The sequence below is a fragment of the Streptomyces sp. NPDC093149 genome (assembly GCF_044754145.1).
In the GTDB taxonomy this organism is placed as follows: domain Bacteria; phylum Actinomycetota; class Actinomycetes; order Streptomycetales; family Streptomycetaceae; genus Streptomyces.
This window is the reverse complement of record NZ_JBIVON010000001.1, coordinates 590,126-647,796: the sequence shown is the minus strand read 5'-3', so window position 1 is coordinate 647,796 and position 57,671 is coordinate 590,126. Positions and strand designations below refer to the sequence as shown.

General features: G+C 71.6%; 42 protein-coding genes and 1 riboswitch (1 of these 43 cut by a window edge). Of the genes, 21 read left to right on the top strand and 21 right to left on the bottom strand.

Annotation, left to right across the window (positions count from 1 at the left end; genetic code table 11):
• Positions 1 to 47: 47 nt before the first annotated feature.
• From ACIQCZ_RS03135 to ACIQCZ_RS03120, 4 genes are all read right to left on the bottom strand, one after another.
• Entirely contained in the window at positions 48 to 1,268 is a 1,221-nt protein-coding gene (locus ACIQCZ_RS03135; protein WP_402279087.1) for a vWA domain-containing protein, read from the bottom strand.
• Positions 1,265 to 3,757 carry a DUF5682 family protein gene (locus tag ACIQCZ_RS03130; protein ID WP_402279084.1) on the bottom strand — a complete coding sequence of 831 codons (2,493 nt, stop codon included), beginning with the start codon at positions 3,755 to 3,757 and terminating at the stop codon, positions 1,265 to 1,267. The genes ACIQCZ_RS03135 and ACIQCZ_RS03130 overlap by 4 nt, the downstream gene beginning before the upstream one ends.
• Positions 3,754 to 4,866: an AAA family ATPase gene (locus ACIQCZ_RS03125; protein WP_402279082.1), complete on the bottom strand. Its 1,113-nt coding sequence runs from the start codon at positions 4,864 to 4,866 to the stop codon at positions 3,754 to 3,756. The genes ACIQCZ_RS03130 and ACIQCZ_RS03125 overlap by 4 nt, the downstream gene beginning before the upstream one ends.
• A gap of 110 nt (positions 4,867 to 4,976) precedes the next feature.
• On the bottom strand, positions 4,977 to 5,414 hold the full coding sequence (locus ACIQCZ_RS03120) for a hypothetical protein (RefSeq protein WP_402279080.1): 438 nt from the start codon (positions 5,412 to 5,414) through the stop codon (positions 4,977 to 4,979).
• 132 nt (positions 5,415 to 5,546) lie between these two features.
• Here ACIQCZ_RS03120 and ACIQCZ_RS03115 point away from each other — a divergent pair, with 132 nt between their 5' ends.
• Both ACIQCZ_RS03115 and ACIQCZ_RS03110 read left to right on the top strand, forming a co-directional pair.
• Entirely contained in the window at positions 5,547 to 6,998 is a 1,452-nt protein-coding gene (locus tag ACIQCZ_RS03115; RefSeq protein ID WP_402279078.1) for an SWIM zinc finger family protein, read from the top strand.
• A gap of 22 nt (positions 6,999 to 7,020) precedes the next feature.
• Complete coding sequence (locus ACIQCZ_RS03110; protein ID WP_402279076.1) at positions 7,021 to 8,655, top strand: DUF5691 domain-containing protein; 1,635 nt, start codon at positions 7,021 to 7,023, stop codon at positions 8,653 to 8,655.
• Between the two features lie 307 nt (positions 8,656 to 8,962).
• On the opposite strand, the gene ACIQCZ_RS03105 is transcribed toward ACIQCZ_RS03110, so the two are convergent.
• Positions 8,963 to 9,376: a cobalamin B12-binding domain-containing protein gene (locus ACIQCZ_RS03105; protein ID WP_266415302.1), complete on the bottom strand. Its 414-nt coding sequence runs from the start codon at positions 9,374 to 9,376 to the stop codon at positions 8,963 to 8,965.
• 485 nt (positions 9,377 to 9,861) lie between these two features.
• Here ACIQCZ_RS03105 and ACIQCZ_RS03100 point away from each other — a divergent pair, with 485 nt between their 5' ends.
• A complete protein-coding gene (locus tag ACIQCZ_RS03100) occupies positions 9,862 to 10,764 on the top strand; it encodes an esterase/lipase family protein (protein WP_402279074.1) in 903 nt (300 codons plus the stop codon).
• Between the two features lie 64 nt (positions 10,765 to 10,828).
• On the opposite strand, the gene ACIQCZ_RS03095 is transcribed toward ACIQCZ_RS03100, so the two are convergent.
• Positions 10,829 to 11,962, bottom strand: coding sequence for a winged helix DNA-binding domain-containing protein (locus ACIQCZ_RS03095; protein WP_402279072.1), 1,134 nt, complete (start codon positions 11,960 to 11,962; stop codon positions 10,829 to 10,831).
• A gap of 540 nt (positions 11,963 to 12,502) precedes the next feature.
• On the opposite strand from ACIQCZ_RS03095, the gene ACIQCZ_RS03090 reads away from it, so the two are divergent.
• The gene (locus ACIQCZ_RS03090; RefSeq protein ID WP_402279070.1) at positions 12,503 to 14,137 is read left to right on the top strand and encodes a M23 family metallopeptidase; all 1,635 of its coding nucleotides are present in this window, start codon (positions 12,503 to 12,505) and stop codon (positions 14,135 to 14,137) included.
• A 74-nt stretch (positions 14,138 to 14,211) separates the two neighbouring features.
• Here ACIQCZ_RS03090 and pcrA read toward each other — a convergent pair whose 3' ends face one another.
• A complete protein-coding gene (gene pcrA / locus ACIQCZ_RS03085; protein ID WP_402279068.1) occupies positions 14,212 to 16,656 on the bottom strand; it encodes a DNA helicase PcrA in 2,445 nt (814 codons plus the stop codon).
• Positions 16,657 to 17,077: 421 nt separating this feature from the next.
• Positions 17,078 to 17,243: riboswitch (cyclic di-AMP (ydaO/yuaA leader) on the top strand.
• A gap of 6 nt (positions 17,244 to 17,249) precedes the next feature.
• On the opposite strand from pcrA, the gene ACIQCZ_RS03080 reads away from it, so the two are divergent.
• The 4 genes from ACIQCZ_RS03080 (at position 17,250) to ACIQCZ_RS03065 (ending at position 21,486) form a co-directional block, all read left to right on the top strand.
• Positions 17,250 to 18,398: an NlpC/P60 family protein gene (locus ACIQCZ_RS03080; protein ID WP_402279067.1), complete on the top strand. Its 1,149-nt coding sequence runs from the start codon at positions 17,250 to 17,252 to the stop codon at positions 18,396 to 18,398.
• Positions 18,399 to 19,111: 713 nt separating this feature from the next.
• On the top strand, positions 19,112 to 19,921 hold the full coding sequence (locus tag ACIQCZ_RS03075) for an ABC transporter ATP-binding protein (RefSeq protein WP_402279065.1): 810 nt from the start codon (positions 19,112 to 19,114) through the stop codon (positions 19,919 to 19,921).
• Positions 19,918 to 20,679 (top strand): ABC transporter permease, encoded by a 762-nt coding sequence (locus ACIQCZ_RS03070; RefSeq protein ID WP_376220103.1) that lies wholly within the window; start codon positions 19,918 to 19,920, stop codon positions 20,677 to 20,679. The genes ACIQCZ_RS03075 and ACIQCZ_RS03070 overlap by 4 nt, the downstream gene beginning before the upstream one ends.
• 15 nt (positions 20,680 to 20,694) lie before the next feature.
• Positions 20,695 to 21,486: a MerR family transcriptional regulator gene (locus ACIQCZ_RS03065; protein WP_402279062.1), complete on the top strand. Its 792-nt coding sequence runs from the start codon at positions 20,695 to 20,697 to the stop codon at positions 21,484 to 21,486.
• 377 nt (positions 21,487 to 21,863) lie between these two features.
• On the opposite strand, the gene ACIQCZ_RS03060 is transcribed toward ACIQCZ_RS03065, so the two are convergent.
• On the bottom strand, positions 21,864 to 22,217 hold the full coding sequence (locus ACIQCZ_RS03060) for a hypothetical protein (protein WP_351074474.1): 354 nt from the start codon (positions 22,215 to 22,217) through the stop codon (positions 21,864 to 21,866).
• Positions 22,218 to 22,572: 355 nt separating this feature from the next.
• On the opposite strand from ACIQCZ_RS03060, the gene ACIQCZ_RS03055 reads away from it, so the two are divergent.
• The 7 genes from ACIQCZ_RS03055 to ACIQCZ_RS03025 all read left to right on the top strand — a co-directional run bounded on the left by ACIQCZ_RS03055 (position 22,573) and on the right by ACIQCZ_RS03025 (position 30,626).
• Positions 22,573 to 23,619, top strand: coding sequence for an NlpC/P60 family protein (locus ACIQCZ_RS03055; protein WP_402279060.1), 1,047 nt, complete (start codon positions 22,573 to 22,575; stop codon positions 23,617 to 23,619).
• Between the two features lie 261 nt (positions 23,620 to 23,880).
• Positions 23,881 to 24,819 (top strand): polyphosphate polymerase domain-containing protein, encoded by a 939-nt coding sequence (locus tag ACIQCZ_RS03050; protein ID WP_402279058.1) that lies wholly within the window; start codon positions 23,881 to 23,883, stop codon positions 24,817 to 24,819.
• Positions 24,816 to 25,499 (top strand): DUF4956 domain-containing protein, encoded by a 684-nt coding sequence (locus ACIQCZ_RS03045; protein ID WP_402279056.1) that lies wholly within the window; start codon positions 24,816 to 24,818, stop codon positions 25,497 to 25,499. Before ACIQCZ_RS03050 ends, ACIQCZ_RS03045 begins: the two co-directional genes overlap by 4 nt.
• On the top strand, positions 25,499 to 27,298 hold the full coding sequence (locus ACIQCZ_RS03040; RefSeq protein WP_402279054.1) for a CotH kinase family protein: 1,800 nt from the start codon (positions 25,499 to 25,501) through the stop codon (positions 27,296 to 27,298). Before ACIQCZ_RS03045 ends, ACIQCZ_RS03040 begins: the two co-directional genes overlap by 1 nt.
• 175 nt (positions 27,299 to 27,473) lie before the next feature.
• Entirely contained in the window at positions 27,474 to 28,226 is a 753-nt protein-coding gene (locus ACIQCZ_RS03035; protein WP_402279052.1) for a response regulator transcription factor, read from the top strand.
• On the top strand, positions 28,223 to 29,800 hold the full coding sequence (locus tag ACIQCZ_RS03030) for a sensor histidine kinase (RefSeq protein ID WP_402279050.1): 1,578 nt from the start codon (positions 28,223 to 28,225) through the stop codon (positions 29,798 to 29,800). Before ACIQCZ_RS03035 ends, ACIQCZ_RS03030 begins: the two co-directional genes overlap by 4 nt.
• Positions 29,769 to 30,626, top strand: a complete 858-nt coding sequence (locus ACIQCZ_RS03025; protein WP_402279048.1) for a fumarylacetoacetate hydrolase family protein — start codon at positions 29,769 to 29,771, stop codon at positions 30,624 to 30,626. Before ACIQCZ_RS03030 ends, ACIQCZ_RS03025 begins: the two co-directional genes overlap by 32 nt.
• Before the next feature lie 241 nt (positions 30,627 to 30,867).
• Here the strand turns inward: ACIQCZ_RS03025 and ACIQCZ_RS03020 are convergent, their stop codons facing one another.
• Together ACIQCZ_RS03020 and ACIQCZ_RS03015 are read right to left on the bottom strand one after the other, a co-directional pair.
• Positions 30,868 to 31,563 (bottom strand): LuxR C-terminal-related transcriptional regulator, encoded by a 696-nt coding sequence (locus ACIQCZ_RS03020; RefSeq protein WP_402279046.1) that lies wholly within the window; start codon positions 31,561 to 31,563, stop codon positions 30,868 to 30,870.
• On the bottom strand, positions 31,547 to 32,845 hold the full coding sequence (locus ACIQCZ_RS03015; protein WP_402279044.1) for a PspC domain-containing protein: 1,299 nt from the start codon (positions 32,843 to 32,845) through the stop codon (positions 31,547 to 31,549). Before ACIQCZ_RS03015 ends, ACIQCZ_RS03020 begins: the two co-directional genes overlap by 17 nt.
• Before the next feature lie 180 nt (positions 32,846 to 33,025).
• Here ACIQCZ_RS03015 and ACIQCZ_RS03010 point away from each other — a divergent pair, with 180 nt between their 5' ends.
• Positions 33,026 to 34,363, top strand: coding sequence for a PspC domain-containing protein (locus tag ACIQCZ_RS03010; protein WP_402279042.1), 1,338 nt, complete (start codon positions 33,026 to 33,028; stop codon positions 34,361 to 34,363).
• A gap of 156 nt (positions 34,364 to 34,519) precedes the next feature.
• On the opposite strand, the gene ACIQCZ_RS03005 is transcribed toward ACIQCZ_RS03010, so the two are convergent.
• From ACIQCZ_RS03005 to guaA, 5 genes are all read right to left on the bottom strand, one after another.
• Positions 34,520 to 35,029 (bottom strand): DoxX family protein, encoded by a 510-nt coding sequence (locus ACIQCZ_RS03005; RefSeq protein WP_402279040.1) that lies wholly within the window; start codon positions 35,027 to 35,029, stop codon positions 34,520 to 34,522.
• A gap of 122 nt (positions 35,030 to 35,151) precedes the next feature.
• Entirely contained in the window at positions 35,152 to 36,420 is a 1,269-nt protein-coding gene (locus ACIQCZ_RS03000) for a hypothetical protein (RefSeq protein WP_402280199.1), read from the bottom strand.
• Positions 36,421 to 36,533: 113 nt separating this feature from the next.
• Positions 36,534 to 37,304 (bottom strand): class II aldolase/adducin family protein, encoded by a 771-nt coding sequence (locus tag ACIQCZ_RS02995; RefSeq protein ID WP_402279038.1) that lies wholly within the window; start codon positions 37,302 to 37,304, stop codon positions 36,534 to 36,536.
• A gap of 118 nt (positions 37,305 to 37,422) precedes the next feature.
• Positions 37,423 to 38,031, bottom strand: coding sequence for a Uma2 family endonuclease (locus ACIQCZ_RS02990; RefSeq protein ID WP_402279036.1), 609 nt, complete (start codon positions 38,029 to 38,031; stop codon positions 37,423 to 37,425).
• 113 nt (positions 38,032 to 38,144) lie between these two features.
• A complete protein-coding gene (gene guaA / locus ACIQCZ_RS02985; RefSeq protein WP_376475089.1) occupies positions 38,145 to 39,740 on the bottom strand; it encodes a glutamine-hydrolyzing GMP synthase in 1,596 nt (531 codons plus the stop codon).
• A gap of 362 nt (positions 39,741 to 40,102) precedes the next feature.
• Between guaA and ACIQCZ_RS02980 the strand changes: the two genes are divergently transcribed.
• Positions 40,103 to 40,426: a chorismate mutase gene (locus ACIQCZ_RS02980; protein ID WP_351074499.1), complete on the top strand. Its 324-nt coding sequence runs from the start codon at positions 40,103 to 40,105 to the stop codon at positions 40,424 to 40,426.
• A gap of 676 nt (positions 40,427 to 41,102) precedes the next feature.
• Positions 41,103 to 42,113, top strand: coding sequence for an LAETG motif-containing sortase-dependent surface protein (locus tag ACIQCZ_RS02975; protein ID WP_402279033.1), 1,011 nt, complete (start codon positions 41,103 to 41,105; stop codon positions 42,111 to 42,113).
• 80 nt (positions 42,114 to 42,193) lie between these two features.
• Here the strand turns inward: ACIQCZ_RS02975 and ACIQCZ_RS02970 are convergent, their stop codons facing one another.
• The 5 genes from ACIQCZ_RS02970 to ACIQCZ_RS02950 all read right to left on the bottom strand — a co-directional run bounded on the left by ACIQCZ_RS02970 (position 42,194) and on the right by ACIQCZ_RS02950 (position 52,701).
• On the bottom strand, positions 42,194 to 44,023 hold the full coding sequence (locus ACIQCZ_RS02970) for a GMC family oxidoreductase N-terminal domain-containing protein (protein WP_402279031.1): 1,830 nt from the start codon (positions 44,021 to 44,023) through the stop codon (positions 42,194 to 42,196).
• A 40-nt stretch (positions 44,024 to 44,063) separates the two neighbouring features.
• Positions 44,064 to 45,692, bottom strand: a complete 1,629-nt coding sequence (locus ACIQCZ_RS02965; protein WP_402279029.1) for a succinic semialdehyde dehydrogenase — start codon at positions 45,690 to 45,692, stop codon at positions 44,064 to 44,066.
• A 141-nt stretch (positions 45,693 to 45,833) separates the two neighbouring features.
• Positions 45,834 to 47,501 carry a serine/threonine-protein kinase gene (locus tag ACIQCZ_RS02960; protein WP_402279027.1) on the bottom strand — a complete coding sequence of 556 codons (1,668 nt, stop codon included), beginning with the start codon at positions 47,499 to 47,501 and terminating at the stop codon, positions 45,834 to 45,836.
• A gap of 131 nt (positions 47,502 to 47,632) precedes the next feature.
• A complete protein-coding gene (locus ACIQCZ_RS02955; RefSeq protein ID WP_402279025.1) occupies positions 47,633 to 50,521 on the bottom strand; it encodes a protein kinase in 2,889 nt (962 codons plus the stop codon).
• A 179-nt stretch (positions 50,522 to 50,700) separates the two neighbouring features.
• Positions 50,701 to 52,701, bottom strand: coding sequence for a serine/threonine-protein kinase (locus ACIQCZ_RS02950; protein ID WP_402279023.1), 2,001 nt, complete (start codon positions 52,699 to 52,701; stop codon positions 50,701 to 50,703).
• A gap of 120 nt (positions 52,702 to 52,821) precedes the next feature.
• On the opposite strand from ACIQCZ_RS02950, the gene ACIQCZ_RS02945 reads away from it, so the two are divergent.
• Positions 52,822 to 53,994 carry a serine hydrolase domain-containing protein gene (locus tag ACIQCZ_RS02945; protein ID WP_402279021.1) on the top strand — a complete coding sequence of 391 codons (1,173 nt, stop codon included), beginning with the start codon at positions 52,822 to 52,824 and terminating at the stop codon, positions 53,992 to 53,994.
• Here ACIQCZ_RS02945 and ACIQCZ_RS02940 read toward each other — a convergent pair.
• Complete coding sequence (locus ACIQCZ_RS02940; RefSeq protein WP_376272270.1) at positions 53,945 to 55,651, bottom strand: glycerol-3-phosphate dehydrogenase/oxidase; 1,707 nt, start codon at positions 55,649 to 55,651, stop codon at positions 53,945 to 53,947. The genes ACIQCZ_RS02945 and ACIQCZ_RS02940 overlap by 50 nt on opposite strands.
• 251 nt (positions 55,652 to 55,902) lie before the next feature.
• Here ACIQCZ_RS02940 and ACIQCZ_RS02935 point away from each other — a divergent pair, with 251 nt between their 5' ends.
• Together ACIQCZ_RS02935 and ACIQCZ_RS02930 are read left to right on the top strand one after the other, a co-directional pair.
• Positions 55,903 to 57,165 (top strand): nucleotide sugar dehydrogenase, encoded by a 1,263-nt coding sequence (locus tag ACIQCZ_RS02935; RefSeq protein ID WP_402279019.1) that lies wholly within the window; start codon positions 55,903 to 55,905, stop codon positions 57,163 to 57,165.
• A 105-nt stretch (positions 57,166 to 57,270) separates the two neighbouring features.
• A protein-coding gene (locus ACIQCZ_RS02930) for a hypothetical protein (RefSeq protein WP_402279017.1) crosses the window boundary here: on the top strand, positions 57,271 to 57,671 show its 5' portion. It continues 238 nt past the right edge of the window; 401 of the gene's 639 nt are visible here — the first part of the coding sequence; it begins with the start codon at positions 57,271 to 57,273; its stop codon lies beyond the right edge, outside the window.

Genomic DNA, 57,671 nt, shown 5'->3' with positions numbered 1-57,671 from the left:
GGCCCGGCGGCCCTGCCGGCCCCCGTCCTCGTCGGTGCCGCCTCCCGTCACCGAAGGGTCTCCTTGTCCGGTACGGGCAGCGGCCTCTTCTCGATGGCCGCCGCCATCACCTCCGGGAAGAGATCAGGGGTGCATGCGAACGCGGGCGCGCCCAAGGACCCGAGGGCCGCCGCGTGGTCCCGGTCGTAGGCGGGCGCCCCCTCGTCGGACAGTGCGAGCAGCGTCACGAACTGCACGCCGGAGGCCTTCATCGCGGCGACCCGCTTCAGCATCTCGTTGCGTATGCCGCCCTCGTAGAGGTCACTGATGAGCACGACGACGGTGTCGGCGGGGCGGGTGATCTTCGACTGGCAGTAGGCGAGCGCCCGGTTGATGTCGGTCCCACCGCCGAGTTGGGTGCCGAAGAGTACGTCGACGGGATCGTCGAGCTGGTCGGTGAGGTCGACCACGGCCGTGTCGAAGACGACGAGCCTGGTGCGCAGGGCGCGCATGGAGGCGAGCACCGCGCCGAAGACGGAGGCGTGGACGACCGAGGCCGCCATCGACCCGGACTGGTCGATGCAGAGGATGACGTCCTTCTTCACGGACTGTGCGGCCCGTCCGTAGCCGATGAGCCGCTCGGGGACGACGGTGCCGTACTCGGGGAGGTAGTTCTTGAGGTTGGCCCGGACGGTGCGGTCCCAGTCGATGTCGTGGTGGCGCGGGCGGTTGATCCTGGCCGAACGGTCCAGCGCGCCGGTGAGTGCGGCCCGGGTGCGGGTGGCCAGCCGCTTCTCCAGGTCGTCGACGACCTTGCGCACGACCGCTCTTGCGGTCTCCTTCGTCGTCTCGGGCATGGCCTTGTCGAGCGAGAGGAGCGTCCCGACGAGGTGGACGTCCGCCTCGACGGCCTCCAGCATCTCCGGTTCGAGAAGCAGGGCGGCGAGCCCGAGTCGGTCGATCGCGTCACGCTGCATGACCTGGACCACGGAGCCGGGGAAGTAGGTGCGGATGTCTCCGAGCCAGCGGGCGACCGAGGGGGCGGAGGCCCCGAGCCCCGCCGAGCGGCTGTTCCCGCCCCGGCCACCGGGGCCCGTCCCGCCGCCGTACAGCGCGTTGAGTGCACCGTCCATCGCGGCGTCGCGTCCGGTGAGGGTGCAGCCGGTGCTCTCGGCGCTGTCGCCGCCCAGGACCAGCCGCCACCGGCGCAGCCGTTCGTCGTGCGCCGGGCCGCCGGACGGCGGGCCGGGGGCCCGGTGCGGTGCGGTGCCGGCCGTGTCCGTGGTCATCCTGTCGCCCCCAGCGGTTCCTCGGCGTTCTCGACTCTCTCGTGCCTCTCGTGCCTCTCGTCCCGCTCGCCCGGGTCGACGCCGCCCGGGTCCGGACCGGTGCCGGAGCCCGGACCGAGCATCAGGCGCAGCACCGGTATCACCGCATCGGCCCGGTCCGTGTCGAGTCCGGGGCCGAAGCCGGGCGCCGTCGTGCCGGTACCGGTGGCTGTCGGTCCCCCGGTGGCCGGCCCGCGCCGTACCAGTTCGCCCAGCGTGCGCCGTACGCCCGCCTCGTACGCCGAGAAGGTGCGGCGCAGCAGGGGCAGTACATCGGCGAAGGTGTCGGCGGGAACCCCGGTGAGCCAGGCGTCGACCAGGCCGAGCAGCCGCTCGTCGTGGACGAGGAGCATGCCGCCCCCGGCGGCCCCGCCGACGAACCCCTCGATCCAGGCGGCGGCCTCGGCCGGGGGTGTGCCGGGCGAGAGGGCCAGGCCCATCAGCCGTGCCGCGTCGTCCTCCGCGAGGCGTCCTTCGTCGAGCAGCAGCCGGGCCGCACGGCCCCGGATGACGCCCGCGACCGTGTCCCGGGCAGCGAGCCTGTGCAGTACGGCGGTCCAGCGCGCACGCAGCCCGGCCCCGTCGGCGTCCGCCCCGACAACACCCGTGAGCAGTCCGATCGCGGAGTGGACGCCGTCCACCCGGCGGCGCAGTTCGGCGGCACCGTCGGCATCGAGTCCGGTGCACGCGGGCGGCAGTCCGACGCAGATCCGTTCGGCGAGCCCGGTCGCGACACCGCCGAGCGCCGCCGTGTCCGTGGACCGCACATCGCCGTAGCGCAGGGTGCGGGCCAGCGCGGGTAGTGCGTCGGCTAGATGACCGACGTCGGCGTCGAGCGCGGCGCGGTCGGCCAGGACCCTCATCACCACGGGGAGTGCGTCGGGCAGTTCCGCGAGGAGGCAGTGCTCGGCCAGTGCGGTGACCTCGGCGAGCGTGGTCGCCGAGGCGGCCTGGGACTCGGCCCTGGCGGTCGCGGCGGAGAGCACGGTGGTGCCCCAGGTTCCGGCCTCCGCGACGCGCACGTACAGCTCGGGTTCCCAGCGCAGCCGCCAGCTCTCCCGGAACGTGCCGGTGCTCGCCCGGCCTGCGGCGGGCTCGCCCCAGCCGACGGCGAGGATCCGCAGCCGGTGCAGCAGCCGGCTGCGGGCCGCGTCGGTGTCCTTGCGCAGGTCGAGCTCCAACTCCCGCTCCAGCGCCTCCGGTTTGAGCCGGAGCGTGCGCTGCTGTCGGGTGAGGTCGCGTTGCAGGGGCACGGCTGGGGCGGTGTCCGGCACTTCACCGAGTGTCTCGCCGACGATCAGCCGGTCCTGCACGAGCGCGAGCGGGACATCGGAGCCTTCGCACATCACGGCCCGGATCGCGTCGGTCGTCTCGCCCAGACCGGCGAGCGGGCGGCCCCGCATGACGGCGAGGGCCTCGGCCAGCCGGACGGCCTCGATGACATGGGCGGACGAGACGAACCGGTCCTCGTCGCGAAGGAGCCCGGCGACCTTGGTCATCCACCGTTCGACCGGACGGTCGGCGGCGTCGAAGAGGTGCCCGTACCAGCCGGGTGAGTCGATGCCCGCCCCGTATCCGCTGTGCCGGGCGAGCCGACGGTGCGACCAGGAGACCCAGGTCAGCTCGGTCTTGACCTTGGGCAGCCCCTTGAGCAGGGCCCTGTCGGCGGCGAGCGTGGTCTTCGCACCGAGCGCGGGCACGTGCCAGGCGCCGCAGACGACCGCGACGTCCTCGCCGAACTCCTTCACCGCCTTGCGCAGTTGGAGGCGCATGTACGCCTCCCGGACGGTGTCACGGGGATGGCCGCCGTCCCCGTACACCTCGCGCAGGGCAGTCATCGCCTCGGCGAGCACGGCGAACGGTGCCTGCGGATCGGTGGCCGCGCCGTCCCGGGCGCGGTGTTCGACGACGTCCTCCCACCAGCGCTCCGGGTCGTCGTAACCGGCCGTCCCGGCCAGCACGCCGATGGGGTCGACCGTGGCGGGTGCGGGCGGGCCGCCCGTGCCCGCCGCCGGGTCCGCGCCCGTGTCCGCCGCCGTCCCGCCCTCGTTCCCTTCTCCGTCCTCGCCCCCCTCGCCGTCGTGGCCCGCTCGGCGCTCCTCCGCCTGTGTCATGGCCAGGGAGTTGGCGGCGGGCAGGTCGATGAAACGGACCGGCACGTCGTGCGCCAGCGCCCAGCGGATCGCGACCCACTCGGGCGAGAACGCCGCCAGTGGCCAGAACGCCGCCCGCCCGGGGTCGTCCACGGCGTGGGCGAGGAGCGCGACCGGCGGCCGCATCCGCTCGTCGGCGGCCAGCGGCAGCAGCGCGTCACCCTCCGCAGGCCCCTCGACGAGCACGGCCTCCGGGCGGGCGGCTTCCAGGGCCGCGCGGACGGCGCGGGCCGAACCGGGCCCGTGGTGCCGCACCCCCAGCAGCAGCGGTCCGGCGGGCCGCGCGGCCCGGGTCATACGGACACCTCGCGGCAGGCGCGGTAGAAGTCCTGCCACCCGTCCCGCTCACGGACCACGGTCTCCAGGTACTCCTGCCAGATCACCCGGTCGGCCGCGGGGTCGCGGACGACCGCGCCGAGGATGCCCGCCGCCACGTCACCGGGGCGCAGCACCCCGTCGCCGAAGTGCGCGGCCAGCGCGAGGCCGTTGGTGACGACGGAGATCGCCTCGGCCGTCGACAGCGTCCCCGAGGGGGATTTGAGTTTGGTACGCCCGTCGGTGGTGACGCCGTCGCGCAGTTCGCGGAAGACCGTGACGACGCGCCGGATCTCGGCCATGCCGTCGGGTGCGGCCGGGAGGTCGAGCGAGCGCCCGATCTGATCGACGCGCCGGGACACGATGTCGACCTCCGCGTCGGGGGTGGCCGGCAACGGAAGCACCACGGTGTTGAACCGGCGGCGCAACGCGCTGGACAGCTCGTTGACCCCGCGGTCGCGGTCGTTGGCGGTGGCGATGACGTTGAATCCGCGGACCGCCTGGACCTCCTGCCCCAGTTCCGGGACGGGAAGGGTCTTCTCCGACAGGATCGTGATGAGCGAGTCCTGCACATCGGCGGGGATCCGGGTGAGCTCCTCGATCCGCGCGGTCATGCCTCCGGACATGGCGCGCATGAGCGGACTGGGCACCAGGGCGTCCCGGCTGGGGCCGTGCGCGAGCAGTTGCGCGTAGTTCCAGCCGTAGCGGACGGCCTCCTCCGGGGTACCGGCCGTGCCCTGGACGAGCAGCGTCGAATCACCGCTGACGGCGGCCGCGAGATGCTCGGACACCCAGGTCTTGGCGGTGCCGGGAACGCCGAGGAGCAGCAGGGCCCGGTCGGTGGCGAGCGTGGTCACGGCGACCTCGACGAGGCGGCGCGGACCGACGTACTTGGGTGTGATCACCGTGCCGTCGGGCAGGATGCCGCCGAGCAGGTAGGTGGCGACGGCCCACGGCGAAAGCTGCCAACGGGTCGGCCGCGGGCGGTCGTCGGCCGCGGCGAGGGCCTTCAGTTCATGGGCGAAGGCGTCCTCGGCATGCGGTCGCAACGCCTGCGCGGCCACGGCTGCGGTGGTTTCGGACACGGTCATGGATCCCCCTCCAGATCGGTCGACCTGATGTGGTTCCCACCGTGCACCACGGCACTGACAATCGGTCCCGACCGCAGGTCAGGACCGATCCGGCCGCTTCGGGGCGGAGTTCAGCCCGCCACCGGCGAGACCGCGACGCAACCGCCCGCGGTGAGAAGGTCCTTGCCCTCGGCCTTCTTGATGACCTTGCCCTTGTACGTGATCGAGCAGGTCACCTCGGCCCCGTCCTCGTCCAGGGCGACCGGCATGACGGCGGGCGGCATGATTCCGCGCAAGGTGACGGTCTTCCGCCACGGCAGGGTGGGGGACTCGACCGTCTCGATCTTCGGCTCCATGGCCTTGCCCCCGCCCCCGTGGAACTGGATCTCGTCGACGTTCGTGCCGGTGACCTCGTACGTGACCTCGTAGGTCTCGTCCACGGCCTTGTCCACCTGGTCGACGGCCTCGGAGCAGGCGCCGAGGCCCATGGCGAGCCCGAGGACGACGGTTGCGCAGACGGCAGTACGCACGGTGCCGGTGTGACGCATGTTGCGGACGACGTGGCTCATCGGTTGATCCCCCCGGATCCGAGTGTCGGAGCTCGCAGCGAATCGCAAAGGGACAGCAAAGTCAAGTGGTGTGCATGACGACGAATCAGCAGGTCAGAAGGATTGTCAGTGGCGCGCTCTACCGTCGTTCCCATGCTGCTATCTCACGGGGGAGAACCTTTGCGCGCGGCCGGCCCGGCAGCGCGCTGGACGGTGGAGCAGGTCCTGGCCCTGGCTCCTGACGAGGCATCACGCAGGGCGGGGAGCAAGCTCGGTTCGGCCGGACCGTGGACGGGCGCCGGGTGTGACGGTTCGGGCGCGGTGTGGGGGCTGTGCAGAGGAAGCGGGAGCAAGCCGTATCGGACCGTGGTCGACACCACCGGCCCTGCGTACACGTGCAGTTGTCCCAGCCGGAAGTTCCCGTGCAAGCACGCGTTGGGCCTGCTGCTGGTCTGGGCGTCCGGCGAATCGGCCCTGCCCGCGGGCGGGGTCCCGGACTGGGCCGGTGAGTGGCTGACGGGCCGTCGCAGTCGCGGTGAGGAGATGAAGAACGGGGAGAAGGCCGGCTCTGCGGCGGGCGGCACCCCGGCCACCGGACCGGCCGATCCGGAGGCCGTCCGGCGGCGCGCCGAGCGCCGGGCCGCACGGATCACCGGCGGTGCGCAGGAGCTGGAGCAGCGGCTGGAGGATCTGCTGCGCGGCGGTCTGGCGGCGGCCGATCAGTCGGGGTACGGGCTGTGGGAGGAGACGGCCGCCCGCATGGTCGACGCCCAGGCTCCCGGTCTGGCCTCACGGGTGAGGGAGTTGGGTGCCGTCCCGGCCTCCGGACCGGGCTGGCCGGTGCGACTGCTGGAGGAGTGCGCGCTGCTCCATCTGCTGGACAGCGCATGGCTGCGCATCGACCGGCTGCCGGAGCCACTGGCGGCCACGGTCCGCACACGCGTGGGGCTGACCGCCCCCGCCGAGGGCCCATCGGTCCGCGACCACTGGCTGGTCCTCGCCCAGTACGACTCCCCGGACGGCAAGCTCGTCACGCGCCGGATCTGGTTGTACGGGAGGGACTCCGGCCGCATGGTGTTCCTGCTCTCCTTCGGGGCGGCCGGGCGCTCCCCCGCCCTGGCACTGCCGGTGGGTGTCACGATCGATGCCGAGGTCACGCCCTATCCGGGCGCCGGCCGGCTGAGGGTGGAACTGGGCCGGCAGTTCGGTCTCCCGTCATCGGCCGGTCCGCCACCGTCAGGCGGCACGGTGGCGAACGCGATCGGCGCGTACGGGGACGCGCTGCGCAACGATCCCTGGCTGGACTCCTGGCCGGTGACGCTGCGCGATGTCATACCCGTGCCGTCCGGGGACGGATGGCAACTGGTGGACGCGACGGGGGACGCAGCCCTGCCCCTCACCCCGGCGGCGCTGTCCAGGCCCGGCCTGTGGAAGCTCGTCGCGCTCTCCGGCGGCTCCCCGGTCACGGTCTTCGGCGCATGCGGCCACCGGGGCTTCGACCCGTTCGCGGCCTGGTCCACGGGCGCGGATGCCGACGGTGCCGGGAGCGGCGGCGCCGAGATCGGCACCGCCGCAACGACGTCCGAAACCGTGCCGCTCATCTGACATCGGATTCGAAGGGGGACCCATGCCTCGCACCACCACAGCGCCGCCCCGCACCGCCACAGCCGTACCGCCGACCGTCACGGACATGCCGTGGGAGGAGCTCGTCACCTCGGCGCTCCTCGGTACCGACCGCCGCCCCCCGGAGGGAGGCGGCGGGCCGGTCGGACTGCTGGACGCGGCGGCGCTCCACACCGTTCGGCGCCGGGCGGGGCTGCTGCCCGCCGCCGCGGCCGCCCGTCCCCGCCCGGCGCCCGCCGATCCCCGCCCGCCGCTGCCCCCGGCCGCCCGGCGCAGACTGGCCCAACTCCTCACGGACCGTTCGGCATCGGGCGGCTCGGGCGGCCGGCGCGGCACGGCGCCCGATCTCATGGAGCTGATCCCTCAGTGGCTGGCCACCGCCAACCGGCACGGCTACGGGGCACCGCCCGCGCTGCTCCCGCCCCTGCTGGACGCGGCCAGGTCCCGCACCGATCTACGGCCTCAGGCACTGGCCTTCGCCGGGCCGCGCGGGTTGTGGCTGGCCGCGCTGAACCCCGAGTGGAAGTTCGCGCTGCGCGGCTCGCCCGGCGGCTCGTCGCTGCCCGACGCCACGGATCCGGAAGCGGTCTCCCGGCTCTGGCAGGAGGGCCTCTTCGCCGAACGGGTCGCGTTGCTCGGGGCCGTACGCTCGCACGATCCGGCTGAGGCGCTCGCGCTGCTCGGCACCACATGGACGACCGAGCGCGCCGAGGACCGGCTGATGTTCCTCGATTCTCTGCGCACGGGACTGTCCGCGGTGGACGAGCCCTTCCTGGAACAGGCCCTCTCCGACCGCAGCCGCAATGTCCGCTCGACGGCCGCCGAACTGCTTTCCGCGCTGCCGGAGTCGGCGTTCGCCGGACGGATGGCGGCCCGCGCGATGTCCTGTGTGAGTCCGGACCTCACGAATGACGCCGCCTCCGTCGCCGTGGAGGCCCCGCACGAGTGCGACGCGGCGATGGAGCGCGACGGCGTGGTGGCGGTGCCGCCGTCCGGCCGGGGCGAACGGTCATGGTGGCTGGGCCAGTTGGTGGAGGCCGCACCGCTGGCCACCTGGCCCGCGCGATTCGGCGGCTGTACCGCGCAGGAAGTGGTCTCCCTGCCGGTGGCCGACGGCTGGGCGGAGGAGCTCCATGCGGCATGGTGCCGGGCGGCAGTGCGACAGCGGGATCCGGAGTGGGCCCGCGCACTGCTCGGCTCCCCCTCCGTCCCCCCGTCGCACGGCCCCGGTACGGCGTCGCTCGCCGAGCGGTCGAAGCTCCTCGCGGTACTTCCCCCGTCCGAACGGGGCGAATGGGTGGCCGGCTTCATCGCGGCGCACGGGCTGTCCGAGGCGTTCCAGTTGCTCGGGGTCTGTCCCACGCCATGGGCCGAGCCGCTCGGCCGCTCGGTCGTCGATGCCCTGGACATCGCCCGGGACGCGGGCAGCTACCCCTGGAGCTTCAGCGGTGTGATGGGCCTCGCCGAGCGCTGCCTGAACCCGGCCGAGGCGGACCGTCTCGAAATCCTCACCACCACCCCGGACGAACCGGAGAACGCCTCACCGGGCGCGAACGGCTACTGGTCGGAGGCGTTCCAACGCCTGGTCTCCACATTGCGGCTGCGCGCGACGATGGACGTGGAGCTGATCCCGGGCTGAGGGGGTCGAAGGACTACGGGTTCCGCTCGACCGGCTCCGGGTTTCGCTCAACCGGCTCCGGGTTTCGCTCGGCGGACTCCAGTTCGGCGGCCGGGACGCCGGGCGGCCTGCGCATGGGCCGCGGCAGGGGCCCGGGACCTGTGCACGGCTGGGGAGGACGGGGCCGTCGGCCTGCCCCCGGGTCCGAGCGTCACCCGGGCCCGACCGTCTCCCGGGTCCGGGCATCACGCGGCCGGAGGCCGGGGCAGCCAGTGACTCCGCCCCGGGCAGGCGGGCCGAGCGGCCCGCCGCCTCGTAGTGGGAAGGATCAGGCCTCCGCGGGGTGCCGGACGTTCGCGTTGACCCAGTCGACGATCGATGCCGTCGTCGCACCCGGGGTGAAGATCTCCGCGACGCCCTGGTCCTTCAGCGGCGCGATGTCCGCCTCCGGGATGATGCCGCCGCCGAAGACCTTGATGTCCTCCGCCTCGCGCTCCTTCAGCAGCTCGATCACCTTGGCGAAAAGCGTGTTGTGCGCGCCGGAGAGGATCGACAGGCCGATCGCGTCGGCGTCCTCCTGGATCGCGGTGTCCACGATCTGCTCCGGCGTCTGGTGGAGCCCGGTGTAGATGACCTCCATACCGGCGTCGCGCAGCGCCCGCGCGATCACCTTGGCCCCGCGATCATGGCCGTCGAGCCCCGGCTTGGCCACCACCACACGGATAGGACCGGTCACACCCATCACTGCCTCCACATGCGTCTCCCGTGCCTGAAGGGCCGGGGATGTGAACGAACGTTATCGACAGCATCCCGCAACCCGCCGTTTCGCGGTGGGCGGGGAGGGGGAAATCACACGTGGGACATGTTCGCCGGGCGCCGTTCCCGTTTCAGGCGGCACACCTGCCGTGCGGGACCGGCCGTCAGGGGAGCCGCTACGAGGTCACCGTACCGCCGCGCCGCCAGCCGCGCGGCACGGCGGTACGGCCTGTCGCCCCCTCGGCGCCGGGACCGTCGGTGTCGGGACCGTCGGCGTCGGAAACGGGTACCGGGACCATCACTGTCGGAACCGTCGGCCGAGCATGCGCCGGTCACCACCGGTGAGCGTCGGCCCGCGAACCGGCCCCGGCCGGATGGCCGCGTGTGCCGCCCGCACCTCCGCGACGGCACCCCATGAGGGCATACGGGGACGGGAGCCGCCTCCCCGCCTGCCGGAGCAGGAGGTCGGCCATGAGGGTCCTGCCCTTCCTTCCCCTGCCGCTGCGCCGGCCGTCCCCGTGCTGCGCCCGGCTGTCGTCCGCGTTGCTCAAAGCCACCGCGCTCGAGCTGGTGGTCCTCGCCGGGCACGTACTGCTCTACCCCACCGGCATCGCAGGGGAACGGCGCCCTCCGCCGCGCCCGGCAGGACCGCCCGCCGCCACCGCACCCGCCGGGACGACGGCCCTCCCGTCCGAGGGCGGCGAGCAGCCGCCCGTCGTGCTCCTGCACGGCTTCATCGACAACCGTTCGGTCTTCGTCGTGCTCCGCCGCTCCCTCGCCCGGCACGGCCGACGCCACCTGGAGTCGCTCAACTACTCGCCGCTGACCTGCGACATCCGTACGGCGGCCGAGCTGCTCGGGCGGCATGTCGAGGAGATCTGTGCCCGCACCGGTCACCACGAGGTCGACATCGTCGGGCACAGCCTCGGTGGCCTGATCGCCCGCTACTACGTGCAGCGGCTGGGCGGTGACCAACGGGTCCGCACCCTGGTCACCCTCGGCACACCGCACGGGGGCACGGCCGTCGCCCCGCTGGCCAGCGCTCACCCGATCGTGCGCCAGATGCGCACGGGCTCCGCACCGATCGAGGAACTGCGCAGACCGGCACCCGGCTGCCGTACCCGGTTCGTGAGTTTCTGGAGCGAGCTGGACCGGGTGATCGTCCCGGCCGAGGCGGCCTGCATCGACCATCCGGATCTCGACGTGCTGAACGTACGCGTCAGCGGGATCGGCCATCTCGCGCTCCCCGTCCACCCGACCGTCGCCGGAGCGGTCCGGCAGGTCCTGGAGTCCCGCGAGGCACTGGCCGAAGCCACCGGGGCGACAGGAGCCACCGGAGCGGCCGGGGACACCGGGACCGTTTCGGTGGCGTGATCCCCCGTCCCGCGCCGGTGAACGTCGAGCACGTACCGCCGGGGTCCGGGCGACGGACCGGTGGTCACAGCAGCCGCACCTCCGCGTCGGGGAGCTTCGCCCACCAGTGGTGGTAGCGGCTGTAGACCGCGGCCTCGCGGTCGCCGAGAAGCGCGGTCAGGGACCGGGCCTCGGCGGCGAGTCCGTCCCAGGTGGCGGCCGACAGGGGGTGGAAGGCCGTGGCCTCGATCCGGCCGTCCACCGGGCGCCACACCCCGGCGACATGGCCGTCCACCAGCAGGGTGGGCAGCACGTCGCCGTTCCTCCGGATCACCAGAGGGCGGTAGGCCGGGGGTATCACCCGGCTGCGGTCGGCGTAGGCCAGCAGAATGCTGTCCCACATCGCCATGAGCCGGGGCGGCGCGGGGGTGTCCGCGGGCGGCCGGGAGGCGCCGGGGAGGTCGAACAAGGTGACGCCGTCCGGGCCCCGGAGCTGCTCGACAGCGCCGTCCAGCGCCCCGAGGGCCTCACGGACGGGGGCCCGCCGCACCATGGCGAACTGCGCCACGTCCGCCACCGACGCGGGCCCGAACCCCGCCAGACAGCGCAGGATCAGGGTCCGCAGCGCCTGCGGCTCCACCGCCCGCCCCATGGGGGCGGGCCCCGTCCCGGCCGCGACGAAGGACGGCCGGGGGCCGAATGACCACGGCGCGTCCGTCGGGGCGTGGTGCAGCGGCGCGTACGCCTTCAGCCCCCACCACGCCCCGTCCTTCTTCTCGGCGCCCGTCCGCTCCTCGACCCACGCCTGCATCTGCGCCGAGGTGCGCGGGCTTTGGGAGAAGGCCAGTAGCTCCGGCACCAGCTCGTCGGCGTCCGCGGGGGTCAGTCCCGTGGCGGCGAAACGGAAGCCGAGCCGGGAGGCGTACAGCGTCGGCTGCATCGCCGCGCGGAAGACCGGGTAGTCCTCGGCGTGCACGGCATGCAGGGTGATTCGCATCAGGGTCGCCTTGACCACCGAACGCCCGGTGAAGCCGGCGTCGAGTTCGGCCGGAGCGAAATCGGTGAGCCGGTTCCACAACGCGAGATACGGCGAGGCCGGGTGCTGCGCCTGGAGCGCGACCACGCGCCGCACCCCGTCGGAGACGCTCAGCGGCTCACGCTCCAGCAGCAGTTGGCGACTCAGGGTCGCCCGGTTGAGCTCACGAGCAGTCATCATCACAGCGCAGGATTCTGCCCCACGTCGCACACGCCATCGGTGGTGCGATGCCCGCCCCGGCGCGGTCTCCGGCAGCGGCGGGCCGCCCGACGCTCCACCATCGCTCGGCCGGCGACGGGGAATTGCGTGTGTTCTCCGGATGCGCGATCGCTCTCTCCGGGGGAGAGACAGCGAAGTCGCCTCCGGCACACCCGGTTCCCGTGGCACTCGATCCGACGGCACGCGCCCTGTTCCATCGGCGCGACGGTCGCCCGGCAACGGTTTCTCGGCAGAGGCTTCACCGACAGAAGACAAACCTGGCGGAACCGCCCCCGCACCACCCGCACCACGGGCCTCACAAATGGAACGCGTTTCGAACATAGAGCCAAGGCTGTGTGGACAGTCCGCCGAAAGACGGTCGATTGCCCGTTTCCTGAGCCGCCCGAACCCGCCGAAGATTGTCGGCGTCGCATACCGCCGGGTACAGTCGCGGCCACTGCTCCCCCTGGGATCCCTCACCGGAACCCAGACAAAGGTCCTGCTGCCGAGGCGAGAGAGAAGTTGGTGGACGACCAGCCCCCCCACGCCGGGTTCGCCGGATACGACGGCCGGGCCACCGGCGTTTTCGACAACGATCCGCTCTTCGGCTCCCTCCCCGGCAGCCACGACGGCACGTACGGCAGCGGTTACGACACCGGGCAGATCGCGCAGGCCGTACAGGCCACCCGGGCCGGATACGGCAGTCACTACGACTCCACGCAGTGGGACACGGGCGCACACCCGACCGCCTCGTACGACGCCTACGCCCCGTACGCGACGCAGCCCCCGTCGCAGTACGCCGCGGGTCCGGCGTACGACACCACGACCGCCTGGACGTCCGACGCCGACTACGGCACGGCAGGGACCACGGCCACCGTCACCGCCTTCACCGACGTCCCGGCACAGGGCGGCACCCCGGAGTCCACGGGCCAGTGGGACACCAACGGCTGGTACGGGACCGGCCAGTGGGCGACGGCCGGCACGGCCGCCTACGACACCGGCGCGTACGACGCCACCGCCTGGAACACCGGCGCCACGCCCGAGCACGAACAGCAAACCGCGCAAACCACCCAAACCGCACAGGTGTTGCACGAGGCGCCGTCGTCACACGAGGCATACGAAGCGCAAGAGGCACACACGGCGCACGGGGCGCGCGGAACGCACCAGCCGTACGAGCCCTACGCCGATCAGGACTCCTTCGACTTCGCCGCGCACGAACCCCACACCACCGCCGAGTTCAGCCTCCCGGAAGCGGACTTCGAAACCGACGGACACGGCACCGACAGCCATGGCGCCGACGGTCACGAAGCCGCGGCGGACGACATCGACGACGGCACGGAAATCACTGCCGTCGACACCGTACCCGCCGCCCACAGCCCCCTCGGCCGCACCGCGACGCGCAACGGCGGCGGCAGCCGCAGTCGGCGGCGTTCCCCCGCGAAGCGTTCCGCACTCCTCACCGTCGCCGTTCCCTCCGCCTGCGTGATGAGCGTGGCCGGCATCGCCGCGGCCTCCGTCAGCGGTCTGGGCGGCGAGGACAAGAAGGACGACAGCACCACGACGATGGCGGCGGCCGACCCCGGTTCCATCAAACCGGTCGCGGCCAACAACAAGCTGGACACCCAGCTCGCCAACCTCCGCGCCGACGCCGAGAACTTCGGCGACCGTGTCAGCCGCACCCAGGAGCGCATCGACCTGAGGGAACGGCAGGCCGCCGAGAAGAAGAAGCGCGAGGAAGAGGCCGCCCGCAAGGAGGCGCTGCGCCCCAAGTACGTCATGCCGGTCGCGCAGCACGGCCTCAGCGCGTACTTCGGCCAGGCGGGCGTCAACTGGATGTCCGTGCACACGGGCATCGACTTCCCCGTCTCGTACGGCACCCCCGTCATGGCCGCGACCGACGGCACCGTACGCACCCAGTGGAACAGCGCCTACGGGAACATGGCCATCGTCACCACGGCCGACGGGACCGAGACCTGGTACTGCCACCTGAGCAGCACCAGGATCCGTTCGGGTGCGGTCAAGGCCGGTGACGTCATCGCGTACTCGGGCAACACGGGGAACTCGACCGGCCCGCACCTGCACTTCGAGGTGCGGCCCGGCGGGGGCGCGGCCATAGACCCGCTCCCCTGGCTCCGCAGCCACGGCGTCAACCCGAACTGAGCCGGCCGCCGCCCGCCCCGCCGTCGCGCGGCCGGCGGTCGGCGGCCGCGCGACGGCTCCGGCCGCCGGCCCGCCTACAGCTTCTCGACGGGTGCGTACCGCAGCAGTAGCTTCTTCGGCCGCTCGTCCCCGAAGTCGACCGTCGCCTTCGCCTGGTCGCCGATCCCCTCGACCGCCGTCACCGTGCCCAGCCCGAACTGGTCGTGCGTCACGCGGTCCCCGACCACCAGCGTGATCGTCGGCTTGTCCGAGGTCCGCCGGGTCGCGAAGCCCGAGGGGCCGGACCGCGCACGCGACGAGGACAACGACGAGGTGATCCCCGACGTCGGCCCGGCCGGGGCCGCCATCGGACCGGTCCGCTTCCACTCCAGGTGCTGGTCCGGGATCTCCTCCAGGAACCGGGACGGCGGGTTGTACGAGGGCTGACCCCAGGCACTGCGCATCGCCGCCCGGGTCAGGTAGAGCCGCTCGCGGGCACGGGTGATGCCGACGTACGCGAGCCGCCGCTCCTCCTCCAGCTCCTTGACCTGGCCGAGCGCGCGCATGTGCGGGAAGACGCCGTCCTCCATGCCCGTCAGGAACACCACCGGGAATTCGAGGCCCTTGGCGGTGTGCAGCGTCATCAGCGTGATGACGCCGGAGCCGTCCTCGTCCTCGTCCGGGATCTGGTCGGAGTCCGCGACGAGCGCGACCCGCTCCAGGAACTCGGCGAGCGTGCCCGCGCCTTCCTCACCGGCCTCGCCGCGCTCCTGCTCGAATTCGAGGGCGACGGCGGCGAGTTCCTGGAGGTTCTCGATCCGGGTCTCGTCCTGCGGGTCGGTGGACGCCTGGAGCTCGGCGAGGTAACCGGTCCGCTCCAGGACGGCCTCCAGGACCACGGCCGGGCCCGCGCCGGACTCGACGATCGTGCGCAGCTCCTCCATCAGGGTGTTGAACCGCTTGACGGCGTTGGCCGACCGCGCTGCCATGCCGTACGCCTCGTCGACCCGGCGCAGCGCCTGCGGGAAGGTGATCTTCTCGCGCAGGGACAGCGCGTCGATCATCGCCTCGGCGCGGTCACCGATGCCGCGCTTGGGCACATTGAGGATGCGGCGCAGCGGGACGGTGTCCTCGGGGTTGGCGAGAACCCGGAGGTAGGCCAGGACGTCCCGGACCTCCTTGCGCTCGTAGAAGCGCACGCCGCCGACGACCTTGTAGGGCAGGCCGACGCGGATGAAGATCTCTTCGAAGACCCGGGACTGCGCGTTCGTACGGTAGAAGATCGCGACGTCGCCGGCCTTGGCGTCGCCCGCGTCGGTCAGCCGGTCGATCTCGTCGGCAACGAACTGGGCCTCGTCGTGCTCGGTGTCGGCGACGTAGCCGGTGATCCGGGCGCCCGTGCCGGCGTTCGTCCAGAGGTTCTTGGGGCGGCGGCTCTCGTTGCGCTCGATGACCGCGTTGGCGGCGGACAGGATCGTCTGCGTGGAGCGGTAGTTCTGCTCCAGCAGGATCGTCGTCGCGTTCGGGTAGTCCTCCTCGAACTGGAGGATGTTGCGGATGGTCGCGCCGCGGAACGCGTAGATCGACTGGTCCGCGTCACCGACGACGCACAGCTCGGCGGGGGCGTCGCGCTCGCCGGCCGGGCCGACCAGTTCGCGTACGAGGGTGTACTGGGCGTGGTTGGTGTCCTGGTACTCGTCGACCAGGACGTGCCGGAAGCGGCGGCGGTAGTGCTCGGCGACGTCGGGGAACGCCTGCAGCAGGTGGACCGTCGTCATGATGATGTCGTCGAAGTCCAGCGCGTTGGCCTCGCGCAGCCGGGACTGGTACATCGCGTAGGCCTGGGCGAGGGTCTTCTCGAAACCGTCCGCGGCCTGGCCGGCGAAGGTCTCCTCGTCGATCAGTTCGTTCTTCAGGTTGGAGACCTTGGCCGTGAACGACTTCGGCGGGAAGCGCTTCGGGTCGAGGTCGAGATCGCGGCAGACCAGGGCCATCAGCCGCTTGGAGTCGGCGGCGTCGTAGATCGAGAACGACGAGGTGAAGCCGAGCTTCTTCGACTCGCGGCGCAGGATGCGTACGCACGCGCTGTGGAAGGTCATGACCCACATGGCGTTGGCGCGCGGTCCGACGAGCTGTTCGACGCGCTCCTTCATCTCGCCCGCGGCCTTGTTGGTGAAGGTGATCGCCAGGATCTGGCCGGGGTGCACCCCGCGCTCGGCGAGGAGGTGGGCGATCCGGTGGGTCAGCACCCGGGTCTTGCCGGAGCCCGCCCCGGCGACGATGAGCAGGGGGGAGCCGGCATGGACCACCGCGGCGCGCTGTTCGGTGTTCAGCCCGTCGAGGAGCGCCGCGGAGTCGACGACGGGGCGGTGCGCGCCGTCACGGTAGTACGCGTCCCTGGGCGGCGGGGGCCCGTCGAAGACGCCCTCGAAGAGGCCCTCCGGCACCGCTTCAGGTGCGGAGTCCTCGGGGGGCGGCGGGGGCTCTTCCTCCGAGTGCTGGAGGCCGGCCAGGAAGCTGTCGTCAAAGAGGCTGCTCATCGCTTGTCGAGTCTAAGGGCTGTCCCGTGATCCCCGGCGGGCGAACGACGACAGCTACGACGCCTCGCCGCGTCGCCGCAACGTCCGCATGCATCCAGTATGCGGACGTCCCTCCGCCTTGCGACGCACCGCATCCGGCGCCGCGTGCTGATCCACCAGGGACCGCGGGACAGCCCTCGGGTCGCCGCACCGACATGTGACTGCCGCTCGGCGCACCGCATCCGCCCGCCGGGCACGCAAAGAGAGCGGACATCCACGCCCCGTAAGGGATTCCGGGCCGCGGCCACGCTCGCCACCCCCGCCCCACAGAGGTCACGAAAACGTATCGGGCATATCGAACATCGACCTTCACAGCGGCACCACGGGTTGGCTACGGTGCTCGACCGGGTGGCCCGTACCCCCTGAGGCGAACCACGCCGAGCGGGCTCCCGCGCCGAATCCGGGCTGCCCTCACGGACGTCCGGAGCCGGGGACCCATACGCGTCACCGGGGTGAATCGGTCCTTATCCCCCACTCGGACCGTAGGGCAGCCTCCCGTTCCGCCCGAACCCGACAGCTGACCCGGCAGGCGGTCCACGGAAGGAGATGCCGTCTTGGCATCGCATCGCAAACCGCGTACCCGGGTGCGCACCACCACACCGGCCGTCGGTCTCACGACGGCCGCGCTGGCGTCCGTGACCCTGCTCTCCACGCAGAGCGCCACGGCGGCCCCCGCTCCGAAGCCCGGCATCGAGGACGTCCAGAAGAAGGTCGACGACCTCTACCGGGAGGCGGGCACCGCGACCCAGCGGTACAACCAGGCGAAGGAGGCCTCCGCCGCCCAGCGCGCCGAGGTGGACGCTCTCCTGGACGACGTGGCGAAGCGCGCCGACGAACTCAATGAGGCCCGCAGAACGCTCGGCGCCTACGCGGCCGCGCAGTACCGCACCGGGTCCCTCACGCCGAGCGCCACATTCTTCCTGGCCGACGACCCCCAGTCGTACTTCGACCAGAGCCAGCTGATGAACCGGATGACCGCTCAGCAGCAGAAGGCGGTCACGGACTTCCGCGCCCAGCAGGCGAAGGCCTCGAAGAAGCGCGCCGAAGCGGTGCGCAGCCTGGAGACGCTGACCACGACGCAGGCCACGCTGCGCACCAGCAAGCAGAACGTCCAGCAGAAGCTGGGCGAGGCGCGGACGATGCTGTCGAAGCTGACCGCCGAGGAGAAGGCGCGGCTCGCGGCGCTGGAGCGGAAGAAGGAGGCGGAGGCCGAGCGCAAGGCGGAGGAACTGGCGCGGCAGCAGGCCGCCGCCAAGGCGGAGGCGGACCGCAAGGCCGAGGAGGCCGCGAAGGCGGCGGGATCCGGCAGCGGTACGGGGGCGGGAGCCGGGACCGGCTCGGACAGCAGCGCCACCACCAAGGCGGAGAAGGTCCTCGCCTTCGCCAGGGCCCAGCTGGGCAAGCCGTACGTCTGGGGCGCGACGGGCCCGTCCTCGTACGACTGCTCCGGACTCACCCAGGCCGCGTGGAAGGCCGCGGGAGTCGACATCCCGCGCACCACCTGGGACCAGGTGAAGATCGGCACCAAGGTCGCCACGGCGGATCTGCGTCCGGGCGATCTCGTCTTCTTCTACGACGACATCAGCCACGTCGGCATCTACAAGGGCGACGGAATGATGATCCACGCGCCGAAGCCGGGCGCGAACGTACGCGAGGAGTCGATCTACTACATGCCGATCTACGGCAGCGTGCGGCCGGCCTAAGGGCTGGGCCGTGATCCGCGGTGGATCAGCGCGCGGCGTCGGATGCGGTGCATCGCAAGGCGGAGGGGCTTGCGCGTACTGGATGTATGTGGACGTTCCGACAACGCGGCGAGGTGCCATAGCTGTCGTCGTGCGCCCGCCGGGGATTACGGGTCAGCCCTTAGGCCCGCTCTTCGCTTGTAAGGCTGCTTCAGACCTGTCGGATTCTCAGCGTTCTGTCGTCGACTTGTCGTCTGCGACAGAACGCTGAGAATCGCTCCGTAGAGTGCACGACACGTGTCCCGGTTGCGGCTGCCGGCCACGCCGCCTGCTCTCGGGCCGCACCCGCCCCCATCCGGCAGGAATCCGTATCACCCGCCGCGGTGACAACCCGCCCTGCGGCACGGATCTCCGCATCGCCCCAGCGAACCGACTCCCCGGCAACAGCCCTCTGTTGTACTCGGTGCTGGTCCGGGCGGCAGGCTGCCGTGCAGATCGTCCGGCAGGGCGGTTTCGGGGTTCTCCACTCGTTGTAGCCGGTGCTGCTCCTACGATCCGGCCCGTGACGGACCCCGACTCCGAAAGCTGGACCAGGTGCGAGCGCGCACCGGCGCCAGCGATCGGGATGCCGTGGTCGGGGCCGGCTTGACCTTGACGCTGGGTCAACCCTCCATCCTTCCGGCAGGAGCTTCCTCACAGCCGACTGGAAAGCTCCGCGAAGGAGGCAGATGACCATGGTGACCCAATCGATCGCCGGTCCGGCGATTCGCGTGCGGGGTCTGGAGAAGTCGTACGGGAAGCTCGAAGTGCTGCGCGGCGTGGACTTCGACGTGACACAGGGCGACATCTTCGCCCTGCTCGGCTCCAACGGGGCGGGCAAGACCACGACCGTGAGGATCCTCGCCACGCTCCTGAAGGCCGACGCGGGGACAGCCGGCGTCCAAGACTTCGACGTCGCCACGCAACCGGCGAAGGTGCGGGAGTCCATCAGCCTCACCGGGCAGTTCGCGGCCGTCGACGAGATCCTCAGCGGTCGGGAGAACCTCGTACTCGTCGCCCGACTGCGCCACCTCAACGACCCGGGCACTGTCGCGGATGACCTGCTGAGGCGCTTCTCGCTGACCGAATCCGGCACGCGGCAGGTGTCCACGTATTCCGGCGGGATGCGCCGTCGGCTGGACATCGCGATGAGCCTCATCGGGAATCCGTCGGTGATCTTCCTGGACGAGCCGACGGCCGGGCTCGATCCCGAGGCGCGCATTGAGGTGTGGGATGCGGTCAAGGAGCTCGCCGGCCATGGAACGACGGTGCTGCTCACCACGCAGTATCTGGACGAGGCCGAGCAACTGGCCGACCGGATAGCAATCCTCCACCAGGGTCGGATCATCGTGAACGGCACCCTCGCCGAGCTCAAGCAACTCTTCCCGCCTGCCAAGGTCGAGTACGTCGAGAAGCAGCCGACCCTGGAGGAGATCTTCCTCGCGGTCATCGGCAACGGCGACAAGAGCGACACCACCGGCACGACAACTGGGGGACAAGGATGACCGCGTACTTCTTCAGTGACACTGCCGCGCTCACGGGGCGGACCCTGCGCCATGTCACACGCAGCATGGACACCATCATCACGACCGCCATCACGCCGGTCGCCATGATGCTGATGTTCGTCTACGTGTTCGGCGGCGCCATTGATACCGGGTCGGTTTCGTACGTGAACTACATGCTGCCCGGCATCCTGCTCATGACCATCGCGTCGGGCATCTCCTACACGGCATACCGGCTGTTCACCGATGTGAAGAGCGGGATCTTCGAGCGATTCCAGTCCATGCCGATCGCGCGGTCAGGTGTGCTGTGGGCGCATGTCGTCACCTCTCTGGTCGCCAACCTGATCGCGCTCGTGCTCGTCGTGGGCGTCGCTGTGCTCATGGGCTTCCGCTCGGGGGCAGGAGTGTCGGCATGGCTTGCGGTCGCAGGCATCCTGCTCTTGTTCACCCTGGCGCTGACCTGGCTCGCCGTGATCCCCGGGCTCTCCGCATCGTCGGTCGAGGGAGCGGGCGCGTTCGCCTACCCGCTCATCTTCCTGCCGTTCGTCAGCTCGGCGTTCGTGCCCACAAAGACGATGCCCGGCCCGGTGCGCTGGTTCGCCGAGAACCAGCCGGTGACGTCGATCGTCAACACGATCCGCGGCCTGTTCGCCCAGCGGGCGGTCGGCGACGACATCTGGACCGCCCTCGCCTGGTGCGTCGGCATCCTCGTCGTGGCGTACGTCTTCGCGATGGCCGCCTATCGCCGGAAGATCGCCTGAGGCAGTCTGAGACCCATGCTCACCATCAGCCAGCTTGCGGCGTACGCCGGGGTGACGGTGCGGGCGGTACGCCATTACCACAAGGTCGGGCTGCTGCCCGAGCCCGAGCGCGACCGGTCCGGGTACCGGATCTACGATGCCGCCGCGGTCGTGCGACTGATCCGGATCCGCACCCTGGCTGATGCGGGCGTGCCGCTGGCCAGGGTGCAGGAACTCCTCGATGCCGACCCGGAGGATTTCACCGGCGGTGTCCAGGAGATCGACAAGGATCTGCGCGCCGAGATCCGGCGGCTGCAGAACACCCGCAGCCGGCTCGCCCGGCTCGCCGCCGGAGAGCACCTGGCGCTTCCGCAGAGCGTCGTGGGCTACCTCGACCGACTGCGCGGTCTCGGCGTCGGGGAGCGGTACATCGAGCTGGAGCGGGATGCGTGGATCATGATCGCCGCGCAGGTGCCGGACCTGATCGACTCCGTGATGACCAAGAAACACGAGGAGCTGGACGACCCCGACATGGTGAGGCTCTACGGCTTCTTCACCGGGGAGCCCGACTGGCTGGCCGACGATCCACGGATCGTCGAGGTCGCCAACGTCCTGGAGCGCCTGATGATTCGCGCCGTGGAGGCCGGCGAGGCGGGTGCCGACGGCTTCGACGATCAGTTCGTCGCCCTGATGGACTCAACCATGCTTGAGTCCGCACCGGGCGCCGAACTGGTGCTGGCGATTCTGAAGGAGCGTGGCTGGAGTGGCTGGACCCGCATCGAGCGAGTACCTGCCGACAGGCTCAACGCTGAGCTGCCGCCGTCTTGAAGGCAGGTCAGGGTCCTGGTGTGACGTCGTCCAGGGTGCTCGTGCCGGCTGTCCTATCGCCTCTTGGGCCAGCCCAACGGCCTGGCCACCGCCAGGGACCGGACACGGCAATGAGAAAGCCGCGCGGACAAATCGATGAGAAGTGATGACGAACGCCCGGCCCACGGGAACCCGACCGGACAAGAATGCTGAGAACCTACATCGCTCCCCCGCGGTCGGCGCGTGGGACGGTCCACGCGCCGGCCGGGCCGGGCACCGCCCCGGCGCCGTGCCGGTCGCGATCCGCAGACCTCGGGGCGCGACACTCGAAGCTCAGGACTCGGGACCCGGACCGCGGCCCCCGGCCGCCGGGCCGCGGTCCGCAGGTCCTCGGGCCCTCAGGTCCAGAGCGTGGCGATGAAGATGTTGGCGAGCGTCAGCCCGCCCACCGCCGCGAAGGCGCCCTTGTCGACCTTCTCCTCGTCCCGCTTGACGTAAACGAGTGCGAGGATGACGACCAGGAGCAGCAGCTTGACCCCGATCTTGATGTTGTTCACGTGGTGGCCGTCGGCCTCGTTGAGCCCGACCAGCGCGACCCCGGTGACCAGCATCGTCAGCGCGCCGTGCAGCATCGCCGGGACGAACCGGGCCGTGCCCGCGCCCATCGCCTTCATCTGGGTCAGGAAACCGCCCAGCAGCGAGGCGATGCCGATGATGTGCAGGGCGACGAAGACATGAATGAGTACGTCCATGAGGCCGCAGCCTAGCCCCGCCCATATCACCACTCCGCAGGCAGGTGCGGCTTCCTGGCGCTTCACTCGTGTCTGCACCAATTGCCTGACTCTGTTGTCATTTTTCCGGTCAGATACAGACAACGCCGCGCCAAATTCGGGCAATAAGCGTCATTACGACTCTTACCTGTGCCCCGGGTTTAGCGTCCCTGAGCAGGTGACCGTCTTCACAGCCGCTCCGCCCCCGGACGGCACGCCGGTCACCCCGCCGGGATCCGGCGGTGGGCCGCCCGGCTGTGGGTGACCCGCCACCGGATCCCGGGCGGGCCCGCCGGTAGTCCCCGTCGGGCAGTCGCCAGGAAGGACGCACGCCCCCGTGGCAGCGCATCGGAAACCCAAGCAGCGCCCGTACACCGGCTCTGCTGCCCGCACCGCAGCCACCCTCGCCTTCGCCGGGGCCGCCACCGCTGCCGCTCTGCCAGGCTCCGCGCACGCCGACCCCCAGCGCACCCCCGCCCAGGTCAGGTCCGAGGTGGACCGGCTGTACCACGACGCGGAAGTCGCCACCGAGCAGTACAACGGCGCGAAGGAGAAGGCCACCGCCGCCGCCGAGGCCGTCGACACCCTGCGTGACGAGGCCGCCCGCCGGACCGAGCGCCTCAACGCCTCGCGCGACGCGCTGGGTTCGCTCGCCGCCGCGCAGTACCGCACGGGCGGCCTCGACCCCGCGCTGCAACTGGCGCTCTCCTCCGATCCCGACCAGTATCTGGAGCGCGCGTCGTACGTGGACCGGATCAGCGACCGACAGGCCGCCGAGGTCGACACGGTGGAGCGGCAGGTCGCCAGGATCGCCCAGCTGCGCTCCCAGGCCAAGGGAGAGCTGGCCGCGCTGGCGTCGCGCCAGGCCGAGCTGAAGAAGCACAAGGCGACGGTCAGGGCCAAGCTGGCCGACGCGCAGCGGCTCCTCGCCACCCTGTCCCCGGCCGAGCGCAGCGCCTACGAGGCCTCGGACGGCGCGCGTTCCGCAGGCCGTGCCGACCGGGGCACCGCGCGCGGCCCCGTCCTCGCCCCCAACGCCCGTGCCGCCGCAGCCGTGGCGTTCGCGTTCGGAGCACTCGGCAAACCGTACGTCTGGGGCGCGACCGGCCCGTCCTCGTTCGACTGCTCCGGGCTCACCCAGGCCGCCTGGCGGTCCGCCGGCGTCTCGCTCCCCCGGACCACGTACACCCAGATCAACGCCGGACAGCACATCTCGCGCTCCGAGCTGGCCCCGGGCGACCTGGTGTTCTTCTACTCCGGCGTCAGCCACGTCGGGCTCTACATCGGCAACGGCCAGATGATCCACGCCCCGCGCCCGGGAGCGCCGGTCCGGATCGCACCGGTCGACCAGATGCCCTTCGCCGGAGCGACCCGGGTGGCGTAGTACCTCTCCCGGCGGCGGGCGAGCGGCCTCCGGCTGCTCGCCCGCTCCCACCTGTCCGGTGCTCCTCCGCTCGGCAGGCGTGCTCCGGCGCCGGAAACTTCCCGCCGCCGTATCGGGCCAGCGGCCCGTGGTCGCCCGGCGTTCATTTTCCCGTCTCTTCGAAGACTCCTGAAATCAACCCGTGATTCTCATGGGCTCTTCATGCGCCGTTGGTTGCGTGTGCGAGGCCGGTCGGTCCGCAACGTATGAGCAAGGAGGCGCATGGTGTTCCTGTCCAAGGCAGCCGGGGCGCGCGAGGGCCGGGCAGATGGGGCCCGGACGGACGACAGCGGGGGCGGGGCGAGCGAGGAGCCGTTGCATGTGGCCAGTCGGCTGCACGCGTTCAACCGGTTCGAGCTGAAGTACCTGGTCCCGGTGGAACAGGCCGCGGAGATCCGTGACGAGCTGGCCGAGCGGATGGACCAGGACCTGCACAGCCCGGTCGGTGGCTACGGCGTGTGGAGCCTGTACTACGACACTCCTCGACTCCGTTTCTACTGGGAGAAGATCGAGGGTCTGAAGTTCCGCCGCAAGCTGCGCATCCGTCACTACGGAAACCTCGACGGGGTCACCGACGAGTCGCCGGTCTGTGTCGAGATCAAGCAGCGCGTCAACCGGGTCACACAGAAGCGACGCATCACCCTTCCCTACGGCGTGGCACGACAGTTGTGCGACGCGCGGCAGATGGTGGACCACTCGCCGAAGGAGAGCGCCTTCGTCCAGGAGGTCCTCGAACTGGTCGTGCGGCTCGACCTGCAGCCCACCGCCATCACCGGCTACCAGCGCGAAGCCCTGGTCGGGCGGGCCGCGGACACCGGCCTGCGGGTCACCTTCGACCGCCGTATCCGCGGCCGGGACCGGGACTTCCACTTCGGCACCGCCACGCCGGAGAACCGGTTCACGATCCCGCCGCACCTGTCGGTCATGGAGATCAAGGTCAACGAGCGCACCCCGCACTGGATCACCGACCTGGCCGCGCGGCGCAACCTCAGCCTCATCCGGGTCTCCAAGTACGTGCAGTCCATCGAGGCGTTCGACCTGGCCCCCCGCTCGGTCTTCCACATCAACGAGGCGGACTACCCGCCGCCCACCCCCACTGAAGAACAGCCGCTTCCACAGCGGCCGGCGCAGGACGCGCCGTTGAAGGCAGGAGCAAAGTGAACTTCGATCTCGATCTGCAGGAACTCAGCGGCACGTTCAGCGTGGCCGATGTCGTGGCGGCGATGGCGCTGTCGTTCATCCTGTCCACGCTGATCGGCTACGTGTACCGGTACACGCACCGCAATGTGTCCTACAGCCAGTCCTACGTGCAGACCCTGGTCGTCGTCGGCATGATCGTCGCCTTGATCATGCTGGTCGTCGGCTCGAACCTCGCCCGCGCGTTCTCGCTCGTCGGCGCCTTGTCCGTGGTCCGCTTCAGGAACGCGGTCAAGGAGACCAGGGACGTCGGCTTCATCTTCCTCGCCATGGCGATCGGCATGGCCTGCGGTGCCCGCTTCTACACGCTGGCCGCGGTCGGCGCCGTCGTGATCTGCGCCGTCGTCCTGGTGATGTTCAAGTTCGACTGGTTCGCGCTGAACGTGCAGCGACAGGTCGTCAAGGTCCAGGTCCCGGCCGGCGACGACTACACGCCGCAGATCCGTGACGTGCTGATCAAGTACACCAGCGAGTTCGAGCTGGTGAGCACGGAGACGATACGCGGCGGGGCACTGAGCGAGGTCTTCTACACGGTGCGCCTGAAGAAGGGAGCCGAGCCCGGCGACCTGGTCGCTGCGCTGCAGGAACGTACGTCCGGCCAGCGGGTCACGGTTCTGACCGGTTACGACACGACGGATCTGTGATGAGCGGCGAGACCACCGCGCAGCGCGGGCGACGGCTGCGGGACCGGCTGCCCGTCCGGCTGCGTCACCACTGGAAGCCGACCGCGGCGCTGGGCGTCGGGCTCGCCGCGATGGTCGCCTTCCTCGGCGACGCGCGGATATCCCCGTACGTGACGTCGTCCTCGCGGGCCGAGGCGGACGCCATCACCGACGACGTCGAGGGAACGGTGGACCTGTACGACACCTCGGTGTCGCACTCGATCCAGCTCACCTACGAGCAGACCGACTTCAACAAGATGATGAAGGAGTTCAAGAAGGACGGCACCAAGGACTACATCGAGGCCGACCTGATCATCGACGGCGTCCACCTCAATGACGTCGGGATCCGCCTCAAAGGAAACTCCACATTGTCGTCCCTGCGCGGCAACAAGGGCATGCCCGGTGGCGGCCGGGCCCTGCCCGATGCCGCGCAGGGCGCTCCGGCCGGCGCCCCCGGCGAGGCCGGAGGCCGGGACCGCGGCCAGGGCCGGAAGGCGGGCGGCGGTCCCGGCGGAGCCGGCGGCATGGCAGGGATGGCCGGGATGGTGCAGTACGACCTCTCCGCGAAGAAACCCGAGGAACTGCCCTGGCTCGTCAAGGTCGACGAGTACGTCGGAGGCCGTGCCTACCAGGGCGAGCGGGAGATCTCGCTGCGCCCCGGCAGCAACAGCCAGGTGCCCCTCAACGAGGCACTGACGCTGTCCCTGACCGAGGAGAGCGGGCAGAAGGCCGAGCGGTACAGCTTCACCGAGCTGAAGGTGAACAACCGGCCCGCCGCCACCCGCCTCATGGTCGAGGCACCCGACACCGACTACGCCGACGACATCGCCGACGGCAACGGCGTGCTGTACAAGTCCAAGGCGAGCGGCAACTTCGATTACCACGGTGACGACCCCACCGAGTACGAGAGTTCCTTCAAGCAGCTCAACAAGAAGGGCAGCCAGGACCTCGAACCGGTGATGAAGCTCATCAAGTGGGCCAACAACGCCTCGGACAAGGAGTTCGCCCGGGATCTCGGCAAGTACGTCGATGTCGACTCGCTGGCCACCTACCTCGCCACGCAGAACCTGCTGCTGAACTTCGACGACATGGCCGGCCCCGGCAAGAACTACCTGTTGTGGTACGACCTGGACACCAGGAAGTTCTCCGTTCTGGGCTGGGACTACAACCTGACCTTCAGCGGGGACACGGCGGCCGGGCCGGACGACTCGATCGGCATGGGCGGCATGCCGGGCGGCGACGCGGGCGCCGGGGGCAAGGCCGACGACAGCACCGCCGACGGCAAGGAGAGCGACGCGCAGCAGCCACCCGCAGGCGGTGCAGCGCCCTCCGGCGCCCCGTCCGGCGCGCCGCAGGGCCGGCCCGACGCGATGCCCAGCGGCATGCCCGAAGGAATGCCGGAAGGAATGCCGGAAGGGATGCCCGAGGGAATGCCGGAAGGTATGCCTGGCGGGGCGGCGGGCGGCCCCGGCCAGGCAATGCCCGGTCAAGCGGGCGGTCCGGACGCGAAGGGGGGCAAGGGGGGCTTCATGCAGCACGTCCTGAAGACCAAGTTCCTCGAGTCCGACGCCTTCGACGGCGTCTACAAGAAGGCGTACCGGGAGCTGTACGAGAAGTTCTACGGCTCGGGCACGGCGGCAGAGGAACTGAAGGCCGTCGCGGAGCAGGCACGCTCCACGGGCGCCGGCTCCAAGGAACTGGACAGCGCCGTGGCCAAGCTCGAAAAGACCGTCAGCGACCGCGCCGCAGCCCTGGCCGAGGACAAGGAGGCGACCGGCTGAGAACTCCGGCGTCCCGGGCCGCCTCTGTTCCCGGAGGCGGCCCGGGATGCCAGGACATGGGCGTTCACGGAAGATCCACACCCTTCACGCACAGGATTCCTCTTTACTGTCGCGCCACACGACCAGGACTCGCCCTGCCACAGCTCCACCTGTCCGTACCCCGAGGTGCCAGAACGTGATCGACCAGCACACCCTCACGCGCACACCCGCCGCCAGGCACACCGTCCTGGTCGTGGAGGACGACGCCAGCATCCGTACCCTGCTCACCTCCGCGCTCAGCGCGGCCGGCTATGCCGTGGCGAGCGCGGCCGGCGGACAGGAAGCCATGTTCGAGGCCGGCAAGCGCCGACCCGACCTGATCGTCCTGGACGTCATGCTGCCCGACACCGACGGCTTCCAACTCACCCGCGACCTGCGCGCGCAGGGTGTCTACACACCGGTGCTGTTCCTCACCGCCCGCAGCGGTGTCGAGGACCGCATCATCGGCCTGAGTTCCGGCGGCGACGATTACGTGACCAAGCCCTTCCACGTCCAGGAGGTGCTGCTGCGCATCCGCGCCATCCTGCGCCGCAGCAGCGCACCCGCTTCCACCACCGGCACCCGCCCACCCCTGCGCTACGCCGACCTCACCCTGGACGAGGCCACCCACGAAGTACGGCGCGCGGGCCGCCCGCTGAAGCTGTCGCCGACCGAATTCCGGCTCCTGGCCTGCCTGCTGACCCACCCCGAGCGTGTTCTGGACAAGGCCGAGATCCTTCAGCAGGTCTGGCAGTACGACTTCTCCGGCGACACCCGCATCGTCGACACCTACGTCAAGAACCTGCGTCGCAAGATCGACCTCGATCCGCCGGCGCTGATCCACACCGTGCGCGGGGTCGGCTACTGCCTGCGGCTGCCGCGCGACGAGACACACACCGCCGCGCGATGAGGTGGCCACGCCGACTGCGCCCGCGCTCCCTGCGCAGCCGCCTCGTCCTCATCGCCGGCCTGCTGGCCACCAGCGCCGTCCTCCTGTGCCAGCTCGCCGGCCTGACCGTCCTGCGCGGCTGGCTCACCGACCAGGTCGACGACCGGCTCTCCCACTTCCGGCCCCCGGACCGCGTCTACGAAGACATCGCCGTGGACGGAACGCTACGGCCGCCGACCTCGGAGAACGCGCTGCCCTCGGACTATCGCGTCTTCTTCTACGACGAGGACGGACGCCTGCTGCGTGCCTCCCTGGGAAGCGGCGACGGTCCGGGGCCGCGGCTTCCCCGGCGGGCAGCCGACCTGGACCTGCCCACCGGGCGGCCGAGCACCGTTGCGAACGAGGGCGGTGCCACGGGGTCCGGCTGGCGGGTGATCGCCTACTTCGGGCCCGACCACATGCGTGCCGTCGTCGCCCTGCCGCTGGACACCGTGGACGGCGCCACCACCAAACTCCTCTGGCTCAGCCTCGGCCTGGGCGTCGCCGTCGCCGTCGGGGTCGTCGTCCTGGGCAACGGCGCCGTCCGCCTGGGACTGCGCCCGCTCACCCGCGTCGAGCACACCGCCCAGCACATCACCGAGGGCGCCCTGGAACTCAACGTCCCCGTGGCGGACCCGGACACCGAGGTCGGCCGACTCGGCCTGGCCCTCAACACCATGCTCGACCGCCTGCGCACCGCCCTGCACCGCACCGAGACCTCCGAACAGCAGCTGCGCCACTTCCTCGCGGACGCCGGCCACGAACTGCGCACCCCGCTCACCGCCGTCCAGGGCTTCGCCGAACTCCTCCTCGACGAACCCGGCATGCCCGGCCGGCAACGCCACGAGGCACACACCCTGATCGCCCGGAACGCCGACCGCATGAGCCGCCTCGTCGACGACCTGTTCCTCCTCGCCAAGCTCGGCGACACACCCGCCGCACACCGCGAACCCGTCGACCTCCTCTCCCTGGCGGCCGACGCCATCGCCACCACCGCGATACGCCACCCCCACCGCGCCATCACCCTGGAGCCACTCGCGGCCCACCCCGCCGGCCCCGAACGCGGCCTCGACATCATCGAGACACCCGGCGACCCCCACCAACTCGCCCAAGTGCTCGGCAATCTGCTCTCCAACGCCTGCACCCACACCCCCGCCGACAGCAGCGTCACCGTCAAAGTGGGCGCCACCCGCACCGGTGCGCGTACCGACGGCAGCCTCGGCAGCGGCCCGCCGCTGCCGCCCGGCACACCCGTCTGCGTCATCGAGGTCGCCGACAACGGCCCCGGCATCAAGCCGGACGACGCCCCCCACGTCTTCGACCGCTTCTACCGCGCGGCACCGCTCAGCCACCCCACCGAGCCCGGATCCGGACCCGAACCCGGATCCGGGCTCGGACTCGCCATCGCCGCCGCCATAGCGGCGGCGCACGGCGGACGCCTCGAACTGCACAACCGCCCCGGCGAAGGCTGCACCTTCCGCCTGCTCCTGCCCGAACCGACCACCGCGCCGAAGGACGACACCGATGAGGCTCACCACGATCCGAGTCACACGTGACCGCACCGCCGCCGCCCGCGTGGACAAGAAGCACCTCACGCTCCTGCCGCATCGCGACGTGGGCGCCCTGATCGCATCGGGCCCCGACTGGGCGGAACGCGCGGCAGCCCACGGCGGCGAACAGCTCCCGCTCCACGCGGCTACGACGGCAGAACCTCTGCTCACCCCGGCCAGAGTCATCCGCGCAGGGCCCAACTACCCCACCCGCACGAGGGAGTTGAATCAGCAGCGTCCCCCGGTCCCGTCCGTGAGCATCACCCGCCCGCACACCACGGCGGGCGCGAGGGCGACCGTCCCGCTCCCCACCCCGCACGCCCCCTGCCGGCGCATGGAGTGGGGCGTCGAACTCGGCGTCGTCGTCTCGCGCCACGCCCACCGCATCCCCACGGCCGCAGCCCTCCGTCACATCGCCGGATACGTCGTCATCAACCACCTGCGCGTCCTGGACGACTCCGAGGAACCGTCGGACTCCCGGTCCGCCCCACCGGCCCGTCCCGCCCGCTCCGTCCTCCTCATCGGGCCGGTCCTGGTCACTCCTGACCAGCTTCCGCCCGGCGGGCGAGGGCTGACCCTGACGGCCGCACTCGACGGCCGACCGGTCCAGAAGGCCAACACCTCCGAGCTGTACTTCGACGTCGCCACCCTCACCGCCCACGCCAGCACCGTGACCACCCTGCGCCCCGGCGATCTCATCACCACCGGCACGCCGGGCGGCACCCTCGGCCGGCCTCCCGCCCCCGGCCAGAACCTCAATGCCGCCATCAAGGGCCTGGGCGACATCGACACCGGCTTCACGGCTGCCGGCGCGCCCGGAACATGTACCTGACGGTCCGGCCCTTCGCCGGGTCCGTCCTGCCGCACGGTCAGGCCACGGCTGGTGGTGGCCCATGTCCCGGTGCCGGAGGGATCCGACACGAACGGGCGTTCTCGGTGGGCGAGCAGGGGGACGCGGCTCGACGGCGGGACGGATGGTGGCCCACGAGAGCCGTCCTGAGCCGGTCCGGACCGCGGCCGGCCGGCTCGGAGCCTGTCGGGCGACCTCCGGTCCGAGGTCACCCGGCAGGCTCTCAGACCAGCCGCCTCGCCGTCGCCCACCGGGTCAGCTCGTGCCGGTTCGACAGCTGGAGCTTGCGCAGCACCGCCGAGACGTGCGACTCGACCGTCTTCACCGAGATGAACAGCTGCTTGGCGATCTCCTTGTACGCGTAGCCGCGGGCGATCAGCCGCAGCACCTCGCGCTCGCGCTGCGTCAGCCGGTCCAGGTCCTCGTCGACCGGCGGCGCGTCCGTGGAGGCGAAGGCGTCGAGGACGAAGCCGGCCAGCCGGGGCGAGAACACCGCGTCGCCCTCCTGGACCCGGAAGACCGAGTCGACCAGGTCGGTGCCGGTGATCGTCTTGGTGACATAGCCGCGGGCGCCGCCGCGGATGACGCCGATGACGTCCTCGGCGGCGTCCGAGACGGACAGCGCCAGGAAACGGACCGGGTTCTCCACGGCGCCCATGAGCGGCGCGCAGCGGCGCAGCACCTCGACGCCGCCGCCGCCCGGCAGATGGACGTCGAGGAGGACGACCTCGGGGCGGGTCGCCGTGATGACGCCGACCGCCTGGTCGACGTCGGCGGCCTCGCCGACCACCTCGACGCCCGTCTCCTCGGTGCGGCCGATCTCGGCCTGGACGCCGGTGCGGAACATCCGGTGGTCGTCGACGAGCACGACCCGTACCCGGCGCTCCGGGCCCCCGGTCGCCTCAGTGGTCTTGGTCATCGCTCGCCCTCTCCATCTCCAGCTCGACCTCCGTGCCCCCGCCGGGCACCGAACGCAGTCGCGCGGTACCGCCGTTGCGCTGCATCCGGCCGATGATTGATTCTCGTACGCCCATTCTGTCCCCCGGGACGGAATCCAGGTCGAATCCCGGGCCCCGGTCGCGCACCGAGACGAAGACCGTGCGGCCCTCGACCTCCGCGTAGACCTGCACGGCGCCGCCCTCGCCGCCGTACTTGGCGGCATTGACCATCGCCTCGCGTGCGGCCTGCATCTGCGCGGCCAGCTTCTCGTCCAGCGGGCAGTCGCCGACGACGACGACCTCCAGCGGGACGCCGTGCTTGTCCTCGACCTCGGCGGCGGCGCGCTTGACCGCCTCGGCGAGGGTCTCGGGCTCGTCGTCCTCGTCCTTGCCGGTGCCCTCGGGGTTGTAGAGCCAGTTGCGCAGTTCGCGTTCCTGGGCGCGGGCCAGTCTGCGGACCTCGCCCGCGTCCTCGGCGTTGCGCTGGATCAGGGTGAGGGTGTGCAGCACCGAGTCATGGACATGGGCGGCGACCTCGGCGCGCTCCTGGGCCCGGATGCGCATCGTGCGTTCCTCGGAGAGGTCCTGGGTCATGCGCACGAGGTAGGGACCGGCCAGCAGCGCGATGCCGGTGAGGACGGCGATCGCGGCGGTCAGGACGTTGCCGAGCTGGGCCGCGGAGCCGCGTACCACCATGAAGACGGCCAGGCCCAGACCGACCAGGGCGACCCCGGCGAGGCCCCGGGCCAGATGCAGGACCCGGCGGCGGCTGCCGACCTCCATCCAGCGGGCGCGCCGGGCGTTGTCGGCCTGCCGCCACACCAGTACCGAACCGGCGCCGATCAGCAGCGTGGGCCAGATGTAGCGGTCGGCCTTGCTGCCCATGTCGACATTGCCGACGAAGATCATCGCGCCGAAGAACAGCGCGATGAGGGCGAAGACCTGGCCCTTGTCGGGTTTGCGGAGGCGGCGTCTGCCGTCCGGGGCGGTCTCGAAGACGGAGCGCGGTGGCTCCACGCCTCCGACGCCGAGCGGGACGACGATCCAGAACACGGCGTAGAGCAGCGCGCCGAGGCCGTCCGCGAAGAACAGGCCGAGGAAGACGAACCGCACCCAGGCGACGGGCAGCCCGAGGTGCCCGGCGAGGCCGCGCGCGACACCGCCGAGCAGCCGTCCGTCGGCGCTGCGGTACAGCTTGCGCAGCGGCGGCTCCTCCGGGTCGGCGTTGAGGGAGCTCGTGGCTCGGGACGTGGCGGCTGGCATGCACCGATCGTCACATGTCCGAACGGGTGACGGCATCAGGGTCCGCCCCCGACTCGACCCTGAGAGCCCGGCCCAAAGGCGCGTGGGCGCCTGCCCCCAGGGGTCCGTGGGGGCAATATCAGGGATCGGCCAGGGTCGGCGCGGGTCCCGGACGGGCGCCCGGCCCGTCACCATGGAGCCATGACCGTTCCCCAGGACGCCTCGCCCGGCGTCGCGCCGCCCCCCGAACCGAGGCCGCAGCTGCGGCGCAGCCCGCGGCACAAGGTCGTGGCCGGGGTGTGCGGTGGGCTCGGCCGGTACTGCGACGTCGATCCGGTGATCTTCCGGATCGTGCTCGGTGTGCTGTCCGTGACCGGCGGCATCGGGCTGATCTTCTACGGCTTCGCCTGGCTGCTGATCCCGCTGGAGGGCGAGGACGAGAACGAGGCGCGCAGACTGCTGTCCGGCCGTGTCGAGGGCGCGTCGCTCATCGCGGTGCTGCTCGCGCTGATCGGCTGCGGACTGTTCCTCTCCATGCTGGGCAACGGCGGCACGCTGGCGTTCTCCGCGATGCTGTCGCTCGCGGTCGTCGGATTCGCCGTCTGGACGCAGAACCGCAGGGCGGCGGCGCCCGAGGGTCCGCTGCATCCGGCGACCGCGCAGGCGGTGGCGGACGCGCCGCCCGAGGTGAAGGCCCCGCCGTCGCCGGGCAGCCCGTCGTGGTGGCGGGACCCGATCGTCAAGGACGGCACGTCGGGGCCGGTCGGCCCCGGCTATCTGTGGGGTCCGGCCGACGTGACGCTCGACAGACGGGCGACCCGCCCGCGGGGAGCGAGTGCGGACGATCCGTTCCGCGCACCGCGGCCGGAGCCCGGCACCACGGGGCCGACCTCGATCGGCGGCCTGGTCTTCCTGTTCGCGCTGATCGCGGGCGGCCTGGGCACGGGCCTGAGCTGGGACTCCCACCCGCTGGGCACGAGTCTGCAGTTCGGTCTGGCCGGCGCGCTGGCGGTGTTCGGGCTGGGGATGCTGGTCAGCGCGTTCCTCGGCCGGACCGGTTTCGGCACGGTGATGCTGTCGATGATCACGGCGGCCCTGCTGGCGGGCGCGTCCGCGCTGCCGAAGGACATCACCACCCAGTGGGTGCGCGAGGGCTGGCGCCCCGCCTCGGTGGCCGCGGTCCGACCGCACTACGAACTGGGCTCGGGGGTGGCGCGGCTGGACCTCACCGAGATCGACGTCCCCCGGGGCGACACCGTCGTGACGCGGGTGCGGGTCGCGGCGGGCCGCGCGGTCGTCGTCGTACCGAGGGCGGTGACGGTGAAGGTGGACGCGCGGGCGGGCCTGGGCGACATCACGCTGCCGGTCAGCCGGCCGAGCGGCGCGCCGACGGGCCCGCGGGTCGATGTGAACGTCGATCCGTCGCAGCAGGAACACAGGACGCTTCCGCCGCCCCCGGGCAGCGAACCGGCCGGCACGGTCGCGCTCACTCTCGAAGTCGGCATCGGACAGGTGGAGGTCACCCGTGCTGCGTCATGAGATCCGTCCCGGACGGGCGGTGGCGGGCCTCGCCATGCTCGCCCTGGCAGCGGGATACGCGGCGGACGCGGCGGGGGCCTGGGACGCCCCGTGGCGCTTCTTCTTCCCGTTGTTCTTCGGCGGCCTCTGGCTGGCCGCCACCACGACCTGGGTGAACTACCGGATCCGTCGCCGTCGTGACGCGCGCAGGGCATCCACGGAGAACGCCGCGGCCCCGCCGAGCAGCAGCGGCAGCCAGGCCATGAGGTAGGCCAGGTCGTTGCCGTAGTAGTACGGCTTGACCTGCCAGCTCACCGTCAGCCAGAGGCTCAACGAGATCAGCGCCCCGCCGAGTGCCGCGAGCCGCGCCCACAGACCGAGGAGGGTGGCGATGCCGACGAGGAGTTCACCGATGGCGATGGCGTACCCGAAGCCGCCGGGGCTCTTCAGAGCGAGGTCGACGAGGGCCGGGATCGCGGACGAGTCGCGTACCGCGTGCATGGTCTCGCCGATGGATCCGGCGCCGCTCGCGCGGAAGAAGGAACTGTCCGTCAGTTTGTCGAGCCCGGCGTAGACGAAGGTGACACCGAGGAAGATCCGCAGCGGCAGCAGGGCGTGCTCCCGCGCCAGTTCCCTGAGCCCCCTCTGCTCGCCCAGACCGCGTACGTTGGCGCCGTATCCCTGCATGTGGCTGTCCCGCCTTCCGTAGACCCGTCACCAGACCATACGTACGCGGTGCGGGTGCCGCCCACCCGGTGGGGCGGCCGGTCGGCCGGTCTCCGTCACCCGGCGGGGCCTTCCCCCGGCCGTCAGTCCGTCACTTCGATCTCGACGCGGTTCGTCTCCACTCCGGCAGCGGTCACGACCTGCACCTCCACCAGCCCCGGTTCCACCTCCACCGGTACCGGCACGGTGAGCACTCCGTCCGTCGGGTTGGCGAAGCCGCCGGTGACCGGGATCAGCGGCACATGCACATGGACCCGGCCGATCCGGACGACCATGCGGGCCAGCCGGTCCGGCGTCCCGGCACCGGGCGGCACGAAGCCCGCGCCCCGGATCTCGATGTCGTCGCCGGTACGGATCGGAGCGTCCAGATCCCCGGCCTCCCGGGCCCGGACCACCGAGAGCACCACCGGGCGCCCGCCCTCCGCGTACTTCCCGGCGAAGTACGCGACCGCCGAGACGGTGACCAGCAGCGCGAGCCCCCAGGGCAGGTCGGGCAGCTGCTCGGGCCTGCGGGTCAGGCGGACCGCGGCGAACAGTACGGCGACGGTGCTCACCAGCACGTACTGCACATCCGTGAAGCTGCCCCGCCCGGAGTCGTCGGTGAGCAGATCGGCGGCGCGCGGCCGGTCGGCGCGCAGCTTCTGCAGCCGCCCCGACAGAGCGCGTACGGTCACCACCCGGCGTACGACCACGGCGACGGCGCACACCAGTGCCAGCACGGTCACCACCCCGGCGCCCCGGGCCAGATCCAGCCCCTCGATCAGTTCGTCACGCTCGGCGTGGCCGGAGGCGCCCGCCAGCTGGAGGGCCAGCACGAGTACGGAGAAGACCGCGAGCAGCACCCAGGACGCGGCGACCGCCCGGGAGGTGGAGAGCCGGTTGTCCTCGCCGATCACCGGGGCGAGGAGGCCGCCGCGGGCCCGGTGGACATGGGCGGCACCGGTCAGCAGGCCCGCGGTGACGATTCCGGCGACCAGTCCCGCCGTACGGGCGTTGGTCCAGCCCGCACCGATGGCGGTGGCGGATTCGGCGACGACCAGGACGACGAGGCTCCCCCACACCGCGATCAGGGTGCGCCGCCATACCCGGTACAGCCAGGCGTCACCCGCTTCCCGCCCCCGTTCGGCGACGGTCCTGGCCGACTGGGTCAGCTCGTCGGAGACCCACTGGCGGGTCGCGGAGGCGGACTGGGCGACCCCGGCCGGCAGCCCCTGCCCGGCGGCGAATTCGTCACGCTTGGTCAGGAAGGCGGCCACCGCGCGCCGGTGGCCCTCGCGCGCCCCGTGCGGGCAGTCGCCGCACGTGCAGCCGCCGCCGTGCGTGCTGCTCGCCCTCGCCTCGTCCAACGCCACGGAGAACGCCGCCCTTTCCTTTCCCGGTACAGCCAACTCAGCTGTTAATGCTGCGAATTGTGCCGTACGGGAGGGCTCCGGGCCGCATCGGGGCGGCCCGACGGCGCGGATCGTCAGAATGTGCGACTGATCCGGCGCCACAGAGGCTGGTAGTTGATCCAGGCCACCAGATCGCTGCCGAGCTGCTCACGGGTGGCGACCGCGTCCCGGTGCTCGATCAGCACCGGCTTTCCGGCCGCCCGCGCCGCCAGCTGCACCTGGCAGGAACGCTCCAGCGCGATGAACCACCAGGCGGCCGCGTCCACCGAGTCGCCGACGGTCAGCAGTCCGTGATTGCGCAGCACGATCGCCTTGTGCCCGCCGAGCGCGGCGGCGATCCGGCGCCCCTCCTCCTCGTCGACGACGACCCCGGTGTACGCGTCGTACAGCACGTGGTCCTCGTAGAAGGCGCAGGATTCCTGGGTGATGGGCTCGACGAGCTCGCCGAGCGCGGACAGGGCCCGGCCGTGCAGGGAGTGGGTGTGCGCGACCGCGACGACGTCCGGGCGCGCCCGGTGCACCTGCGCGTGGACGGCGAACGCCGCCTGGTTGACATGGCGCCGCCCCTCGACGACCTGCCCCTCCCCGTTGACCAGGATCAGTTCGTCCGGCACGAGCCCGTCGAAGGGCATCCCGAAGGGGTTGACCCAGAAGCAGCTGGTGAACTCCGGGTCCCGCGCGGTGATGTGCCCGGAGACCCCGTCCTCGTACCCGTACTCCCCGAACAGCCTGAGCGCCCCGACCAGCCGTTCCTTGCGGTACGCGCGCTCCTCCTCCACGGACTCGTGGACGGGCGGCATCGCGAAGTGGAGCTGGTCCAGGGGTATGGGCGTGGGCTCGGGCATGGCGACTCCTCGGGGCTCCCAGGGCGTACGGGATCGGAAGTTACCGCCGGTTGCCGCAAGTGGCCAGGGGTGCGAGGGCGGATGCCTGCGCGGAACCGCCCCCCGGGGAACGCGCCGCCTACCTGCCGCGGCTGTAGATCTGGGTGAGATCCGCTTCGATCAGGAACGGGACGTCCAGCTTGAGCTTGTTGTGGTAGATGCCCGTCGGGGTGTACGCCTGCCGAGCCGGGTCGAGTTCGTACACGTACACGATCGGCAGACCGTCGGCGTCCGCTTCCACCCGCCAGAAGTGAACGACTCCGGCGGCGGCATACTTGCGCGGTTTGACGTCGCGGTCACGGTCCTGCGAGTCGGGTGACACCACTTCCACGGCCAGGACGACGTCCTCGGGCTCGTACCAGGTCTGGTCGGCTCCGGTGTCCGCCTCCGCCCGGTAGACCACCATGTCGGGCTCCAGGCGATTCCGCTTGTCGATCCTGATGGTCATGTCACGGTCGACATCGAGATCCTGCGGCAGATGCGCGAGCAAAGCCTGCTCCAGCAACCACATCGTGCGGGTGTGGAATTTCCGCTGCGGGCTCATGAAGACGAGACTCCCGTCGATCAGCTCCGTGTGGGGCGGGAGGCCCGGAATCCGGTCGAGGTCGTCCGCTGTCCATCCGCCCTCGGGCGGGACGGGCCACCGGTACCGCTGCTTCTCAAGCCTGGGCTCGGGTGCGGCACTCATGATTGCTCCCATGGGGCAGAGTCTCGTCTCCTCAGCCAGCGTACCCAGCTGATACGACGATGCCGCCGCCCAAACGAATGAGCGACGGCATCAGCGTTGACCCTGCAAAAGGGTCACTCCCACTCGATGGTGCCCGGCGGCTTGCTCGTCACGTCGAGCACGACGCGGTTGACGTCGGCGACCTCGTTGGTGATGCGGGTGGAGATCCTGGCGAGGGTCTCGTACGGCAGTCGCGACCAGTCGGCCGTCATGGCGTCCTCGGAGGAGACCGGACGCAGCACGATCGGGTGGCCGTAGGTGCGGCCGTCGCCCTGGACGCCGACCGAGCGGACATCGGCGAGCAGGACCACCGGGCACTGCCAGATGTCGCGGTCCAGACCGGCAGCGGTCAGCTCCTCGCGGGCGATGGCGTCGGCCTCGCGGAGCAGGTCGAGCCGCTCCTTGGTGACCTCGCCGACGATACGGATGCCGAGGCCGGGGCCGGGGAACGGCTGGCGCTGGACGATCTCGTCGGGCAGACCGAGCTCCTGGCCGACCATCCGGACCTCGTCCTTGAACAGCTGGCGCAGCGGCTCGACGAGCTGGAACTCGATGTCGTCGGGGAGACCGCCGACGTTGTGGTGGGACTTGATGTTGGCGGTGCCGGTGCCGCCGCCGGACTCGACGACGTCGGGGTAGAGCGTGCCCTGGACGAGGAAGGCGACCTCCTCGCCGTCGGCGGCGCCCTCGGCCACGAGCTCGGCCTGGGCCTGCTCGAAGACGCGGATGAACTCCCGGCCGATGATCTTCCGCTTCTGCTCGGGCTCGGAGACCCCGGCCAGCGCGTTCAGGAACCGCTCCTCGGCGTCGACGACCTTCAGCTGGACGCCGGTGGAGGCCACGAAGTCCTTCTCGACCTGCTCGCTCTCGCCCTTGCGCATCAGACCGTGGTCGACGTAGACGCAGGTCAGCTGGGAGCCGATGGCTTTCTGCACGAGGGCGGCGGCGACCGCGGAGTCCACACCGCCGGACAGTCCGCAGATCGCGCGTTTGGTGCCGACCTGCTCACGGATCAGCGCGATCTGCTCCTCGACCACATTGGTCGTGGTCCAGGTCGGCTCGATGCCGGCGCCGCGGTAGAGGAAGTGCTCCAGGACCTGCTGTCCGTGCGTGGAGTGCAGGACCTCGGGGTGGTACTGGACGCCGTAGAGCTTCTTCTCGTCGTTCTCGAAGGCGGCGACCGGCACGACGTCCGTGGACGCGGTGACCGTGAAGCCCTCGGGGGCGGCGGAGCAGGCGTCGCCGTGCGACATCCAGACCGACTGCTCGGTGGGGGTGCCCTCGAAGAGCGTGGAGCCGGACTTGGAGACGGTGAGCGGGGTACGGCCGTACTCACGGGCACCGTTGTCGTCGACGGTGCCGCCGAGCGTGGTGGCCATCAGCTGGAAGCCGTAGCACATGCCGAAGACCGGGACACCGGCCTCGAAGATCGCCCGGTCCAGGGAGGGCGCGCCCTCCGCGTACACCGAGGAGGGGCCGCCGGACAGGATGATCGCCCGGGGGTTCTTGGCCAGCATCTCGGCCACCGGCATCGTGGACGGGACGATCTCGCTGTAGACCCGGGCCTCACGGACGCGTCGGGCGATGAGCTGGGCGTACTGCGCCCCGAAATCGACAACGAGGACCACGTCGGTGGCGATGTCGGGGGCGGCGGGGGGTGCTGCTGGCACGGGGCGGCCTTCCGGCGGTGAAGGGGGGTCGGTTTTGTCGATTCTACCGGGGTTGCGAAGGCGGGCGTCGTCACGTCCGGACGGGAGTGCGGGAAGCGCGGGCAGCGGGCCCGGGGCCCGCGGGTGTCTCAGCATCCGGGCCCCGTGTTGGTCCGCGTGCGCGGCGGGGCCATACTGAAGACATGCGTCAGCACACGACCTTCGTCTTTACCTATGGCATCCGGCCCGCCGGCTGCCATGGTCGTGCTGCTTGATCCACTGACAAGCAACGTTCCAGGCGCCCCGGGCCGAAAGGCCCGGGGCGTTCTGTCGTTCCGGACCGGTCGGTTTCGGGGGCCGCATCCCACGAGGAGTCCACCGTCATGACCAGCACCGCCCCCGCGAAGTCCGCCGCCGCCCCCGCCAAGACCGCCGCCGAGAAGACCGGCGCGCACACCGAGGAGGCCGCCGCGCTGATCGACGGCGCGAGGTCCCGCATCGACGCGCTCGACGACCGGATCATCGGGCTCGTCCAGGAGCGGATGGCCGTCTCGGCGGTCATCCAGGAGGCGCGGATCACCTCCGGCGGCCGACGGATCAATCTCTCCCGCGAGATGGAGATCCTCGGCCAGTACCGGGACGCGCTCGGGAAGCCCGGCACCTCGCTCGCCATGACGCTGCTGGAGCTCTGCCGCGGACGGGCCTGAACGCCCCACGGCCCGGGTGTGCGGGCGTATCCCAGTTCGGGCCGACTCTCACCCGTACGGCGCGTGACCGGGTCAGGCGCGGCTTCGTTGGTCCCGGTGTCCGTGCCAGCCAGGGGCGGCTTTGGAAGGAACCACGCGTGGCTCCGCTGGAGCGTGTGGCGTACTGCAGGGTACGCCGTGGGACCGCGCCCCAGCGTGCGTGACCGGTCGGCAGGGGACAGCAGCCCGGTCACCCCAAGAACGGTCGGCTCCGGGGACGCCCGGGGCCGACCGTATCCGGGTGGAACGGCCTGCGTGGGGACAGCCGTCCGGCCCGACGCCGACGCCGCACCCCGGTACCGATGCGCGCAGGGCCCCGGTGGACCGATTCCCGGTCCACCGGGGCCCTTGCTCATGCCGTCTCCCGTACCCCCCGCGCACCTCTGGCACCACGGGCCGCTTCCGTCCGGCCGCCTCTCGCGCCGTGCACGAGTCGTGCGTGGCGCACCGCGGCCGGCCGGCCCGCGGAGAGAGGCGTGAGCGGTGTCACATAAATGTTCTGTGAGTATCCGGACAACCATTGCGCCGGACCGCGGGTCAACCATGCGGAACCACCGGCCCCGCCTGTGAACCTCACGGCTGGCCCGTCCCGACATCCGTACCGCTCACCGCGGTACGCCGGACTCCTGAGGTCATCATGAAGCTTCGCCGCACACTGGCACTCGCCGCCGCCACGGCCGTCATCGCACCGGCCGCGGTCCTGGCCGCCCCGGCCGCGTTCGCCGGCACGACGGACGTGACCACCGCCGCCGAGAGCGCCACACCCACGCCGAGCGGCTCCGAGTCCCCGGAGACCGACGCGGACCCGTCGGCCTCCGAGTCCGCCACCGCGCCCGCCGAGGAGTCCCGCGGGAGCGGCCCGAGCGAGGCGGCCGAGACCACCGAAAGCACCTCTCCGGCCCCGGACCTGGTCGCCGACGCGTCCCCGAGCGCGTCCGCGTCCACGTCCCCGTCGCAGTCCCCGTCCGAGTCCGAGGATCCCGAGCCGACGGAGTGCGCCAAGTCCGACCTGGACATCTCCATCAACGGTCTGCCCGGCAGGATCGCCCGGGGCAGCGGCTGGCACACGTTCAAGATGAACGTCTACAACGCGTCGAAGTCCACCGTGAAGGAGATCGACTACTTCGCGGGCGCCTCCTCCGACAAGAACGGCGACGACCTCTTCAAGTCCAGGCACGTCAGTCTCCAGGCCCTCGACACGGACACCGGCACGTGGGAGGAGCTCAGCGAGGACGGCCGCGCCGTCGGCTACGTCGGCCAGTCCGACGAGATCCGCGCGGGCTACGAGGTCGACATCCCGCTGCGCATCAATGTGAAGGCGAGCGCCCCCGTCGGTGCCGGCTTCACCCTCGGTGCCGGCCTCTACGTGGGCGACAAGGACTGCGCGGGCGTCAGCGACGTCGCGTACAGGTTCAGAATCGTGAACTCCGGCGAAAGCGGTTCGAAGCCGCAGACCGGTGGCAGCGCTCCGGTGCCGTCCACCAAGCCGGCCGACAACCCGACGGGCCAGGTCTCCGGCAGCCTGGCGGAGACCGGTTCGTCCTCCGCGGTGCCGGTGTTCGCCGCCGCGGGCGGTGCGGCCGTAGTGCTCGGCGCGGGCGCGATGTTCATCGTGCGGCGCCGCAGGAACGGTGACGCGGCCGTGTAAGAGGCTTCGTCACCGTCGGTGTGGGGCTGCACTCGGAGGGGGGTGCAGCCCCTTTCCGCTGTCCCGGTCCGCCGTCGGCGCTACGGCTTCTCCTTCGGCGGGACGGCCGGCAGCCCGAGGAACGGCAGCCTCAGTGCGCCGAAGGCCTCCTTCGGCACCGCCGGCGCCTTCGGCTCGACGGCGGCCAGTCGTTCGTAGGCCTCGCCCTGTGCCGGGCGCGGGTCCGCCTCGCCCTTGTTGGGCCAGAAGGACATGGCGCGCTCGGCCTGAGCGGTGATGGTGAGCGACGGGTTGACGCCGAGGTTCGCGGAGACCGCCGAACCGTCCACCACCGAGATGCCGGGATGTCCGTAGAGCCGGTGGTACGGGTCGATGACCCCTTCCTCGGCGCTCGCGCCGATGGGGCAGCCGCCGAGGAAGTGCGCGGTGAGCGGAGTGCCCATCAGCTCACCGATGTTCGAACCGGCGAAGCCGTTGATCTCCTCGGCGAGCAGCGTGGCGCTGCGCGTCGCCTCCTCGATCTGTGTGGGGTTGGGCGCGCCGTGCCCCTGCCGGGCGGTGAGGAGGCCCTTTCCGATGCCGCCGGATCTGCGGTACGTCGTCAGGGAGTTGTCCAGCGACTGCATGACGAGCCCGATGATGGTCCGCTCCGACCAGCGACGGTTGGAGAGCGAGCGCACGGCGAGCGTCGGGTGCCTGGCCATGTTTCCGAGCCAGCCCAGCACCCGGCGCCCGCCGTACGGCACCTGGAGGACGGACAGCGCGCCCATGGCGTTGGAGCCCTTGCCGTAGCGGACCGGCTCGATGTGGGTGTTGGCGTCGGGGTGGATCGAGGAGGTGATCGCGACGCCCCGGGTGAAGTCGGCCTTCGCGGTGCCGTGCTTCTTGCGGTAGCGCCGGTCGCTGGTCTGCGAGCCGACGAGCGCCTCGGAGTTGGTACGGGTCAGCTCGCCGAGCCGGGCCGAGAGCCGGGGCAGCAGACCACGGTCCTTCATGGTGTGCAGCAGGGTCTGCGTTCCGTACGTGCCCGCCGCGACCACCACCTGGCGGGCGCGCAGCCGGGTGGGCTTCGCCTTCCTGCGACGGTCGGTGGGGACGGCGGTGACGCGGTAGCCGCCCTCCGGATGATCCGTGATCGCGACGACGGAGGTCATCGGGTGGATGACGGCTCCGGCCTTCTCGGCGAGGTGGAGGTAGTTCTCGTTGAGGGTGTTCTTCGCGCCGTGGCGGCAGCCCGTCATGCATTCGCCGCACTCGGTGCAGGCCTTGCGGGCGGGGCCCGCGCCGCCGAAGTACGGGTCGGCGACCGTGCCGCCGGGCTTCGCCCTCGCCGTGCCGTCGGCGTCCTCGCCGTCGCCGAAGAAGACGCCGACCGGGGCGGGATGGAAGGTGTCGCCGACGCCCATGGCCTGCGCGGCCGCCTTCAGGTGGACGTCGGAGGGGGTCGTCGTCGGGTTGAGCCGGACCCCGAGCATCCGCGTGGCCTGGTCGTAATACGGCTTCAGCTCGTCCTGCCAGTCGGTGATGGACGCCCACTGCCGGTCCTCGAAGAACGGCGCGGGGGGTACGTAGAGCGTGTTGGCGTAGTTGAGCGAACCACCGCCGACCCCAGCACCGGCCAGCACCATCACCTTGCCGAGCAGATGCACGCGCTGGATGCCGTAGAGACCGAGGGCCGGGGCCCACAGGTAGTTCTTGAGGTCCCAGGAGTTCTTGGGGAGGGTCCCGGGGGTGAAGCGGCGGCCCGCCTCCAGCACCCCGACCCGGTAGCCCTTCTCGGTCAGCCGCAGGGCCGAAACCGCACCGCCGAAGCCCGAGCCGACGACCAGCACGTCGTAGTCGTACGCGGCGTCGTCGTCGGCCGGTTCGGGGGAGACCGACCGATTCCGGGCAGGGCTGTCCTGGGGCATGGCTCTCCTCGGTATGAAAAGGACAGAAGGTGCTGCGGTGTCAGCGCAGGCGGAACGCCTTCATCGCCTTCAGGCTGCGGGTCATGAACGCCGCGTACTTCTCGTCGTCCATGCCGAAGACCGGGGCGAGCGGAATCAGCCGCTGCTGGGCGACGGTCTGCGCCTCGGTGTACTTGAGGATGCCCTCGGAGCCGTGCCGTCGGCCGAGACCGGAGTCCTTCATGCCGCCCATCGGGGACTGCACGCTGCCGTACGCCGGGGCGTACCCCTCGTTGATGTTGACCGTGCCGGTCCGCAGCCGGGCGGCGACCTGGTGGCCCCGCTTGGAGTTCCTGGTCCAGACGCTCGAATTCAGCCCGTACGGGGTGGCGTTGGCGAGGGCGACGACCTCGTCGTCGTCGGTGAAGCGGTAGATCGAGACGACCGGGCCGAAGGTCTCCTCGTTGCAGACGGCCATCGGCGCCTCGACGCCGTCGAGGATGGTCGGCTCGTAGAAGAGCGGGCCGATGTCGGGGCGGGCGACGCCGCCCGCGACGAGCGTGGCGCCCTTCTCGACGGCCTCCGCGACATGCCGGGTGACCGTCTCCAGCTGACGCTCGCCGACCAGGGAGCCCATGTCGGCCCCGTAGGCGAGGGAGTTGCCGAGCCGCATGGCCTTCGTACGGGCGGCGAAGCGGGCCACGAAGTCGTCGGCGACCGACTCGTGGACGTACAGCCGCTCGATGGAGATGCAGAGCTGGCCCGCGGAGGAGAAGCAGGCGCGGACGGCGCCCGCGACGGCCTTCTCCACGTCGGCGTCCTCCAGGACCAGCATGGCGTTCTTGCCGCCGAGCTCCAGCGACACTCCGACGAGCCGGGTCGCCGCACCCTGCGCGACCTCGCGACCGGTGCGGGTGGAACCCGTGAACGAGACGTAGTCGGCGTGCTTGACGACCTCGGGGCCGATGACCGGCCCGTCACCGAGGACCACCTGGAACACCTCGGCGGGCAGTCCGGCCTCGATCAGCAGGTCCCGGGCCCACAGCGCGGTCAGCGCCGTCTCGGTGTCGGGCTTCATCACGACGGCGTTGCCGGAGACGAACGCGGGCAGCGCGTCACCGACGGAGAGCTCCAAGGGGTAGTTCCACGGCGCGATCTGGCCGACCACGCCGCGCGGCTGACGCAGCTCGGTGACCTTCGTGAGCGTCGGCACGACTCCGGTGTGCCGCTTGGGCTTCAGGTACGAGGCGGCCGCCCGCCCGTAGTGGCGGGCCACGACGGCGACGGCCTGCACCTCCTCGTGGGCGTGCAGCCGGGCCTTGCCGGTCTCCAGCTGGATGAGGTCGAGCACCTCGGCCTGGCGACCGAGCACGAGGTCGTGGAAACGGAGCAGGACGGCCGCCCTGGCACGGACGGGGGTCGCGGCCCAGGCTGCCTGGGCGGCACGGGCCCGCTCGAAGGCCGTCGCCACGTCCTCGGGGGTGGACTCGGGCAGATCGGCCAGCTTCTCCCCGGTGAAGGGGGTGTGGTTGGCCGTGCGGCCGGAGCCGACGACGCCACGGGTCAGCTGGGCGATCACCTCGGGCGTCACCACGTCGGCGGCGGTGCGCACGCCCGCGGGGGCGGCGGCCACGGGGTTGGTGCCGACCGGGGCGGAGGAGGTGGACGTGGAGGCCTGCGAGTCCGTCATGAGGGCGAGAGTACGGCCAGCCGCACACTTTGGGTACCCGTGAGTAACGGGTTTTCACACTCCCCACAAACAAGCCAGTGATCACTGGCAACAAAGCCCCTGATCAGGACCCCTGTGGCCGTCGGCACGATCCGGCGGGGCTCATTCGGCGCCGTCGGGCGCCTGCCATCCACGCAGTATCGTGTCGAACTGTTCCCGCGTGGTGTCCCAGTCCGCCGCCGGCCCCGTCATGTACATCGCATACTCCGGGCCGCCGTCCTCCCCGAAGTACATCTGGTCGATCGCGTGACGCGGGCCCGGATGGTTCTTGGTCTCGGTCCAGGTGAACTCCCAGAGCGAGCCCGGCCGGTCGCGGTACGTGTTGGAGTGCAGCGTCTTGCGCTCGTACCCGGGCAGCCGCTCGGACAGCTGCTTCTCCAGGTTCAGCGTGTGCATGTACGCGTTCTCGAAGTCGGGCGCCGGGTCGATGCTGATCCGGATGTAGTGCACGCCGTTGTCCGGCGTGTAGTCGACCTGGTTGCCGTCCGCCCGGCGCACCCAGCCGTCGGGCACGATCAGGCTGAACCCTTCGGGGTCGTTCACCCGCTTCCAGCCGTCGGGCACGCCGTTCTTCGAGGTACGGGGCTTCGGCGCACGCGAAGTGCCGGGCTCGGAGGGGGTGACGGCCGCATGGGTACCCGTGACGCCTTTTCCGGCCGGGCTCTCCGCACGGTCCCCGTACTTCATCGCGGCGAGCCCCGCGCCGCCGCCCACCAGCGCGGCGGCGGCGATGACCAGGACCGCCGTGCGCCACCGGCCGCGGCCGCGCCGGGTCGCCGGGGACGGCGCCGGGTCGGCGGTGGAACCGGTCGCCGGACGGGGCAGCTGGGCCGTGCCCGCCGCACCCGCCCCGGACGCGGCGTCCGTGTCCAGCGTGCGCAGCACCTCGTCGGGGACGCGCTGCGTCGGTACGTACGCCTGCGCGGCCCGCGGTTCGCGGCCCTCCATCGCCTCCAGCAGCATCCGTTCCGCCTCCGCCGCCGACGGCCGGTCGTCGGGTTCCTTGCGGAGCAGCGCGGTGATCACGGGGGTGAGCGGGCCCGCCTTCCGGGCCGGCGGCGGTTCCTCGGTGACGACGGCCTGCATGGTGGAGATCGGGGACGTGCGGCGAAACGGCGAGCGTCCCTCGACCGCGGTGTAGAGCGTGGCGCCGAGGGACCACAGGTCGGACGCGGGGCCGGGATCGCCGCCGCGCACCCGTTCGGGCGCCAGATAGTCGATGGAGCCGACCAGTTCACCGGTCCTGGTGATGGTCGAGTCGCCCTCTATCGCCGCGATCCCGAAGTCGGTGAGCAGCACCTGGCCGTCCCTGGCCAGAAGGACGTTGCCGGGCTTCACGTCCCGGTGCAGGACCCCCGCGCCGTGTGCCGCGCGCAGCGCGCCCAGCACATGGAGGCCGATCCTGGCGGCCTCGCGCGGCTCGATCTCGCCGGACTCCTTGGCCTCGTCGGCGAGCGACGGACCGTCGACGTACTGCATGACGATCCAGGGCCGGTTGTCGTACTCGATCACGTCGTGGACCGTGACCACACCCGGGTGCGTGATCCGGGCCGCCGCGCGGGCCTCCTTCTGCGTGCGTGCGTGCAGCACGATCCGGTCGGCCTCGGCGACGTACAGCCCGGCGGTCAGCTCCTTGACCGCGACCGTGCGGTGCAGCACCTCGTCATGGGCCCGCCAGACCTTGCCCATGCCGCCGCGCCCGAGAACTTCACCGAGCCGGTACCTTCCGGCCAGCAACAGTCCCGCCTCTGTGCCCTGTGATCGATCCACGTATCCCCGCCCCGTTCCCTCGGAGGCCAGATTACGGAGGGGGACCGGGGCCACGGAACCTCGCCTCCCCCAAGAGACCGCACTGTGATGCTTGTCGCTCCGGCGTCGTCCGGCCGTGGCGCCGGGGTGTTTCAGTGCGTCACACGGTAGGAGGCGATGGCTTGTTCGTAGATGTCCGAAACCTTGTCGCGCCGGTTCTCCGGGCCGATGACCTGGAGAATGTGGTAGCGGCCGCCGACGATCATCGCGAGGTTACGGGCGTACACCTCGCGCCCGGAGGCGTCCTGCCAGGTGAACTGGCCCTCGGCCATGGCCTGTCGGCCGACGTCGATCCGGCGCAGCCCGCTCGACCCCGACCAGCTGGAGTCACGGAAGGGCTGCAACTCCAGTTCCTTGTCGGCCTGGTAGACGAGGGGGTCGTCACCGTCGGCCTTGACGGTGTCGCGTCCGGGGACGATCAGCAGGCTGAAGCCATCGCTGCCGTAACGGATCTGACGGTCCGCGTTGGCGGGGGTGCGCCGCCAGCTCTTGGGCGCCGCGACCTCGAACCCCTCCGGGTCCTTGCGCAGGGTGTAGCCCGGAGCGAGCGCGACGGCGGAGCGGCTGGTCTGCGGCTGCTGGGCACCGGGGGGCTGCGTGGACGACTGCCCGCCGGTCCCGCCGTCGCCCGGCTCCGGTGAGCCGGACGCCGACGACGCGGGGCCCGTGGAGCGGGCGCCGGAGTCGCCGTCCGTCTTGGGCATGAACAGCATGGCGTACGCGATGGCCGCGACCAGGGCCAGCAGGATCAGCACGAGCAGCAGCCGCCCCAGCCGTCGCGGCGCCCGTCCCTCGCCCTGCCGGGGGCCGGGCGGCGGGGTGCGCAGCGCCTTGGGACCCTTGGGCTCGCGCGGCGCTCTGGGTGCTCTCTCCGGTCCGGGCCTGTCGCGCCGGTCGGTCTTCTCCTTGGTGTGGCGGTGGCGGCCGTGGGCCGAGCCCTGGCCGAAGCGACCGCGGCGCCTGCGGACCAGCTCGCCCCGGCGGCGCACGATGGGAAGCCGGGCGCTGTCGACGGACGGCAGCGGTACGACGTCCAGACCGGCCTCGGGCTCGGGCGCCGACCGCACGAGGGAACGCAGCCAGCCGCTCAGCTCCTCGAAGTCCGGCCGCTCGGTGGGGTCCTGGCGCAGCAGCGACTCGACGACGGGGCGCAGCGGACCGCACTCCTCGGCGAAGGCGGGCGGCTCCCCGCACACCATCTGGACCAGTTCCGCCGCGTTCTCCTCGGGGTACGGGGCGTGGCCCTGGACGGCACGGTAGAGGAGCGCGCCCAGTGCCCAGAGGTCGGTGGCGGGGCCGATCGGCGGCGCCAGCTGCCAGTTCTCGTGAACGGGGCCCGCCTGCTCGGGCGCCCAGCGCTCGGTGACCGCGCCGACGACGGCGATCCGGGTCTGCCGGGCCCGCTCGGCGGCAAGGGTGGTGGCGGGGCCGCGATAGGCGGGGCCCTGGCTCCCGCCCGCGACGACGTCGTCCCAGTGGCCCGGCTGCTGCCGCTGTGGCGACGGGTGCGCCGGCAGCGCCGGAGAGTCACCGTGGCGCCGGGCGTCGGCACGCAGGGCGTCCTCGCCCGAGCCTCCGGCGGGGACGGGGCGCCCGGAGCCGGGGCCGTCGCTCCAGGTGCCGGTGAGATGCAGCCGTCGGCCGGGCGCCGGGCCGTCGTCCCCGTGGCCGTCGTCGTCCTCGTCGTCGTACGGGTCTTCCTCGTACGGGTCGTCCCCGTGCGGAGCCTTGCGGTACGGGTCCTCGGCGTACGGGCCGTCCCCGTGCGGAGCCTTGCGGTACGGGTCCTCGGCGGCCGGGTCGTCATCAGCCCGGTTCCAGGAGCCGGTCGGCTGCGGGCGGCTGTCCGGGGCGGACGGTCCCGTGTCCGGCCGCGCGGTGCGCTGCACCGGGAGGCTGCCGGTGTCCTCCGCCTCGCCCGCCCCGGTCCGGCGCTGGTCCTCGCCGACCCGGGCCGCGGCGCGGGCGCCCGCGCGGTAGGCGGCGATGGCTCCGGCGCGCTCGGCCCGCGACCGCGCGGCACCCTCCGTTCCGGGGGCGGGCGCGGGCGCGAACGCGGACGCGGGCGCGGGCGCGGGCAGGGCGGGATTCACCGGCCGCCGCACGGCCTCCAGTTCGCCGGGCCCACTGCCCTGCGCACCGCCGTGAAGGTCGTCGCCGGACCGGTCGCCGGGGTACGCGTCATCGGCGTGCGCCTCGTCGTCGCCGTACGGGTCGCCGGGGGTGCGGCCCGTCCCGATCGCCGCCGGGCCGCGCGAGGCCGGCACCTCGGCCGGGGGGACGGGCGGGGGCGACGGGGGCAGCGGGGGCAGTGGGGGCGGTGCGTACGGCCCGGCCGGGCCCGTCCCGACCGCCGGGCGGCCGAAGGCGATCTCGTCCCCGTCGTCGGGCTGCGGCGTCGGCACGTACCCGCAGAGCGCCTCCTCCGCCGCACCGGCCGCCAGCCCGGTCAGCACGACGCGGCCGTCGTCGCAGACCAGCACCGTGCGGACGGTGATGTTCCGGTGGGTCCAGCCATGGGCGTGCAGCACCCGCAGCGCCGTCAGCACGTCGGAGCCGATCTCGGCGGCCCGGAAGGGGTCGAGGGGACGCTCCGCGAGCAGGGCGGCGAGCGGCCGGGCCATGACGAATTCGCTCACGATCCAGAGCGAGCCGGCCTCGGCGAACACGTCGAAGACCTGGTCGAGCCGGGGATGGTCGGGGACCTGGGCCGCCGCCTGCGCCGCCTCGATGGCGCGCCGGACCGCCGGGTCCGTGGACCGTCGCACCGCGTGCCCCGTGACCCGCCGGGCCGCCGGCACCGGGCCGTCGGCGTCGAGCACCTCGGCGTCCACCACTTCGGGCAACGGCACCTGCCGGATCAGGACTTCCTGTCCGCTGTAGGTGTCGAACGCCCGGGTCTCGACCAGTTCGTACTCATCGGACGGAGGCAGCGGAAGGCGGTAGCGGTCGGCAAGCACCCGACCCGCGTAGTCGTCCACGACGCCTCCCCAGAGCGCGCTGTCCCCCGGTCACGGAACCCGCACGAATCCGTCAATTGCGCTCACTCACCGTGCAATTGACCCGCCGTTCCGGCTGCGTACGGTCTTCAGGTCTCACGATACGTGGCAAGTGCCGGACGCGCGCCGGGGTCGGTGCATCCCGGCCTTTTCACCACCGATCAGTCGGTGGGCTCGAACGTGTCGAACGCGGTCCTGCGCAGCGTCCGGCACTCCTTGCCGTCCCACTCGCTCGACCTGCAGCTGATCATGATCGCGTAGCCGTGGGAGCCGTCGACCTTGAAGCCCCTGTTCAGCACCCGGACCCGCTGACCCTGCTGGGTGCGCTCGAACTGCCAGTCGGCGACGGTCGGGTAGCCGTTGTACTGGACCTTCTTCACGCCGAGGTGGCGGTAGCCGTTGCTGCTGGCCGCGACACCGCCCTTCGCGGCGTTCCAGGCCGCGGCGGCGTCGTCGCCGGGCGAATCGGTGTAGTCGACCTGGACGCGAGGGAAGCCCCCGTCGGCGTTGAAGATACCGCCGGAGTTCTGCCCCGACGTGTGGTCGAGCCGGAAGTCCTCGGGCATCGCGATGGTGAAGTGGAACTGCTTGTTCGTGACGGTTCCGTATCCGGCGGGCAGCGCGTCGCCCTTGGCGCCCGGGTCGTCCTTGGAGCCGTCCGACCCCTTGCCCGAATCGTCGCCCTTGCCCTTGCCCTTGCCCTGGTCCTGGTCCTTGCCCTGGCTCTGATCGCCGCCCTGGTCCTGGGCCTTGCCGCTGCCGCTGTCCGTTTCCGTGGCGCTGCCCTTCGGCGAGGCCCCGGCCGAGGTGGACTTGTCGTCCTTGCCACCGGCGCCGCCCTGGTTGTCCTTGTCGCCTCCGCCGAGCGTGAGCGCGAGGACCGTGCCGATCACGGCGAGCACGATCACGGCCGCGATGATCGCCAGGGTGCGGCGCGGCACGACGTCCGTGAGGGACGCGCGGGGCGGGGTGGCGGGCGACGCGGTGCGGCGCGGCGGCGGTACGGCGGCGGAGGCCGCGGCCGGCCTCGCCGGGGTCGAGGGCCGGGCAGGCTTCGAAGAGCCCGTCGAGGGAGCGGCCGACGGAGGCGTCGAGGGCGGGGTCGGCGCGGCGGCCGGGGCCGCGGCGCCGGCCGGCGCCGCCTTCGCGCTGCGCACGGAGCGCAGCGCGCCGCGCAGCCGGTCCCGTGCGCCCTCGCCCTGCTCGCCGGAGTTCGGGGCCGTCTTGGCGGCGGACCCGGAGGCCTGTCCGGGCAGCGTCATGATCTGGGTGGCGTCGGCGGGCGCGGGCACCACCGGGTCCGGCTTCGCGGGAGCGTGGATCACACCGTCGAGCAGGGCACGCGCGCCCGCCTCGTCGAGCCGCTGATCGGGGTCCTTGGCGAGCAGGCCGTAGATGACCTCCTCCAGCGGACCGGCGTTCTTCGGCGGATCGAGCGGTTCGGTCATCACGGCGGTCAGGGTGGCGATGGCCGACCCCTTGTCATAGGGCGGGGAGCCTTCGACGCTGGCGTAGAGCAGTCCGCCGAGCGACCACAGGTCGGCGGGCGGTCCCGGCTTGTGCCCCCGGGCGCGCTCCGGCGAGATGTACGACGGCGCGCCGACGAGCATGCCCGTCGAGGTGACCGACGGGTCGCCCTCGACCTGGGCGATGCCGAAGTCGGTCAGCACGACCCGGCCGTCCTCGGCGATCAGTACGTTGGACGGTTTCACGTCGCGGTGCAGGATGCCCTCGCGGTGCGCCGAGCGCAGCACGTCGAGGATGGCGAGGCCGACCTCGGCGGCGCGCCTGGGTGTCAGCACCCCGTCCTCGCGGATGGCCTCGGCGAGGGACTTGCCCTCGATGAGTTCCATCACGATCCACGGCCGGTCGTCCTCGTCGACCACGTCGAAGACCGTCACGGCGCCGTTGTTGCGGATCCGGGCGATCGCCTTCGCCTCGCGCAGCGTGCGCGTGATGAGACGGCGCTTCTCGTCCTCGTCGATGGCCGAGGGGAACCGCAGCTCCTTGACCGCGACCGTGCGGCCCAGCGTCTCGTCGACGGCACGCCAGACCGTGCCCATACCGCCCCGGCCGAGCACCTCCCCGAGCCGGTAACGCCCCGCAAGGAGACGTCCGTCCTTGTCCCGTTGGGGCTCCCGTGCCTGCTCCGCCTCCGACATGCGTCCCCTCTGCGATCAACCCGCCCTGGCAGAGCGTTCATTGTCCCTCACCCCGGGACCGGTCATGGTGCCGGGTCCGCGGGCCCGTCATGATGTGGCCGGAGAAAGGGATTCCCTGCCATGCCGACACTCAGGGCGCTGCTTGCCGCCCCGTTGCTGCTGGCGCTGTTCGGCCTCGGAACAGCGACCCTGCCCAGCGAACCACATCTCACGCCCGCGGCCTCCTACCTTCCCCGGCTCGTCGCCGTGGGCGGCGCCCCCACGGCGGCGCTGCTGGCCGACCGCGCCTCCACCGCACCGTACGGCACCTACCGCTCGACGGGCCCCGGTATCCACAGGGCGGACCGGTTCCGGGCCGGCAGCATCACCAAGACCTTCGTCGCCACCGTCGTGCTCCAACTCGTCCGGGAGGGACGACTTCGGCTGTCGGATCCCGTCGAACGTCTGCTGCCGGGGTTGATCCACGGCAACGGCAACGACGGCCGCCGGATCAGCCTGCGCGCCCTGCTCGGCCACACCAGCGGCCTCTACGACTACACCGCCGACGCCTCCGCCCACCCCGTCTCCGCCGCCGCGACGGTCCGTCTCGCCCTCACCCACCGCCCGACGAACGCGCCGGGCCGCTACGCCTACTCCAACACCAATTACGTCGTGCTCGGACTCGTCGTACGGCGCGTCACCGGACACGACTACGCCACCGAGATCCGCCGCCGCATCATCACCCCCCTCCGCCTCACCGGCACTTCCCTCCCCGGCGCCCGCACCGCGCTGCCCGCCCCGCACGGCCGCGGCTTCACCCGGGACCCGGCCGACGGCAGCCTCCACGACGTCACCGCCCTCGACCCGCGCACGGCGGGCGCGGCCGGGGAGCTGGTCTCCACGCTCACCGACCTGAACCGCTTCTACGCGGCCCTGCTGGGCGGACGCCTCCTCGCACCCGCCCAGCTGGCGACGCTGCTGAACACCGGTGCCACGCACGGCGTCTACGGTCTGGGCATCTATCCGCAGAAGCTCTCCTGCGGCACCACCGTCTGGGGTCACAACGGCCGCATAGCGGGCAGTTACGTCCGTGCCGCCGCCACGCGCGACGGCCGCCACACCCTCACGTTCCGCGTCGACACGGACACCCTGAACGACGCGAGGACACTTGAACCGGCACTGCTCGAAGCGGAGTTCTGCGGTCGTACTCCCCGCGCCCGAGCCCCGGCCCCCACGAGTCCGGCAGGGCCCGGACGCGCGGGTCCTACAGCGGCACGATGTCCGGAGCCCCGAGCCGCGCCGCGTCCGCCGTGAGGTCGTCCGGCTGGCGCTGCGACTCCCGCTCCGCCTGCACCCGCTTCTCGTAGTGCTCGACCTCCCGGTCCATCTGTCCGTCGTCCCAGCCCAGCACCGGCGCCATCAGCTTCGCGCAGAGCCGGGCACTGAGCGTGCCCCGGTCGAAGGTCTCGATGGAGATCCGGGTCCGGCGGGTCAGCACGTCGTCGAGGTGGCGGGCCCCCTCGTGCGAGGCGGCGTAGACGATCTCGGCCTTCAGATAGTCGTCCGCCGACGGCAGCGGCTCGCCCAGCGTCGGATCGCCGACGATCAGATCGAGGAGCTCCTCGGTCATGGAGCCGTAGCGGTTGAGCAGATGCTCCACCCGGGCGACATGGAGCCCCGTCCGGGCCGCGATCCTCGCGCGGGCGTTCCACAGCGCCCGGTACCCTTCCGCCCCCAGCAGCGGAATGTCCTCGGTGACGCACTCCGCCACGCGCTGGTCGAGACCGTGCACCGCCTCGTCCACGGCGTCCTTCGCCATCACCCGGTAGGTCGTGTACTTCCCGCCCGCCACGACCACGAGGCCCGGCAGCGGATGCGCCACCGTGTGCTCGCGCGAGAGCTTGCTGGTCGCGTCCGACTCGCCGGCCAGCAGCGGCCGCAGGCCGGCGTAGACGCCCTGGACGTCGTCCCTGGTCAACGGCGTGGCCAGGACCGAGTTGACGTGTTCGAGCAGATAGTCGATATCGGCACTGGACGCCGCCGGATGCGCCTTGTCCAGGTCCCAGTCGGTGTCCGTCGTCCCGACGATCCAGTGCCGTCCCCACGGGATGACGAAGAGGACGGACTTCTCGGTGCGCAGGATCAGGCCGGTCGACGAGTGGATGCGATCCTTCGGGACGACGAGGTGGATGCCCTTGGACGCCCGGACGTGGAACAGTCCGCGCTCCCCGATCAGCGCCTGGGTGTCATCCGTCCAGACCCCGGTCGCGTTGACCACCTGTTTGGCCCTGACCTCGTACTCCCCGCCCGCCTCGACGTCCTCCACCCGGGCACCGACGACCCGCTCGCCCTCCCGGAGGAAGCCGATGACCCGCGCCCGGTTCGCCACATGCGCGCCGTATCCGGCGGCGGTGCGCACCAGGGTCGCCACGTAGCGGGCGTCGTCCATCTGCGCGTCGTAGTACTGCAAGGCCCCGACCAGGGCGTCCTTCCGAAGCGCCGGGGCGACCCGCAGGGCGCGGCGGCGGGAGAGATGCCGGTGGACGGGCAGGCCGCGGCCGTGCCCCGACGACACCGACATCGCGTCGTAGAGCGCCACACCGGAGCCGGCGTAGAGCCGCTCCCAGCCCTTGTGCTGCAGCGGATAGAGGAACGGCACGGGCTTCACCAGGTGCGGGGCCAGCCGCTCCAGCAGCAGCCCGCGCTCCTTCAGGGCCTCCCGGACGAGCGCGAAGTCGAGCATCTCCAGATACCGCAGCCCGCCGTGGATCAGCTTGCTCGATCTGCTCGATGTGCCCGAGGCCCAGTCGCGCGCCTCGACCAGACCGGTCGAGAGCCCTCTCGTCGCCGCGTCCAGCGCCGTACCGGCGCCGACCACGCCCGCCCCCACGACCAGCACGTCCAGTTCGCGCTCGGCCATCGCGGCGAGCGCCTCGGCGCGCTCCGCGGGTCCCAGTGTCGCTGTCCTCACCGCTGCCTCCCGGGGTAGATCGGGGTGGTCCGGCACGGGACGCGACCCGACCGAGCGGTCGGACGCCCCGCGCCCACCCCTCGATTCTGTCCGGCGTCCACGACTTCGGCCACTGCCTGTGGACAACACCAGGACGACAGGAGCCCGACAATGCGACATATAGGTCATATTTACGCCTAGTCTGACATTGCGCTGTCCCCAGCGGTTGCGCTTTCCGCTCTCTCGGTCCAAGGGAAGGACGGCCCATCCACATGCCCGCAGACCTCGCTGTCATCGGACTCGGCCACCTCGGCCTGCCCCTCGCCCAAGCCGCTGTCGCCGCCGGTGTCCAGACCGTCGGCTACGACACCGATCCGCGCGCCTACGCGGAGCTCTCCGCGGGCCACACCCCCGTCGAGGGATCGCTCACCGCCTCGGACGTCCGCCGGATGCTCTCGGGGGGCTTCCGGCCCACCACCGACCCGGCCGAACTGGGCCGGGTCCGTACCGCGGTGATCTGCGCGCCCACCCCGCTCGGCGCCGACCGCACCCTCGACCTCACCGCCGTCGGCGAGGCGACCCGCGCGCTCGCCGCCCGGCTGCGCCCGCACACCACCGTCCTGCTGGAATCGGCCGTCCAGCCCGGCACCACCGAGAGCTACGTGCTGCCCCTGCTCGAAGAGGGCTCGGGGCTGCGTGCCGGCCGCGACTTCCACCTCGCCTACTCCCCCAGCCGCCTCGACCCCGGCAACAGGACCCACGTCTACGCCAACACCCCCAAGGTCATCGGCGGCCTCACCCCTGCCTGCACCGAGTCCGCCGCCGCCTTCTACGGCCGCCTCACCGACAAGGTCGTCCGGGCCCGCGGCCCGCGCGAGGCCGAGATGACGAAGGTCCTGGAAACCAACTTCCGGCACGTCAACATCGCTCTGGTCAACGAGATGGCGGTGCTCTGCCACGACCTCGGCGTCGACCTGTGGGACGTCATCAGGTGCGCCGAGACCAAGCCCTTCGGCTTCCAGCCGTTCCGTCCGGGCCCCGGCGTCGGCGGTCACGGCGTCCCCGTCGACCCGGGCTACCTCCCGTACCACAGCCGCACCCCCGGACACCCCCTGCGGATGGTCTCGCTCGCCCAGGAGATCAACGACCGGATGCCGCAGTACGTGATCCAGCGCTGCGCGACCCTCCTGAACGAACACGGCAAGTCCGTACGCGGTGCCCGGGTGCTGCTCCTCGGTGTCACCTACAAGCCCGACCTCGCGGACCAGGAGGCCTCCCCCGCCCGGGAGGTCGCGACCCGGCTGATGGACATGGGCGCCCAGATCGGTTACCACGACCCGCACGTCCTGGACTGGCGGGTACGTGAACTTCCGGTTCCGCGCGCCGACTCGCTGTACGAGGCGGCATCGAGCGCCGATCTCACGGTGCTGCTCCAGCACCACCGTACGTACGATCTCCAGGGCCTCGCGGTGAAGGCCCAGCTCCTCCTGGACACCCGGGGAGCGACCCCGGCAGGGGCCGCACACCGGCTGTAGGGACGGCGTTCCCGGGGATTTCGGTGGGCGATGTCACAGGCGGCTGCTAGCCTGCGGCGTCACTTCTCGCACAGTCGTGCGCGTCCGTCCCAGGGGGATACCACCATGAGCCAGCCCGTGCCGCCGCCGAACCAGCCGCAGCAGCCGTACAACGCCCAGCCCGGCGGCGGCAACCCGTTCGCGGGCCAGCAGCCCGGTGCCCCCACCGGCAACCCGTACGCCGGCCAGCAGCCCGGCGCCCCCACCGGCAACCCGTTCGCGGGTCAGCAGCCCGGCCCGTACGGCCAGCCCGGTCAGCCCGGCGCCGCGTTCGGCGCAGCGCCGTTCCCCCCGTCGGCCCCGGCCCGCGACAACCTGGGGCTCGGCCTGCTGACGGCGGTGGTCACGGCGCTCGTGGCGGCCTTCCTGTACGGCGTCATCGCGGGCGCGATCGAGCGCGAGGTCGGCTACATCGCCATCGGCGTCGGGTTCCTCGTCGGCTTCGCGGCGAGCAAGGTCGGCGGACA

Bases quoted from the DNA above. Each gene is read 5' to 3' on its own strand.
- ACIQCZ_RS03135 (WP_402279087.1), bottom strand. From the start codon at position 1,268: ATGACCACGGACACGGCCGGCACCGCACCGCACCGGGCCCCCGGCCCG.
- ACIQCZ_RS03130 (WP_402279084.1), bottom strand. From the start codon at position 3,757: ATGACCCGGGCCGCGCGGCCCGCCGGACCGCTGCTGCTGGGGGTGCGG.
- ACIQCZ_RS03125 (WP_402279082.1), bottom strand. From the start codon at position 4,866: ATGACCGTGTCCGAAACCACCGCAGCCGTGGCCGCGCAGGCGTTGCGA.
- ACIQCZ_RS03120 (WP_402279080.1), bottom strand. From the start codon at position 5,414: ATGAGCCACGTCGTCCGCAACATGCGTCACACCGGCACCGTGCGTACT.
- ACIQCZ_RS03115 (WP_402279078.1), top strand. From the start codon at position 5,547: ATGCTGCTATCTCACGGGGGAGAACCTTTGCGCGCGGCCGGCCCGGCA.
- ACIQCZ_RS03110 (WP_402279076.1), top strand. From the start codon at position 7,021: ATGCCTCGCACCACCACAGCGCCGCCCCGCACCGCCACAGCCGTACCG.
- ACIQCZ_RS03105 (WP_266415302.1), bottom strand. From the start codon at position 9,376: ATGGGTGTGACCGGTCCTATCCGTGTGGTGGTGGCCAAGCCGGGGCTC.
- ACIQCZ_RS03100 (WP_402279074.1), top strand. From the start codon at position 9,862: ATGAGGGTCCTGCCCTTCCTTCCCCTGCCGCTGCGCCGGCCGTCCCCG.
- pcrA (WP_402279068.1), bottom strand. From the start codon at position 16,656: ATGAGCAGCCTCTTTGACGACAGCTTCCTGGCCGGCCTCCAGCACTCG.
- ACIQCZ_RS03075 (WP_402279065.1), top strand. From the start codon at position 19,112: ATGGTGACCCAATCGATCGCCGGTCCGGCGATTCGCGTGCGGGGTCTG.
- ACIQCZ_RS03070 (WP_376220103.1), top strand. From the start codon at position 19,918: ATGACCGCGTACTTCTTCAGTGACACTGCCGCGCTCACGGGGCGGACC.
- ACIQCZ_RS03065 (WP_402279062.1), top strand. From the start codon at position 20,695: ATGCTCACCATCAGCCAGCTTGCGGCGTACGCCGGGGTGACGGTGCGG.
- ACIQCZ_RS03060 (WP_351074474.1), bottom strand. From the start codon at position 22,217: ATGGACGTACTCATTCATGTCTTCGTCGCCCTGCACATCATCGGCATC.
- ACIQCZ_RS03050 (WP_402279058.1), top strand. From the start codon at position 23,881: ATGGTGTTCCTGTCCAAGGCAGCCGGGGCGCGCGAGGGCCGGGCAGAT.
- ACIQCZ_RS03040 (WP_402279054.1), top strand. From the start codon at position 25,499: ATGAGCGGCGAGACCACCGCGCAGCGCGGGCGACGGCTGCGGGACCGG.
- ACIQCZ_RS03030 (WP_402279050.1), top strand. From the start codon at position 28,223: ATGAGGTGGCCACGCCGACTGCGCCCGCGCTCCCTGCGCAGCCGCCTC.
- ACIQCZ_RS03025 (WP_402279048.1), top strand. From the start codon at position 29,769: ATGAGGCTCACCACGATCCGAGTCACACGTGACCGCACCGCCGCCGCC.
- ACIQCZ_RS03020 (WP_402279046.1), bottom strand. From the start codon at position 31,563: ATGACCAAGACCACTGAGGCGACCGGGGGCCCGGAGCGCCGGGTACGG.
- ACIQCZ_RS03015 (WP_402279044.1), bottom strand. From the start codon at position 32,845: ATGCCAGCCGCCACGTCCCGAGCCACGAGCTCCCTCAACGCCGACCCG.
- ACIQCZ_RS03010 (WP_402279042.1), top strand. From the start codon at position 33,026: ATGACCGTTCCCCAGGACGCCTCGCCCGGCGTCGCGCCGCCCCCCGAA.
- ACIQCZ_RS03005 (WP_402279040.1), bottom strand. From the start codon at position 35,029: ATGCAGGGATACGGCGCCAACGTACGCGGTCTGGGCGAGCAGAGGGGG.
- ACIQCZ_RS02995 (WP_402279038.1), bottom strand. From the start codon at position 37,304: ATGCCCGAGCCCACGCCCATACCCCTGGACCAGCTCCACTTCGCGATG.
- ACIQCZ_RS02990 (WP_402279036.1), bottom strand. From the start codon at position 38,031: ATGAGTGCCGCACCCGAGCCCAGGCTTGAGAAGCAGCGGTACCGGTGG.
- ACIQCZ_RS02980 (WP_351074499.1), top strand. From the start codon at position 40,103: ATGACCAGCACCGCCCCCGCGAAGTCCGCCGCCGCCCCCGCCAAGACC.
- ACIQCZ_RS02975 (WP_402279033.1), top strand. From the start codon at position 41,103: ATGAAGCTTCGCCGCACACTGGCACTCGCCGCCGCCACGGCCGTCATC.
- ACIQCZ_RS02970 (WP_402279031.1), bottom strand. From the start codon at position 44,023: ATGCCCCAGGACAGCCCTGCCCGGAATCGGTCGGTCTCCCCCGAACCG.
- ACIQCZ_RS02965 (WP_402279029.1), bottom strand. From the start codon at position 45,692: ATGACGGACTCGCAGGCCTCCACGTCCACCTCCTCCGCCCCGGTCGGC.
- ACIQCZ_RS02950 (WP_402279023.1), bottom strand. From the start codon at position 52,701: ATGTCGGAGGCGGAGCAGGCACGGGAGCCCCAACGGGACAAGGACGGA.
- ACIQCZ_RS02945 (WP_402279021.1), top strand. From the start codon at position 52,822: ATGCCGACACTCAGGGCGCTGCTTGCCGCCCCGTTGCTGCTGGCGCTG.
- ACIQCZ_RS02935 (WP_402279019.1), top strand. From the start codon at position 55,903: ATGCCCGCAGACCTCGCTGTCATCGGACTCGGCCACCTCGGCCTGCCC.